33 protein-coding genes are annotated in these 46,101 nt (G+C 55.5%); 14 read left to right on the forward strand and 19 right to left on the reverse strand.

Annotated elements, in window-relative coordinates; genetic code table 11:
• Positions 1-1,086: 1,086 nt before the first annotated feature.
• From CSQ89_RS05575 to CSQ89_RS05590, 4 genes are all read left to right on the forward strand, one after another.
• Entirely contained in the window at positions 1,087-2,049 is a 963-nt protein-coding gene (locus CSQ89_RS05575; protein ID WP_099405222.1) for a sterol desaturase family protein, read from the forward strand.
• Between the two features lie 116 nt (positions 2,050-2,165).
• Complete coding sequence (locus tag CSQ89_RS05580; protein ID WP_099405199.1) at positions 2,166-11,516, forward strand: non-ribosomal peptide synthetase/type I polyketide synthase; 9,351 nt, start codon at positions 2,166-2,168, stop codon at positions 11,514-11,516.
• Positions 11,506-13,179: a phytoene desaturase family protein gene (locus tag CSQ89_RS05585; RefSeq protein WP_099405200.1), complete on the forward strand. Its 1,674-nt coding sequence runs from the start codon at positions 11,506-11,508 to the stop codon at positions 13,177-13,179. The genes CSQ89_RS05580 and CSQ89_RS05585 overlap by 11 nt, the downstream gene beginning before the upstream one ends.
• A gap of 14 nt (positions 13,180-13,193) precedes the next feature.
• Positions 13,194-14,933 carry a phytoene desaturase family protein gene (locus tag CSQ89_RS05590; RefSeq protein ID WP_199065244.1) on the forward strand — a complete coding sequence of 580 codons (1,740 nt, stop codon included), beginning with the start codon at positions 13,194-13,196 and terminating at the stop codon, positions 14,931-14,933.
• A gap of 102 nt (positions 14,934-15,035) precedes the next feature.
• Here the strand turns inward: CSQ89_RS05590 and CSQ89_RS05595 are convergent, their stop codons facing one another.
• The 7 genes from CSQ89_RS05595 to CSQ89_RS05625 form a co-directional block, all read right to left on the reverse strand.
• Entirely contained in the window at positions 15,036-15,389 is a 354-nt protein-coding gene (locus tag CSQ89_RS05595; RefSeq protein ID WP_099405201.1) for a DUF6968 family protein, read from the reverse strand.
• Between the two features lie 393 nt (positions 15,390-15,782).
• On the reverse strand, positions 15,783-16,199 hold the full coding sequence (locus tag CSQ89_RS05600; protein WP_099405202.1) for a GFA family protein: 417 nt from the start codon (positions 16,197-16,199) through the stop codon (positions 15,783-15,785).
• Positions 16,200-16,537: 338 nt separating this feature from the next.
• Positions 16,538-17,329 carry a transporter substrate-binding domain-containing protein gene (locus tag CSQ89_RS05605; protein ID WP_099405203.1) on the reverse strand — a complete coding sequence of 264 codons (792 nt, stop codon included), beginning with the start codon at positions 17,327-17,329 and terminating at the stop codon, positions 16,538-16,540.
• A 110-nt stretch (positions 17,330-17,439) separates the two neighbouring features.
• Complete coding sequence (locus CSQ89_RS05610) at positions 17,440-18,066, reverse strand: transporter substrate-binding domain-containing protein (RefSeq protein ID WP_233202969.1); 627 nt, start codon at positions 18,064-18,066, stop codon at positions 17,440-17,442.
• On the reverse strand, positions 18,027-18,233 hold the full coding sequence (locus CSQ89_RS05615) for a hypothetical protein (RefSeq protein ID WP_099405205.1): 207 nt from the start codon (positions 18,231-18,233) through the stop codon (positions 18,027-18,029). Before CSQ89_RS05615 ends, CSQ89_RS05610 begins: the two co-directional genes overlap by 40 nt.
• A gap of 38 nt (positions 18,234-18,271) precedes the next feature.
• Positions 18,272-18,871, reverse strand: coding sequence for a response regulator transcription factor (locus CSQ89_RS05620; protein ID WP_099405206.1), 600 nt, complete (start codon positions 18,869-18,871; stop codon positions 18,272-18,274).
• Positions 18,868-20,763, reverse strand: coding sequence for a sensor histidine kinase (locus tag CSQ89_RS05625; RefSeq protein WP_099405207.1), 1,896 nt, complete (start codon positions 20,761-20,763; stop codon positions 18,868-18,870). Before CSQ89_RS05625 ends, CSQ89_RS05620 begins: the two co-directional genes overlap by 4 nt.
• Before the next feature lie 132 nt (positions 20,764-20,895).
• On the opposite strand from CSQ89_RS05625, the gene CSQ89_RS05630 reads away from it, so the two are divergent.
• The 3 genes from CSQ89_RS05630 (at position 20,896) to CSQ89_RS05640 (ending at position 23,969) form a co-directional block, all read left to right on the forward strand.
• Entirely contained in the window at positions 20,896-21,897 is a 1,002-nt protein-coding gene (locus tag CSQ89_RS05630; protein WP_099405208.1) for a TRAP transporter substrate-binding protein, read from the forward strand.
• A 141-nt stretch (positions 21,898-22,038) separates the two neighbouring features.
• Positions 22,039-22,593, forward strand: a complete 555-nt coding sequence (locus tag CSQ89_RS05635; RefSeq protein WP_099405224.1) for a TRAP transporter small permease — start codon at positions 22,039-22,041, stop codon at positions 22,591-22,593.
• Entirely contained in the window at positions 22,590-23,969 is a 1,380-nt protein-coding gene (locus tag CSQ89_RS05640; RefSeq protein ID WP_186293363.1) for a TRAP transporter large permease, read from the forward strand. The genes CSQ89_RS05635 and CSQ89_RS05640 overlap by 4 nt, the downstream gene beginning before the upstream one ends.
• A gap of 66 nt (positions 23,970-24,035) precedes the next feature.
• Here the strand turns inward: CSQ89_RS05640 and CSQ89_RS05645 are convergent, their stop codons facing one another.
• Positions 24,036-24,584, reverse strand: coding sequence for a DUF1003 domain-containing protein (locus CSQ89_RS05645; protein ID WP_099405209.1), 549 nt, complete (start codon positions 24,582-24,584; stop codon positions 24,036-24,038).
• A gap of 164 nt (positions 24,585-24,748) precedes the next feature.
• Here CSQ89_RS05645 and CSQ89_RS05650 point away from each other — a divergent pair, with 164 nt between their 5' ends.
• Complete coding sequence (locus tag CSQ89_RS05650) at positions 24,749-25,588, forward strand: DMT family transporter (protein ID WP_099405226.1); 840 nt, start codon at positions 24,749-24,751, stop codon at positions 25,586-25,588.
• Between the two features lie 42 nt (positions 25,589-25,630).
• On the opposite strand, the gene CSQ89_RS05655 is transcribed toward CSQ89_RS05650, so the two are convergent.
• Entirely contained in the window at positions 25,631-26,371 is a 741-nt protein-coding gene (locus CSQ89_RS05655; RefSeq protein WP_099405210.1) for a substrate-binding periplasmic protein, read from the reverse strand.
• A gap of 249 nt (positions 26,372-26,620) precedes the next feature.
• Positions 26,621-28,540, reverse strand: coding sequence for a B12-binding domain-containing radical SAM protein (locus CSQ89_RS05660; protein WP_099405227.1), 1,920 nt, complete (start codon positions 28,538-28,540; stop codon positions 26,621-26,623).
• A gap of 345 nt (positions 28,541-28,885) precedes the next feature.
• On the opposite strand from CSQ89_RS05660, the gene CSQ89_RS05665 reads away from it, so the two are divergent.
• Positions 28,886-29,875, forward strand: a complete 990-nt coding sequence (locus CSQ89_RS05665) for an integron integrase (protein ID WP_233202968.1) — start codon at positions 28,886-28,888, stop codon at positions 29,873-29,875.
• A gap of 80 nt (positions 29,876-29,955) precedes the next feature.
• Here CSQ89_RS05665 and lspA read toward each other — a convergent pair whose 3' ends face one another.
• The 4 genes from lspA to flgA form a co-directional block, all read right to left on the reverse strand.
• Positions 29,956-30,438, reverse strand: a complete 483-nt coding sequence (lspA, locus tag CSQ89_RS05670) for a signal peptidase II (protein ID WP_099405211.1) — start codon at positions 30,436-30,438, stop codon at positions 29,956-29,958.
• Complete coding sequence (ileS, locus tag CSQ89_RS05675) at positions 30,431-33,301, reverse strand: isoleucine--tRNA ligase (protein WP_099405229.1); 2,871 nt, start codon at positions 33,299-33,301, stop codon at positions 30,431-30,433. The genes lspA and ileS overlap by 8 nt, the downstream gene beginning before the upstream one ends.
• Positions 33,302-33,378: 77 nt before the next feature.
• The gene (locus CSQ89_RS05680; RefSeq protein WP_099405212.1) at positions 33,379-34,335 is read right to left on the reverse strand and encodes a bifunctional riboflavin kinase/FAD synthetase; all 957 of its coding nucleotides are present in this window, start codon (positions 34,333-34,335) and stop codon (positions 33,379-33,381) included.
• A 119-nt stretch (positions 34,336-34,454) separates the two neighbouring features.
• Positions 34,455-35,093: a flagellar basal body P-ring formation chaperone FlgA gene (gene flgA, locus CSQ89_RS05685; protein ID WP_158228909.1), complete on the reverse strand. Its 639-nt coding sequence runs from the start codon at positions 35,091-35,093 to the stop codon at positions 34,455-34,457.
• A 373-nt stretch (positions 35,094-35,466) separates the two neighbouring features.
• On the opposite strand from flgA, the gene CSQ89_RS05690 reads away from it, so the two are divergent.
• Together CSQ89_RS05690 and fliD are read left to right on the forward strand one after the other, a co-directional pair.
• Positions 35,467-37,005 (forward strand): DNA recombination protein RmuC, encoded by a 1,539-nt coding sequence (locus CSQ89_RS05690; protein ID WP_099405214.1) that lies wholly within the window; start codon positions 35,467-35,469, stop codon positions 37,003-37,005.
• 175 nt (positions 37,006-37,180) lie between these two features.
• Positions 37,181-38,101, forward strand: coding sequence for a flagellar filament capping protein FliD (fliD, locus tag CSQ89_RS05695; RefSeq protein ID WP_099405215.1), 921 nt, complete (start codon positions 37,181-37,183; stop codon positions 38,099-38,101).
• 48 nt (positions 38,102-38,149) lie between these two features.
• On the opposite strand, the gene CSQ89_RS05700 is transcribed toward fliD, so the two are convergent.
• Positions 38,150-38,449, reverse strand: a complete 300-nt coding sequence (locus tag CSQ89_RS05700) for an RnfH family protein (RefSeq protein WP_099405216.1) — start codon at positions 38,447-38,449, stop codon at positions 38,150-38,152.
• A 392-nt stretch (positions 38,450-38,841) separates the two neighbouring features.
• On the opposite strand from CSQ89_RS05700, the gene CSQ89_RS21985 reads away from it, so the two are divergent.
• On the forward strand, positions 38,842-39,741 hold the full coding sequence (locus tag CSQ89_RS21985; protein WP_143747051.1) for a hypothetical protein: 900 nt from the start codon (positions 38,842-38,844) through the stop codon (positions 39,739-39,741).
• Between the two features lie 127 nt (positions 39,742-39,868).
• Here CSQ89_RS21985 and CSQ89_RS05710 read toward each other — a convergent pair whose 3' ends face one another.
• Positions 39,869-40,297, reverse strand: a complete 429-nt coding sequence (locus CSQ89_RS05710) for a type II toxin-antitoxin system RatA family toxin (protein WP_099405218.1) — start codon at positions 40,295-40,297, stop codon at positions 39,869-39,871.
• 88 nt (positions 40,298-40,385) lie between these two features.
• Here CSQ89_RS05710 and dnaB point away from each other — a divergent pair, with 88 nt between their 5' ends.
• Positions 40,386-41,810, forward strand: coding sequence for a replicative DNA helicase (dnaB, locus tag CSQ89_RS05715; RefSeq protein WP_099405219.1), 1,425 nt, complete (start codon positions 40,386-40,388; stop codon positions 41,808-41,810).
• Between the two features lie 155 nt (positions 41,811-41,965).
• Here the strand turns inward: dnaB and CSQ89_RS05720 are convergent, their stop codons facing one another.
• The 3 genes from CSQ89_RS05720 to CSQ89_RS05730 form a co-directional block, all read right to left on the reverse strand.
• Positions 41,966-42,517, reverse strand: a complete 552-nt coding sequence (locus CSQ89_RS05720) for a transposase (protein ID WP_199065248.1) — start codon at positions 42,515-42,517, stop codon at positions 41,966-41,968.
• An 89-nt stretch (positions 42,518-42,606) separates the two neighbouring features.
• The gene (gene eptB, locus CSQ89_RS05725) at positions 42,607-44,232 is read right to left on the reverse strand and encodes a kdo(2)-lipid A phosphoethanolamine 7''-transferase (RefSeq protein WP_099405220.1); all 1,626 of its coding nucleotides are present in this window, start codon (positions 44,230-44,232) and stop codon (positions 42,607-42,609) included.
• A 411-nt stretch (positions 44,233-44,643) separates the two neighbouring features.
• Complete coding sequence (locus CSQ89_RS05730) at positions 44,644-45,147, reverse strand: DUF2726 domain-containing protein (RefSeq protein WP_099405221.1); 504 nt, start codon at positions 45,145-45,147, stop codon at positions 44,644-44,646.
• A gap of 391 nt (positions 45,148-45,538) precedes the next feature.
• Between CSQ89_RS05730 and CSQ89_RS22850 the strand changes: the two genes are divergently transcribed.
• Entirely contained in the window at positions 45,539-45,859 is a 321-nt protein-coding gene (locus CSQ89_RS22850; protein WP_186293364.1) for a hypothetical protein, read from the forward strand.
• Positions 45,860-46,101 lie beyond the last annotated feature (242 nt).

Here is a 46,101-nt window from a genome sequence, read left to right on the forward strand (position 1 = left end):
AATGCCTGAGCATCAAGACGCAGAAGAACCCATTCGCACTTTGCCGCAAGTTACTGATCAACGCCTCCCGCGCGGCTTATGATCAGTTACAGCTGCTTCTCGCAGCTACTGCGTAACATCAGTTAGTAAACTCCGCTTCCTCCTGCATTTTCGCCTTGGCTCGTCCTAGCTCGCAAGACGTTGAACCGGTTATTACGGAGGGGCCCTTATTGGGCCTCCTATGCTGCGTTCCATTCACTCGTTACAGACTTTGGACAGGTCAGCCATCACACTTTGAGACGGCTTATTACTCGTGTTGCCGATAGAGCAGTGAGGACGAGAATGGTGCAAAAATATTCCTGCATTATTCTATTCGTATTGGTCGATGTAATTGTATTTATCCTGACTTAATCGGCCGCTTGGTTTATATCAGCCGACCATAATTCACATTTATTCGTACATGGCTGCACTGTGCAACAAAACCACACACTGATCGCGGTTAACTTGCAACTAATTTTATGCGTCCTGTACAGTGCCCTTGCTTTTTGAAATTGTGAAATAAGCAAGGAATGTGGATTGTTTTTTTATAACGTTATTGTTGTTCGGCTACGCATAAAGCGAAAAAATAATGTACTAATACATATATTGTCAGGCGCTTACGCTTAATGCCAATTGATGAGATTTGAAATACAAAGCGACTTCCCCGTACGGCTATGAGAGTAAAGAAAATGTAACGTTGCTTTATTACAGTGTCTGGGTTTTCACGAAGTGCGCCATTTATAAGGTTGGCCTGGGTAAGCCCTGAAACATCCTTGAATCTGAACGTTTGTTTTAATGTCGCCAGTCTGGCGGGGGCTAAGTGCGCGCTAAAGAAATGTGCATGTTATTTGAAACGGAAAATCCCGATGATTTTTGAATGCGATTAAAGTACCGAGGCGATAAAAAAGAAGATAGGTCGGGTTTGTAAGGTGTTCGTCATTTCTCCTGTGGATAATTTCTGGTTGCAGCTGCTTGTTGCCACTGAATTTGACAAACACACGCAGGATATTCAACCGCCAGTACGATGGGATTATTTGCATGCGAATCAGCTCTCAACAAAAGCATGATATGCAACAAGCTACTAAAGACACAGAGAATAAGAGACCAGGGCAATTACACTTCGCGGTGATAGGCACCAGGATTACGAATTTATTAAGTGGTTTGGCTTACCCGCTGTTGTTGGTGGCAGCCGCGGTGACCCTATGGGCGACATTTCGCTTTGACCTTAACTATGGGTTATGCAATGTCGTGTTTCTGGCTTGGACGATTCTTTATCTCGCGATATTGGAATGGTTGATTCCCTACGATATGACATGGCGTCCTACAGGACGGGAATGGGCCAGGGATGGGCTCTATCTGTTAATCACCATGGTAGGGGGCGGTATGGCTGTGGCCGCTGTACTCGCGGTGGCTGCCTTTGTGTCGCCGCGGCACTCCTCATGGCCGCTGTGGCTTGAAATACCACTGGCGCTAGGGGGCAGTTCGTTCGGTTCCTATGTGTTTCACCGTGCGGGCCACACTTTTCCTTGGCTTTGGCGCATCCATGGCATTCACCATGTGGAAGCCAAGGTCAATGTCGGCAACAACGGGCTCAACCATGTGCTCGATGTTTTCGGCCGCCGTTTTCTGGCGCAACTACCCTTGATTCTGCTGGGCTTGTCGCAGCCGGCCATTTTCGTTGTCAGTATCTTTAATACGCTGCAAGGCTACTTTGTCCACGCCAATATCCGCGTGCGCCTTGGCAAGCTCAACTACCTCGTGGTAAGCCCCGAACAACACCGTCTGCATCATAGCCTGGACTTGCAGGAGGCCGGCCACTTCAGCGTCGATATTCCGCTATGGGATTGGCTCTTCGGCAGTTTCACCTGGCAGCCTGGCCGGGTGCCGAAGGCGATCGGCATTGAACACCCGGATTCCTTCCCCCCGCCCAATGCAATTGTCGCCAGTTTTCTCTACCCCTGGCGCAAGCGGGTGTATCCACCAGCGCCGGCACCTCGGCCTATCGAAGAGACGCAATCCGAATCCTGCTAAACGGCGATGCGCCCGCGCTATGCACGCCGTGTAGTTGTTGCACCTATTTTTTGCGCTGCTCAATTCAATAACGTTCTCCATTCAAGTCGCGATACACGATTACAAGGAAAGAGAAGATGACGCACACAAGTAAGCTGGAGTCTGCGGACAAGATCGCAATCATCGGTATTGGCTGCCGTTTTCCGGGTGGCGCTAATGATTATTCGATGTTCTGGCAGAACCTGGTGATGGGCAAGGATTGCATCGTGCCCACGCCGGCCAGCCGTTATAACGTGGGCACATTGGGGAGCAAGGACAAGTCCAAGCCCGGCCGGCTGACGGGTGGGCGTGGCGGTTATATCGATGGTTTTGATGAGTTTGATCCAGCCTTTTTTGGCATCGGTCCGCGCGAAGCGGAATACATGGACCCGCAGCAGCGCAAGTTGCTGGAAGTGGCGTGGGAAGCGCTGGAAGACGGCGGGCAGAAGCCGTTTGATCTGGCCGGCAAGAACATCGGTGTGTTTATTGGCGCATTCACGCTGGACTACAAGATTGTCCAGTTCGCCGATCTGAGCTTCAACAGCCTCGCGGCGCATACCGCCACAGGCACCATGATGACCATGGTATCGAACCGGTTGTCGTACTGTTTCGACTTCATCGGCCCCAGCATGTCGGTGGATACGGCGTGCAGCTCGTCTTTGGTATCTATTCACCTCGCGTGTCAGAGCCTGCGGCGCGGCGAGAGCAGCGTGGCGTTGGCTGGCGGCACGCTGCTGCACATGACGCCGCAGTACACGATTGCCGAATCCAAGGGTGGTTTCCTCTCGCCGGAAGGGCGTTCTCGTACCTTTGATGCGTCGGCCAATGGCTACGTCCGGGCTGAAGGCGTGGGTGTGGTGGCTTTGAAGCGACTGGAAGATGCGCTGCGCGATGGCGACCCTATCCATGCGGTGATTGTTGGCACCGGCGTGAATCAGGATGGCCGTACCAATGGCATTACCGTGCCCAGTGGCGATGCGCAGGTGCGTTTGATCCGCCAGGTGTGTGCCGAAGCGGGCATTGTACCAGGCGATCTGCAATACATTGAGGCGCATGGTACCTCCACACCCGTGGGTGACCCCATCGAAGCCAATGCGCTAGGACGGGTATTGGCTGAAGGCCGTCAGCCCGGTGCGCAATGTTATGTCGGCTCGGTAAAGACCAATATCGGTCATACCGAAGCCGCCGCGGGTGTTGCGGGGTTGATCAAGACAGTACTCAGCCTCAAGCACAAGGTGATTCCACCACATATCAACCTGGAAACCGTCAATCCTGATATCAACCTGGACGCCCAGCCGTTCGATGTACCGCGCGAGCCCACACCGTGGCCCGCCCATGAGGGCCCGGCCCGCGCCGGGGTCAACTCGTTTGGTTTTGGCGGCACCAATGCCCATGTGCTGCTGGAAGAGCCGCCGGCCCGTACTGCCCCGGCCAAGCAGGCTGATCCGCATTACGCCATCCTGCCGCTGACTGCGCGCGACCCGGCTGACTTCCCCGAGATGGTCCGGCGTATGTGTGCGACGGTGGCCGAAAAGGCGGACAGCCCCAGCGCATTGCGTGATATCGGCTACACCCTTGCATATCGTCGTCAGGCGTTGGAATCGCGCTTGTCATTTGTCTACTCATCGCAAGACAGCCTGCTGGAACAGATGGAGGCTTACCTTGCCGCCGAGGCACATCCGCATATCGTGGCAGACGCAAAGCTGGAACCGGCCCAGCGCAGGCTGGTATGGGTATTTACTGGCATGGGCCCTCAGTGGTGGGCGATGGGCCGTCAGTTGTTCGACAGCGAGCCGGTATATCGCGCTGTCATCGAAGCGTGTGACCGCGAAATGCGCAAGGAAGCAGGTTGGTCGCTGATCGACGAGATGAATGCTGCCGAGGCTGATTCGAATATGGCCGAGACCTGGCTGGCTCAACCGGCCAACTTTGCGTTGCAGATCGCCTTGTCCGCGTTGTGGCGTTCATACGGTATCCAGCCGGATGCCATCGTTGGCCACAGTGCCGGCGAGGCGGCGGCATTCTATGAAGCAGGGGTGTACAGCCTGGAGGATGCGGTCAAGGTCATCATCCACCGCAGCCGTTTACAGCAGCTACTGGTTGGTGCCGGCACCATGCTGGCTGTCAGCCTCACCGAAGAGGAAGCGCTCGCCCGCATTGCCCCTTATGGTGACCAGATATCGATTGCCGCCATCAATAGCCCTACTGCGATGACGTTGGCGGGTGACAAGGCGCCTTTGGCCGAATTGGCCGAGCAACTGAAATCTGAACATATCTTTGCCAAGTTCCTGACGGTGAGCGTGCCTTACCACAGCGCCAAGATGGATTTGATCAAGGACGAGTTGCTGAGCTCGCTGGCCGAGATTGAACCCCGTCCCTCGACATTGCCGCTCTACCTCACTGGGCGTGATGCCATGGGTGAAGGCCCAGAGTTGGATGCCCATTACTGGTGGGACAACGTGCGTTACAGCGTGCGCTTCAAGGCGGCCATCGACCGGTTGATTGATGACCAGTACAGCCTGTTCCTGGAAATCGGGCCACATCCGGTGTTGGGTCACTCCATTCAGGAATGCCTGACCAACCAAGGAGCCAGCGGGCGCATTCTGCCTTCGATTCGTCGGCAGGATGACGAACCTGCACGCATCAAGCTGTCGCTGGCTGCGTTGCACAACTTGGGGTTGGCCATTGATTGGGCGCCGATGTTCGAAGGCGGCTCGCCGGTGACCTTGCCGTGTTACCCCTGGAAGCAGGATCGTTATTGGATTGAATCAAAGGCGGTGGCGCAAATCCGCCTGGGCGAGATCGCCCACCCGTTGCTGGGGCGGCGTATGGCGACGGCCGAGCCGACTTGGGAAGCGCAGCTGGACGTGGAAAAGCAGCCGTATCTGGGCGACCACCGCATTCAGGGCAACGTGCTGTTTCCCGCTGCGGGTTACATCGAGATGGCAGCGCAAGCCATGCAGGCCATGACGGGTGATACTGCCGCCGTGATTGCGGATGTGGAACTACGCAAGGCGTTATTCCTGCCTGATGCCGAAGTCAAACCGGTGCAGTTTGTGTTTGATAGTGATAGCGCCAGCTTTACGGTGGCAACTATCCCGAATGGTGAGCAGGAGCCGGTCATCCATGCCACTGGCCACTTGCGTGCCAGCCAGAAACGGCAACAGATTCCGGCGCTGTCGATCGAGGCGGTGCAGGCGCGTAGCCGGCTATGCCTGGATGGGACCGAGTGCTACAGCACGCTGGCCGACATGGGTTACCACTATGGGCCAGCCTTCCAGCCTATCGGTGAAATCTGGATTGGCGAGGGCGAAGCGTTGGCCCGCATCACGCCTACATCGCTATTGGGCGATGACGCCGGCAACCATCATTTCCACCCGAGCTTGATGGACGCTTGCTTCCAGGCGCTGTTGACCACTGAGATACCCCATCACCAAAGCGGTAGCGAACAGACAGGCATCCGCCTGCCGCTGACCATAGCCGAAATACGTACCGACGCTATCGGCTGCCGGCCGCTATGGGCACATGCACGCATCACCCGGCGCAGCCTGGACGAAGTGGTTGGCGACATCGCCATCTTTGATGATGACGGCCAGGCTATGGGTTTGATCAGTGGCTTCCGGGCGGCCAATGTGGAAAAGGCGGCCAGCAAAGTCAGCCTGTCGACCATCGATAATTGGTTGACCGAACTGACCTGGGTTGAAAAGCCGCTGGTGGTGGAGATGTATGCCGCACCGACGCCGACGGTACCCGGCAGCTGGTTGATCCTGGCGGATTCCGAAACCCTGGGCGACCATGTGGCCCTGCGATTGAATGAACGCCAGGAACCTTGCTATCTGGTTTCACCGGGCACGGCCTTCGCCTTCGACCCCAATACCCGGCAGGCAACGGTGGTGCCCGGCTCGTTGGAACAGATGCAGCAATTGTTTGCCGCCATGCATGCCGCCGGTACACCGCCTTGCAAGACCGTACTCTACCTGTGGCACCTGGATGCACCGAGCTTTGACGACAGCGGGGTGGAAGACCTGCTGGCCGGCACCAGTCACGGCACCTATCCCCTGATTGCATTGACGCAGGCCATGTTGGCGGAACAGAGCCAGGCCCGGTTGATTGTGGCCACACGGGGCGCACAGGCTGTCTTGCCCGGCGATTGCCCGGAGCCGATGGCGGCGACCGCCTGGGGTGTTGGCCGAGTACTGTGGTATCAGGAAATGGTGGGCAACCGTGGCAAGCTGGTGGATCTGGACCCCGCCACGCCGCATGACCTCAGCGCCTATGGGTTGGAAGCGGAGCGGTTGCTGCATGAGGCAGCCGATGAAAGCGAAGGTGAAGTGGCATGGCGTGGTGCACGCCGCTTGACCAGCCGCCTGCAGCCGGCCAGTGGTTTGTCGCGGCCTTTGCCGCTGCGTTTGCGCGCCGATGGTTGCTATCTGGTCACCGGGGCGATGGGGGCGTTGGGGCGGTTGGTGTGCCGTACGCTGGTAAAGCGTGGGGCGCGGCGTTTGATTCTGATGGGCCGTACCAGCCTGCCGGCACGCAGCGAATGGCATAGTGTTGAGGCAGACTCGACCCTGGGCCGCCATATCCGCTTTATTCGTGAATTGGAAGCCAGTGGTGCCGAAGCTATCCTGGCGTCGCTCGATGTGACCGATGAGCGCGGTTTGATCGACTGGCTGCAAGCATTCCGCCAGCGTGGTTTGCCGCCGATTCGTGGCGTATTCCACTTGGCTGGTCAGGTTCGCGATACGTTGGTAGGCGAAATGCAGCCGGAAGCCTTCGATGCAGCCTATCGGCCCAAGGTATTGGGTGGTTATCTGTTGCATCGTCATTTGGCTGATGAACCACTCGACCATTTTGTGTTGTTTGCTTCCATTGCCTCGCTATTGACCACGGCCGGGCAAACCAACTACGCCGCCGGCAATGCCTTCCTCGATGCCCTGGCGCACCATCGCCGTGCACAGGGCTTGCCAGGGTTGGCGATCGATTGGGGCCCGTGGGCGACCGGGATGATCGAAGAGCTGGGCCTGATCGATCACTACCGTAACAGCCGGGGGATGAACTCTTTGTCGCCCGATGCCGGGATGGATGTATTGGAGCGCGTCATCGGCCAGGACCGTGCACAACTGCTAGTAGCTACGGTGGTTGATTGGCCGCTGTTTCTGGCGTGGTATCCGGTAATGCCTCCCCTGGTGGCAGAGATTGCCGCCGCGCAGAAGAGTACGGAGTCCGATAACGACAGCGCCAGCTTTATCGACCGTTTCCGTCAGGCCGACGATGACCAGCGCCGCCCCTTGCTGGCCGAGCATTTCACCCAGGTAGTGGCCGAAGTGCTGCGGGTGAAGCTGGCTGCGGTGGAGGTGGAGCGCAGCTTGAATGAGCTGGGCCTGGATTCCCTGCTGGCGATTGAGCTGCGGGCGCGTATCCAGCGCGAGATCAAGGTCGCGTTGCCGGTAGTGACGCTATTGAGTGGGGTATCGATTCAGGAGTTGATTGTCCAACTTCATGGTGATCTGCTTGAAAACGTTGTGGGCGAACAGGCTGCGGTGGCGGAAGGGCGATTGGTTGAACTCATCACCAACGAGCACGAATATCCGCTCACGCAGAACCAGACTGCACTGTGGTTCCTCAAGCATCTGGACCCGGATGGCTTTGCCTACAACATCGGCGGTGCAGTGGAAATACGTACAGCGCTTGAGCCTGAATTGATGTTCGAGGCCGTGCGTATATTGATCCACCGCCACCCTGGCTTGCGCGCCAACTTCATGCAGAAGGATGGCCATGCCATCCAGCGTATTTCGTTGGACGCCAAGGAAGATATCGCCCTGGTGGATGTGGAAGGCCGCGATTGGAATGACGTCTACCAGATGATCATCCGCGAGTACCGCAAGCCGTACGACCTCGCGCATGACCCGCTGATGCGTTTCCGCCTCTTCCGCTTGGGTGCCGACCGTTGGGTGATGATGAAAGCCGTACACCACATCATTTCCGACGCGATTTCTACCTTTACCTTCATAGAAGAGCTGTTGGCGCTGTATGAAGGCATGCGGCGTGGCGAGCAGACAACGTTGCCACCGCTAAAGGCGCGTTATCTGGACTTCCTGAACTGGCAGAACCAGTTCCTGGCTAGCCCGGCGGCAGACCGCATGCAGCAGTACTGGCAACAACACCTGCCGGCTGAAGTGCCTATCCTCAATCTGCCCACCGACAAACCACGCCCTGCCGTGCAGACCCACAACGGCGCATCGCAGTTCTTTGTCCTGGACGAAGCGTTGAGCCAGCAAGTGCATGCACTGGCGAAGCAACAGGGCATGACGGTGTTCATGGTCTTGCTGTCGGCCTACTACGCCTTGCTGCACCGCTATACGGGCCAGGACAACATTATTGTCGGCAGCCCGGTGATGGGCCGTACGGAGCAGGAGTTCTCGTCCATCTATGGTTACTTCGTCAACCCGCTGCCGTTGCATGTCGACCTCAGTGCCGAGCCAACGACATTGGCCTTGCTGGAGCAGGTACAACGGACTGTGCTTAATGGCTTGGACAACCAGGAATACCCCTTTGTGCTGCTGGTGGACAAGCTTGGCTTGAAGCATGATCCAAGCCGTTCCGCAGTCTTCCAGGCGATGTTTATCCTGTTGGCACACCGGGTGGCGACCGAGCAATACGGCTATCGGCTGGAATACATCGAACTGCCGGAAGAAGAAGGCCAGTTCGACCTCACATTGTCTGCCTATGAAGACGAAGCAGAGGGCCGTTTCCATTGCGTATTCAAGTACAACAGCGATTTGTTTGTGCCGGAAACCATGCAGCGCATGGCCTCGCATTACGTCAATCTGCTCAAGGCGATGACACGGTCTCCTGAAAAGCCGGTGGCGCAGCTCGACATGCTGGGCAGTGAAGAACGCCAGTTGCTGTTACAGGATTGGAGCGGCGCAAAGCAACAGATCGCGCCAACGTTGCCGATAACCGCGTTGATTGATGCCCACGCTGCCAGCACGCCCGATGCTTTGGCGCTGTCGATGCCAATGGAAATCGGTCCGACACTCCGGTTGAGCTACGGCGAGCTTGCCGGGCGATCAGACCAGTTCGCCTGTAACCTGAAACGGCGTGGCATAGGCCGTGGTAGCGTGGTGGCATTGTGCCTGCCCAAGTCGCCGGAATTGATCGTGGCCCTGCTCGGTGTACTCAAAGCCGGGGCGACCTATTTGCCGCTCGACCCTGACTACCCGGCGGACCGCCTCGTCTATATGGTCAGCCATGCCAATACGAAACTGGCCCTGGTCGATGCACAAAGTCGGGCCCGTCTGAGCGACTGGGACGGCGATTGCATGACATTGAACGACCCACGGTTGACGGTGGAGAACGGCAGTATCGACATACGTCCTGCGGGCCCGGCGTCGCTCGATGACCTTGCCTACATCATCTATACGTCGGGTTCGACCGGGCGGCCCAAGGCGGTGCAGGTCAGTCATCGCAATCTGGCGGCGGTCTACCTGGGTTGGGAGGCACACTACCGACTGAAGCAGGATGTCAGCGTCCATGCGCAGATGGCCAGCTTCTCGTTCGACGTGTTTGCGGGTGACGTGCTGCGGGCCTTGTGTTCGGGCGGTACGCTGGTGTTGGTGGAACGTGACCTGCTGTTCAATACGGCACGGCTGTATGACACATTGATCCGTGAACAGGTGGATTGCGCAGAGTTCGTCCCTGCCGTGATCCGTGGCTTGATGCGCTATTGTGAGGCTGAAAACAAGCGGCTCGATTTCCTGAAGCTGCTTATCGTCGGCTCGGATGTCTGGATGGTCGAGGAAATCCAGCAACTGCGCGCGCTGTGCCATCCGCAGCATCGCTTGATCAACTCGTATGGTCTGAGCGAAGCCACCATCGACAGCACCTGCTTCGAGGGTGCATTGGACAAGTTGGAACTGGGCCGTATGGTGCCGATCGGGCGACCCTTTGCCAACAGCGCCGTGTATGTACTTGATGTACATCGACAGCCGGTGCCGGCGGGTGTGCCGGGCGAGTTATGGATCGGTGGGATGGGGGTTGCGCAAGGCTATCTGGGCGCGCCGGACCTGACCGCGCAACGCTTTGTGAATCTGGTGCTGGATGGTCAGCTCGTCTACCTCTATCGCACAGGCGACCTTGCCCATTGGGATGCACACGGTACGTTGCAATTGCTGGGCCGGGCAGACAACCAGGTCAAGGTGCGCGGCCATCGCATTGAAGTGGGTGAAATCGAAGCGCAGCTCAAGACCTTGCCCGAGATTGCCCAGGCCGTCGTCATGTTGCGTACCGACAATGGCGGCGAGCCGCAACTGTGTGCCTATTGCGTACCGGCAGACGAAGCCACCGTGGACATAAAGCAATTGCGCCAGCACCTGGGCGGCCATTTACCGACCTATATGATCCCGACGTGGTTTGTCGCCGTGCCGGCGATGCCGCTGTCGCCCAATGGCAAGGTCGACCTCAATGCGCTGCCTGCGCCGACGTTGCATACGGACCAGGAAACCATCGAGCTGCCGCAGACCTTGTATGAAGTACGCATGGCCGACCATTGGCAGCGGTTGTTGGGGTTGGAACAGGTGGGACTGCAACATGACTTCTTCGAGGTCGGCGGCAGTTCCATCAAGCTGATCGAGCTGATCTATCACCTGCAAGCCGAGTTCAATATCGCCATCTCAGTCAGCCAGCTGTTCAAGATCACCACGCTGTATGGCATGGCCAAGACCATTGAGCACATCATCATCGGCCGCGAAGCGGGCTCGCAGCCTTATCTGAAGTTCAACGCTGGCCGGCCGGACAATATGTTCTGCTTCCCGCCGGCAGGGGGGCATGGGCTGGTCTATCGCCGTATGGCAGAACATATGCCAGACCATACCCTGGTGTCGTTCAACTACTTGATGGGGGACGACAAGGTTACCCAGTACGCTGATTTGATCGAGTCTTTGCAGCCGACGGGCCCTTATGCGCTGTTTGGTTATTCATTGGGTGGCAATCTGGCATTTGAAGTGGCCAAGGTGCTGGAACAGCGTGGGCGTGAGGTCAGCCAGTTGGTGATCATGGATTCCTACCGTATTTCGGAACACTTCGAATTCGGTGACGAGCATCTGGCTGAATTCGAGAAGGAGTTGGGCGAGCACCTGCACAAGCACACCGGCTCGGACATTGTGGCCAAGGAGACCATGGAGCAAGCGCGCGACTACATCCGCTTCTGTAGCCGCACGCTGAACTCGGGTCAGGTGGCCGCCGCCATCAGCGTGATTGCTGACGCACACAAGCTGGCCTTCTACGCCGATGGAGAAAAGGGCGCGTGGCATGATTGCTCAAGTACCTCAAGCAATGTGTTCAAGGGTTTCGGCCAGCATGCGGACATGTTGGATGTGGGTTACGTGGCTGATAACGCCCAGCTCACGCTGAATATTCTGGAAGGGAGTGAAGAACATGTCGCTTAGGGATCCCATTAGCCTGTCTCGCCAGCCGGGTGATCGTCCCACCGCCATCGTTATTGGCGCTGGGGTCGCCGGCATGGCGGCCGGCAGCTATCTGCAAATGAATGGTTTCGATACCCGTATTTTTGAACGCCATGTGTTGCCGGGTGGTAGTTGCACCGCGTGGTCTCGAAAAGGCTATGTATTTGACTACTGCATCGATTGGCTCGATGGCTGTGCACCCGATAACGACTTTAATCAGGTCTGGCGTGAATTGGGCGCCTTGGACGGCAAGACCATAAAACGCTTTAACCAGTTCAATCGGGTGGTTGACGAGCAAGGCCAGGCGCTTTCCTTCTATACGGAACCGGATCGGCTGGAGCAGCATCTGTTGGCGCTGTCGCCTGAGGATGCACCTCACATCAAGACGTTCTGCAATGATCTGCGCCGTTTCATCAAGCTCGATCTTTCGTCGGGACTGAAACCCGCGCCGCTGATGAGCATGAGTGAAAAGATCAGCAAGGTACTGAAGATTTTGCCGTCGTTCCGTTTGTTCTGGCGTACGGGCAGTACTGGCATGAAGGCGTTTTCTGAACGCATGCAACATCCGTTGCTGAGCCGGGCGATGAATTTGATCTTCTCCCAGGCGGTGCCGAACTACCCCGTGCTGACCTACCTGTATTGCATGGCGTCATCGTCCAAGGGTAATTCGGCATTCCCACAGGGTGGTTCGCTCGGGCTGGCGAAGTCCATCGAAAGTCGCTTTCTCAAGCTGGGCGGCGCCATCCAGTACAGCGCCCGTATCACACGCATCCTGGTCGAAAATGATCGCGCCGTTGGCATTGAACTGAAAAACGGCACCCGCCATTATGCGGATTACATCGTCTCGGCTGGTGATGGGCGTACCACGCATTACGATCTGTTGGAAGGCAAGTACCTTAATCCGACGCTTACCAAGCTGTACGACGACGTGTTGAACCGGCCAGATGTGCTTTACCCGGGCCTGGTGTCCGTCTTCATCGGTATCAAGGGTGATGTCGCGTCTGACGAGCCGCACTGCACTACCTACCTGTTGACGCCGACTGAAGCTGAAGGTTTACCCAGCTGCGGGCAGGGCAGCCTTGTGGTGCAGTTGCGTTCCCGCTATGCCGATGGTTTTGCGCCACCGGGCTGCTCCTTGCTGTACTGCAAGTATTTCACTGACTTCGATTACTGGGACGAACTCAAACGTACCGACAAGCCAGCCTATCGCAAGCGCAAGCAGGAGGTTGCGGAATTCATCTGTAATTTCCTGGCGCAACGTTACCCGGGCTTTCGCGAGCAGATCGAGATTGTCGAAGTCGCCACCCCGATCACGCACAAGCGTTACACAGGCAACTTCAAGGGCGCCATCCTAGGTTGGCTGTCGTTCAGCGAAGCGGAAGACCTGGCCAATGTGCAGATCAAGAAGCACCACATGCAGGTGCCCGGTTTGAAGAATCTCTACCTGGCCGGGCAATGGATAGGTGGCGGCAGCCTGGTGCTTTCGGCGATGTCAGGCCGCTATGCAGCCCAGTTCATCTGTAAGGCGGCGAACCGTGCTTTCCAGGTGAGCGAAAGCAACAGGAAGGAAGCATGGGACAGCACGCAAATTGGCCAGTTGCCACAACTGGATGAAGAGCTGGTGCTGCAAGGCAGCTCGGCTTGAGGCATGGGGAGGAGATGATGTTGCAAGTAAACAAGCAACGCGAAAGCATGCTGATCATTGGCGGGGGGCTGGGTGGATTATCAACCGGCTGTTATGCACAGATGAACGGATATCAAGCACATATCCTGGAAATGCATGAGCTGCCCGGGGGGTGTTGTACTGCGTGGGAGAAGGGCAAGTTTACCTTCGACTGGTGCATCAGCTGGTTACTCGGTAGCGGCCCTGGTAATGAGATGCACCAGATATGGCGTGAGATTGGTGGACTGGATGGCAAGGAAATACGTCACCCCGAAGTCTTCAACATTGTCACGGCCAGCGATGGCCGCTCGGTCCGGTTTTATTCCGACCCAGACCGCCTGGAAGCGCACCTGTTAGAGCTGGCACCGGGCGATGCCAAGCTGATCCGCTCTTTTTGCCAGGGATTACGTCAGTTCATCAAGTGCCTGAAGGTCTACCCATTCCTTCGCCCGGTCGGCCTGATGAAACGGCTGGAACGCTGGCGCATGATGGCGTCCTTTATTCCGTACTTCAATCTGATCCGAAAAACCATCACGGTGCTGATGACGGATTATTCCGCCAAGTTTAAAGACCCGCTGCTGCAGGAAGCATTTAACTTTATCTTGTACGAGAAGCACCCTAAATTCCCAGTGTTGCCGTTCTATTTCCAGCTTGCCGCGCACGCCACCCATTCTGCCGGCGTACCACAAGATGGCTCGTTGGGGCTGGCCAGGTCGATTGAGCAACGTTTTATGAAGCTGGGTGGCAGGGTGACTTACAACGCCAAAGTCAGCGAGATTCTGGTGGAGAACGACTGCGCCATCGGAGTGCGGCTAAGTAATGGACAGGAATTATTCGCTGATATCGTCGTTGGCGCTTGTGATGGCCATTCAGCAGTGATGAAAATGCTGGGTGGCCGTTACCTGAATGACACTTATCGGAAGCTTTATACCGAAACCATCAAGCAGCCCGGCATGGTGTTTCCCGGATACTTTACGTTGTTCCTGGGTTTGAAGCGCGAATTTCCCGAGGCTGAGTACTGTACGACTTATTTATTGCCAGAAGCGCTCGCAGCTAGCCTGCCGGGGATTCGTCACCCCAGCATTAATGTGCAATTTCGTAGCAGTCTGTACCCCGAATTGGCGCCGCCGGGGACCGCCATTGTCTACATCAGTTATTTTTGCGATATCGACCCCTGGCGAGAGTGGGTCGATGGAGAAGAACAAAGCAGCCGGATTGTCGATGGCGTCGAAGTGCATACGTTGCCCGTGCATCGCGGCAACAAGTATCAGTCGGCCAAACGCAAAACAGCCAATGCAATCATCGATTTTCTCGACAGCAAAATCCCCGGGCTGCGCGAAGCCGTTACCACCAAGGATACGGCGACCCCGCTGACCCAGGTGCGCTATACCGCGAACTACGAAGGCTCGGTGCTCGGTTGGCAGCCATTTGTGGAAAGCGGCGAGACGTTGGAGGAAGAGGTCAAGCGTAATGGCCCGGGGTTGCCAGGGCTGAAGAATTTCTACTTCTCGGGTGTGTGGGCAACCACTGGGGGGTTGATCCGTGCTGCGGCGGCCGGGCGACACGTGCTGCAATTCATTTGCAAGGACGACGCTAAGGTGTTCCAAGCGCATATCGACCCGCAGGCGAGCCCACCGACGCATGTCGTATACAGGGAGCGTTCGCCGTATCGCCACCCAGCCCATAGCCCGGAAGGCAGACCACAAAGCATGGTGCCCAGCACGAACCCAACCTGAACGTGCTGTGATCGGTGGTGGTGCGTTACATCACCTTACTATCGGCCTTGCATGACCAAGATCCAGGCAGGGCTGATTGTTTTCAAATTGCACTGCGCTTGCTTAAATGTTGGCTGCCGGGTCGTGCGCCAGCTCCGACGCACGGGCGGCTTCTCCATCCAGCTCCCAGAAAAACTGCCAACCTTCCTTGGCGAAATCAGCGACGCGGCGAGCGGTATACAACATGCTCAACTCGATTGCCTGCCAGGCATCGACACCGTAAATCAGAGTGGGCGTGGACTCCAACACGCCCAGCGAGACTTCGCAGCCCCATTCTCCTGCCGGGTACGGCTTGGGTAGGCCAACACGCAAAATAAGCGGGCTACTGTCACCATTGGGTGAAATGGTGTGCCAGATTCTTTCTGCTGCAATATTTGCCACGATATAGGCCTTGGTTAGGTAGGGGCGGGTATCCATACGGCGAGTATGTTTTCACTCACTCGCCGAGGGCTACCTCGCCAACCTTAGCGTTGAACTAGACGCTATTGGGCCGGACACACGGTGAGCAGTTCCCATCGTGGGGCTAAGAACCTGTTTACGATCTGTCGCGAGCAGCTGTCAGCAGGGTGAAGCGCAGCACAGAAACCGGAATGTACTTTTGTACATGAGGCTTTCGAGCAGCACATGAGCCCTGATCACGTCTGCGCAGTAAGATCGTAAACAGGTTCTAAGAACCTGTCTAAAGTCTGCTGTGCGTCGGCAATATGGCGTTGAAAACGACCTCGGAATGCTCATTTACTCTGTGTAAACTCCGCTTCCTCGGCTGTTTCCGCCTTATCTTGCCTTAGCTCGCGAGACTTTAGACAAGTTCTAAGACGTTTCAAAAGGGGGGTATTCTGGGTACCGCGGTAGTTGGTCGGCGAGATGCAGCCAGGAAAGGCGTCTTGACTCAAACGCATGAACGTCGGGTGCGATGTCGTTCGGGGTGTCCAGGCTACAGATGGTGAGGTCGATCAGCCCTGGCATCAGCCCAGAGACAAAGCTGATCTGCGTACCACAACGTGGGCAGAAGCCCCGCCGACCTTCCAGAGAGGATGAATATTCAGTAGGGCGCTCGTGCAGGAAGCGGACTTGATCTTCCTTGTACATCACCCAGGCTACGGCGGGTGCGGCGTTGGCTTTTCGGCAAATCAAACAGTGGCAGAGTGCCGCGGTTAGGTGGCGGCCGGTCACCTGATAGCGAATGGCGCCGCATTGGCAGCCACCTTCGTGAATGGTGTGAGGCATGGGGGGATTTCCTTGGAAGCGACGATAAGTGTCGTGACTAATAAACAAGCATGTGATTCAAAGTCTGTTGTGCGTCAGCATATTGTGTTAAGAACACCCTGTGAATGCGCATTTACCCTTCTTTGCCTCATTCTGGTGCGCGAGACATTGAATAGGGGGGGGCAGCCAGACGCGTTCAGCGTAGTAAACCACTATACGGCAACCGCCAACCAAGACGGGTCGGCATAAGCGAGGCAATAGCGCGGTAGAGGCAGCGTTAGATGACAGCCAGGTGGCACGGCGTGACCGGCCCCGGAGCGGTGGTTTACTTTATCGCTATAGCAAACACACGCCCATGTTTAGCGGCTGATCTTGAACGAGCGTGGGAGTTGCACGGCGGCGCCGGTGCCAAACCAACGGTCATAGATCTTGACGGCTTCACCGGTGCTTTCTGCATCGGCCAAGGCATCATTCACCTGTTGTTGCAGGCGTTTTTCGCCCTTGCGTATGCCTACGCCAAGCGCTTCTGAGGCGATAGGGATGTCGGGTATTTCATAGGCTTGCTTATCTGGCATCTTGGCCAGGTTGCCCATGAGTGTGGCTTCTGGGCCAGACACGCCATCACACTTACCATCCCGCATCGCTGCAAAGGCTTCGGTATAGTCAGCCGGCTCGACTAGCTTGATGGTGTGCGACAGGTCTTTCAGATAACGGGCATTGGTAGTGCCCGTGGGTGCACAGACCGTCATCTGGTTAAGTTGCAGCAATCCTTTGAAAGCGCCTTTTTTGGCGACCAGTTTCTGGGTCGAGACATAGTAACCCACGCTGAAATCCACTTCCTTTTCACGCTCGGCACTCTTGGCCAGTGAAGCAATGATGAGATTAACCCGGCCTTCTTTCAGCGCCTTGATGCGGTCGGCAGGATCGACGGTTTTGAACACCGGTTTCACTCCCAACTTGCGGGCAATATAGTTGGCGAAATCGATGTCATAGCCCGACACGGTGCCTTTGGCTTTGTCGAAGAAACCAAACGGCGGTGAGCTGTCACGTACGCCGATTATGACTTCGCCTTTTTCACGGATTTTGTCCAGATCATCGGCGTGGGCTACCAGTGCGGCACCGGCGGTGAGTAGTAGCAGTAGTTTTTTCATCGGATCCTCGTCTTTTTTTGGTTGAAATGCCTATGCAGTTTAGACCGGAGGTCGGGCGCGTTGGGGTAATGCTTGGTGGGCAGCCACGCCATGCATCGGCCTCCTCAGGCTTACCGGCTTATTTTGAATGACCGGGGTAGTTGCACCGCAGCACCCGCACCGAACCAATGGTCATAGATTTTTTCCGCCTCGCCCGAGCTTTCTGAGGCAGTGAGCGCATCGTTTACCTGTTGTTGCAGGCGCTTCTCTCCTTTGCGCATCGCTACCCCAAATGCTTCAGACGCGATGGGCACATCGGGCACTTCATAAGCTTGCTTACCTGGCATTTTGGCCAGGTTGCCCAGCAGCGTTGCTTCTGCACCCGAAGCGGCATCGCATTTACCCTCTTGCAGCGCTTTGAATACCTCGGCGTTGTCGGGCAATTCGACGAGCTGGATGCCATGTGCCATTGACTTGAGCTTTGGGCCATTGGTCGTGCCAGAGGCGACACATACGGTCATTTTGTCCAGTTGCAGCAGGTCTTTGAACTGGCCTTTTTTGGCAACCAGTTTTTGCGTCGAAACAAAATAACCCAGACTGAAGTCCACTTCCTTTTCCCGCTCCGCAGTCTTGCCTAGCGAAGCGACCACCAGGTCTGCCCGGCCTTCCTTGAGTACCTTGATCCTGTCGGCGGGGTCTACCGTCTTGAATACCGGCTTCACGCCGATCTGGCGCGCGATGTAGATGGCGAATTCAATGTCGTAACCCGATACGGTGCCCTTCGCCTTATCGAAGAAACCAAAGGGGGGGGGGCGCTGTCCCGCACGCCAATCACGATTTCGCCCTTGCTTTTGATCTTGTCCAGGTCATCTGCCTGCGCCACGAAGGCAACCCCGGCAGCCAATGCCATCATCAAGACATTCATCTCTTGCTTCCCTTGCTTGGTTTATGGGTACATTCTATTTAGCGCCCAGCCAGGAGTTGCGCCAGGTCCAATGCCGAGCGCACGCCCATCTTGGCGAAAACGTTGGCCCGATGAACCTCGACGGTGCGGATGGCGATATTCAACTCGTCGGCTATCTGCTTATTCAATTTGCCGCCTAATACACGGTCCATGACCTCGCGCTCGCGGGGCGACAAGGTGGCGAGGCGCTTGCCCGCTTCGGTCAGGCTGCCGCGTGAAGTGTGGCGGCCAACGACAACCTCCAGCGCGTCGTCAATCTTTTCCAGCAGAGCCTGTTCGCTACAGGGCTTCTCCAGGAAGTCGAACGCGCCCTGCTTGACTGCCTGCACCGCCATGGGGATGTCACCATGGCCGGACAGGAAGAGTACGATCAATTCGCTGTCGTCCTGGCGCAACCGGTCGAACACATCAAGGCCGGACAAGCCGGGCATGCGTACATCCAATACGGCTACACCTTCGCAATCGGGCGGCAGCGCGGCCAGGAAGGCCTCGCCACTCTCAAAGGCGCGCACGGTATAGCCATGCGAGAGTAGGAGCAGCGCCAGTGAATCGCGTACCGCGGCATCGTCGTCAACGAGATAGACAGGTTTGGTATTCATCGTGGCAGGCTCAGGTGGAAGGCGGTACCGCCTTCAGGCAGGTTTTCATACCCCAGTTGGCCATGGTGTTGTTCGATAATCGAGCGGCAGATATTCAAACCTATGCCCATGCCCAACGGCTTGGTGGTGTAGAAGGCTTCAAACAGGCGATCGCCCGATGCGGGTGTAATGCCATGCCCGCGGTCGTAAACGGTCAACTGCACGGTATCGGCCTGATAACGGGTTTGTAATAGAACATCACGTCGCTCGGGTGGTTGCTCGCTGCAGGCATCAACGGCATTACGCAGGAGGTTGACCATCACCTGGCCCAATAAGACGCGGTCTGCCTGTATCTGTGGCATATCCTCGGCCAGGTCGCGGCGAATCCGTACGTCGCGGGCGTGCGCATCGGAATCGAGCAGTTCCAGTGCATCGAGCGCGATGGTGTTCAAATCGCAAGGCTCCCGATGGGGTGCATGCTTGCGGACAAATTCCCGGATGCGCCGCACCACACCGGCCGCACGCAGGGCTTGTTCCGCGATCTTGTTCAAGGTGGAGTCGAGCATACCGGCTTCACCTTGGCTGGCGAATTGCCGCGCCGCGCCGGCATAGGTGCTCATCGCCATCAAGGGTTGATTCAGCTCATGCGCCAGGGTCGAGGCCATTTCCCCCATGGCGATCAGACGGCCCGTCTGGCGCAGCTTTTCTTCCTGCTCGTGCTCGCGCGCCTCGGCGGCTTTCTGGGCAGTGATATCGAGCACCGAACTCATCCAACCGCTCTGTTTGCCTGTGGCGTCGATCAGCGGTGAAGTATAGACGCGGGTAATGACGAGATGACCATCACGGTGGCGCAGGGTGAATTCATAGCCATCCTGTGGTGCTAGGCCCGCCAACACCGTTTCATTGAGCGCCCGATGGTGGGCGATGTCGTCGGGGTTCCAGTAAGGGTAAGGCGGCATGCTACCGATCAACTCCTCCGCGCTATAGCCCACCATGCGGCAGAAGGCCGGGTTGACGTAGATCATCTTCCCTTGCAGGTCGCGTGCGCGCATGCCGACGGAAAGGGAGTTTTCCATGGCGGTGCGGAAGGCATATTCCTCGCGCAAGGCCAGCTCCGCGCTTAGCCGGCCCTGCACCTGGGCTTGTAAGCGCCACCAGCTGAACAGCACGATCAGCGCCAGCACGATGACACCGGCCACCAGCCCTTTCTGTACGATGCCGGTAGGGCTGCTGTAGGCGGTTACCTGCAGTCTTAACCCATGGCCGGGCGGGTCGAAGTCCAGCTCGTAACTGAGGCCTTCCTCATCTGCCGCTACGTGGGACTTGCTGGCGACCTCCTGACTGCGCGCATCAATAACGGCCAACCGGTATTTGTTGGCGAACCACCATGGCACCTGTGTGGAAAGTAGCCGGGGCAGCGAAATCAGGGCGGCAATTTCGTGGCCTTGCCCCTGCATCACGATGCCGATGCGGCCGTCGTGCCCCAGGACATCGGAGTAGTTGGCCTTGCCGTTGGCGTGCGCCAGCTTGCGCGCGTCGTCTAGGCCCGTCGCCGGCATGGCTTCGCCGCGGTGATATACGCGGCTGCCGCTCAGCAGATGTACGCCGACAATGGCCGAATTGGCTTCACTAATCAGATGCGCGCGCGTCTGAAAGGTAACGTCATCCAGATTGCCTTCCCGCGCGGCGTTGAGCAGCGATGCCAACCGCTCTTCGGTCTGCTCGAACTGGAAATGCAGGTTCTGCTCTATCCACAGCACATCGTTGATAAGCACCAGACGCGCTTCTTCACGCCCACTATTGCGTAGGTAGGCCAAGAGGCCGATGACGGCGACGACAAACAATAAGAGAGTGAATCGGGGCAGCAGCCAGAGCTGCCAGTTGGCGGTGGAAGAGGGCGGCAGGGCTTGCATGGCTTAATCGTAGAGCAGCTGGGGTGCTAATGCATTGTGGACAACCACAGGGAGGCTAGCCACAATTGGCTCTGGTGCTGGGCTGGCGAAGAATGAACAGGCTCAATCAAATCTATAAACAGGGGACAAACAATGCAACGTCGTACCATGCTCGGGGCAATTGCGCTCGCTTTTTCCGTCAATGTTGCTTTTGCAGCGGGTCCTATCGTGATCAAGTTCAGCCATGTGGTGGCCAACGATACGCCAAAAGGTAAAGCCGCGCTGTATTTCAAAAAGCTGGCGGACGAGCGTACCAAGGGGGCAGTAAAGATTGAGGTCTACCCCAATAGCCAGCTTTACAAGGACAAGGAGGAGCTGGAGGCACTGCAGCTCGGCGCAATCCAGATGTTGGCGCCGTCGCTGGCCAAGTTCGGCCCCTTGGGCGTAAAGGAATTCGAAGCGTTTGATCTGCCCTTTATTTTCGATAACTACGAAGCGCTCCATAAAGTCACCCAGGGCCCGGTAGGCGCTAGCCTCCTGCAGAAGCTGGAAAGCAAAGGTATTCTTGGCTTGGCGTATTGGGACAACGGATTCAAGCAATTCAGCGCCAAGAAGCCGCTGCGGACACCTGCGGACTTCAAGGGCCTGAAGATGCGTATCCAGTCGTCCAAGGTGCTCGATGCCCAGATGCGGGCACTGGGCTCAATTCCCCAGCAGATGGCGTTCTCGGAGGTTTACCAGGGTTTGCAGACCGGTGTCGTGGACGGTACCGAAAATCCGGCATCGAATTTCTATACCCAGAAGATGCACGAGGTGCAGCCTTACCTAATGTTGTCCAACCACGGTTACCTGGGCTATGCGGTGATAGTAAACAAACCGTTCTGGGACGGGTTGCCCGCAGCGGTGCGTACCCAGTTGGAGAGCGCAATGAAGGATGCGACCAAGTACGCCAACGATATCGCCAAGGCGGAAAATGAAAACGACATCGAGAACGTGAAAAAGTCAGGCAAGACCCAGGTATTGCCATTGACACCTGCCGAGCGTGCGGGCTTGAAGAAGGCATTGATGCCCGTCCATACCCAGATGTCGAGCCGCATCGGCGATGGGCTGATCAAGACGATCTACAAGGAAACTGGCTTTAATCCGGCCAATTAATCCGCAGGGCAGGGCGTATGCCGTTTCGGTATGCGGCCCATCCTTTTGTCTTGTGCTGCGGTCCACGCGTGGTGAGCGGTATCCCATCGTTTGATCACGCCGCGCGGTAATGCCCGTTGGCGCGCTTTTCTGGAAGCAATCATGAAATATTTCGACTACCTGGAAGAGGCGTTTATCGCCCTTCTGATGGCGACGGCAACCTTCATTGTCTTTGCCGCCGTGTTGCATCGCTATTTATCTGGCTTCGCCATACCGGGTTTGCAGGACTGGCTGCTGGGCATCAATCTTTCCTGGGCCCAGGAGCTATGCATTTACCTGTTTGTCTGGATGGCTAAGTTTGGGGCAGCCTACGGCGTACGTACTGGCATCCATGTTGGCGTCGATGTGCTGGTCAACCGGCTCGATGAGAAAAATCGGCGCATTTTTGTGTTGATTGCACTAGGGGCCGGCATGTTGTTTACCGGCATCGTTGGTACCTTGGGGGCCAGCTTTGTTTGGCATATTGCCCATACCGACCAGACCTCGGCGGATCTTGAGGTACCGATCTGGATCGTCTACCTGGCTGTGCCGCTGGGCTCCTACTTGATGTGTTTTCGCTTTGCACAGGTGGCGTGGCGGTTCATATGCGGAGGCGAGCTACCGCATCATGATCACGGCCATGTTGAAGGCCTGGAAGAAGAAGGGGTACCCGCATGAGTAACGCTATCGCTGTTGTACCGGTCAAACCGTTGTCGATGAAATGGCCGTTGGGCATCATCGCCGCCCTTGTCGTGGTGACGCTGTTGGGTGGTCAGAAGGTCATGATTTTCTGCCTCCTGCTGGGATTAATGCTGACGGGTATGCCGATTTCGATTGCGCTGGGACTCTCGGTGCTCACCTTCCTCTTCACGATGACGCAGGTGCCCATCGAATCGGTAGCGCTCAAGCTGTTCACCGGCATTGAGAAATTCGAGATCATGGCGATTCCCTTCTTTATCCTGGCGGCGTATTTCCTTACCCACGGTGGCGTGGCACGTCGGATGATCGACTTTGCGACCAGCATGGTCGGCCACTGGCATGGCGGGCTTGGGCTTGCTGGGGTGTTGGCCTGTGCTTTGTTTGCCGCGGTCTCGGGTTCTAGTCCTGCTACTGTGGTGGCGATTGGAGCCATTATTCTGCCCGCCATGGTCAAACAGGGGTTTCCCAAGCAATTTGGTGCTGGGGTGATTACCACCTCAGGTGCGTTGGGTATCCTGATTCCGCCTTCGATTGTCATGGTGATGTATTCGGTAGCCACCAATACATCGGTGGGCGCATTGTTCATGGCAGGGGTGATTCCTGGCTTGATGCTGGCCTTTCTGCTGGGTTTTGTGGCGTGGTTCCGCGCCCGCAAATACAACTATCCGCGTATGGCCAAAGCCAGCTGGGCGCAGCGATGGACTGCATTTCGCCGCGCCATGTGGGGGTTGTTGTTGATTGTGGTCGTGATGGGGGGCATTTATTCAGGCATGTTCACCCCAACCGAAGCGGCTGCCATGAGCGCCGTGTATGCATTTCTCGTAGCTGTGTTTGTCTACAAAGACCTGCGCCTGAAGGATGTGCCACGCATCCTGACCAGTTCGGCAGCCATGAGCGCCATGCTGCTCTACATCATCACCAATGCAGTTTTGTTCTCTTTCCTGATGACACACGAGAACATCCCGCAAGCCATGGGTGCGTGGCTGCTCGACATGGGTCTGGGCCAGATCGCCTTCCTGTTGGCGGTGAATATCCTGTTGTTGCTTGCCGGCAATGTGATGGAACCGTCCTCGATCGTGCTGATCTTCGCTCCAGTCCTGTTCCCGGTGGCGATGCAACTGGGCATCAACCCGGTGCATTTTGGCATTCTCATCGTGGTGAATATGGAAGTAGGCATGTGCCACCCGCCGGTGGGGCTGAACCTCTATGTTGCTTCCGGCATCACCAAGATGGGTATTACCGAGCTGACCGTTGCAGTATGGCCATGGCTATTGGCGATGCTGGGGTTCCTGGGGTTGGTGACCTACGTACCCGCTATTTCAACCTGGCTGCCGACGTACCTCGGCATGATGTGATTACACTGATTTAAGCCAAGCTAAGGTCGTCTTTGGGCGGCCTTTTCCATTTTGTATTTGAGTACATCAGGAATGGGTATCTTTTTCCAAAAAGCGTTGGTGGATTTCAACCGTCAATATTTCAATTCGCTCTGTCAGTTGCTTTGTCAGTGCGGTGAGTTCGGTATTTTGTTGCAATAATGCCAAAATCTGTGCCGAATGGTGTGCGGCAATGGCCAGACGTTCTTCATTGGCGGCAGCCAATGTCTCTCGGTGTTGTGCATCGGCATCGGCATGAGCTTTGTCCCGTTCTGCTTGCCGGGTCTGCGCCAGTAGGATCAGTGGCGCGGCATAGGCTGCCTGCAGGCTGAAGGCCAGATTCAGCAGAATAAAGGGATACACATCAAATTGAGTGAGTCCGGATTCGTTGAGCGCTATCCAACCGACGACAATGGCTGTTTGAGAAATCAAGAAGATAGGCGTACCGAAGAAGCGTGCAAAGGCTTCAGCTTTGAGCGCGAACCAGTCGTTGCCAAAAGGCGCGGCCAAATGGGCGTGGGGCCGGTGGAATCGAAAATGGTCGATATCACCGGTCTTGGCTGGCGTGAGGGCCGTCTCGTTTGGCGGTGTTGACATGCTGTTCCTCTACCCGTCGAATGAAGTGCGAATATGCCATACCGGTCAGTTATATGAACATCTGGCTGCGCAGGGAATATATCTTGTCAGTCTTGCGGTTTACCGCAGTTCCGTCGGGGAGTACCCCTGCCTACACTGACGCCTCGATTTTTACGGATACGCCCATGTCTGCTGCAACACTCTATGCCCTGGCCGCCATCCTGATCTCGAGTTCGTTGGCGCTGTTGTCGGTTCAACTGGGGCAGGTGCCCCCTTTTCTATTGGTGGGTTTGGCGTTATGCATAGGCGGCTTGTGCGGGTTGCCGCGCTGGCGCGATTGGCGTGTACCGAAAAAAACCCTGCTGTTGGGCTGTTATGGGCTATTCGGTTATCACTTTTGCTTGTTCATCGCCCTGCGTTATGCACCACCACTTGAAGCAAACCTGATCAATTATCTGTGGCCCCTATTGTTGGTGCTGCTTTCGCCAATTCTGCTGCCTCCCACCAAGCTTGAAGCCCGTCATTGGATTGGTGGCTTCCTGGGTTTGGCAGGTTGTGTGTTGGTGGTGCTGGGCAAAAGCAGCCTGTCGCTACAAGGCCAGCATGGGTTAGGTTATCTACTGGCGGCGCTGGCTGCCGTCATGTGGGCCAGCTATTCATTGCTTACCCGCCGCGTGCCGCCTTTTCCAACCGGTGCCATAGGCGGATTCTGTTTGGCATCGGGGCTGCTGTCGCTGCTGGCGCATGCGTTACTGGAGCCGGCCTACACGCTGAGCGCCGGTGAATGGGGCAGACTGGCATTACTCGGTTTGGGTCCGATGAGGGCGTCGTTCTTCCTGTGGGATGCCGCACTCAAGCGTGGCGATGCGCGTGCGATTGGCACGCTGGCCTATCTCACCCCATTGTTGTCAACGGCACTGCTTGCGTTGTTCGGTGCAGGCCAGTTCGCATGGCAGGCTGCCGTGGCGCTGGTATTGATTCTGAGTGGCGCTTGGATGGGGCGTAGCCGCCAGCAAGCTGCTTAGTATCTGCAGTGGGGCGTACCCTGTCCTTGACGTAGATTGGATTCAATAGCGTCGGATCAAGGCTTGCAGCCTGCCATCGCGGCGCATGGCATCTAGGGCTGATTGCATGTTGGCGATGATGGCGGGGTCGGTTCTCAGGTTCAAGGCAAAGTAATAGCCGCCATCATCGTTGAACTTGAACAGCTTTTTGACAGCCCTTGGTTCCATGCCGGTCAACTTCAAGTTCCAGGCCATGCCGGCCTCGGTATTGATCATCACATCTACCAACCCTGCGTTGAGCAGTTTCATCACACCGGCGTCGGAATTTTCGAAGACGAGGGCACTTAGCGGAACTTTGGCAGCCTGCAGGTCGGCCGTCGAGGCTTCACCGCGTACGACGCCAATGCGGAAATGTTGCAAAGCCGAGACAGTGTCCGGTACGGCATCTACGCCGCTGCGGGCATACACCCAGGTTGTCCGGGGTAGAATTGGGCCCACCCAGGCAAATGCTTTTTCACGTTCTGCTTTGCGCGCAGTCGTGTAAACAAGGGTATTGGGTGTGCTGAGGGTAAGCGCATAACCTCGGGCCCAGGGCACCATGTTGATGGCGCAATTGATTTTGATTTCGGCGCAGACGGCATGCAGGATGTCGGTGGCGATTCCCTTGATTACCCCCCCTTCGGTGTAGTTGTAAGGCGGCCACTCTTCGGTGTAGGCAGTTAGCGTATCTGCGGATGCCGAAGCACTCAGGACGGAAGTCAAGACGAGTAATGCAAACAGGCAACGCTGTCGTAGCGGAATCATGGCGTAATGCGCTTTCGAGGGCAGCTGGGGAATGGATGCCAGCCAGCGTGGCCGCTGTTGGCGTGACGCATGAATTATTGCCAAATTTTGGCAAACTGTAGGTAAAGCCGGGCGTTCTGTTACTAATCCCCGCTTATTTGCACTTCAAAGCCACACCTTCGTCGTGAATCTGTCCCTAAGCTGAAAAATATCTGCTTGGTGACTTGGCCTGTGCTAGGCCTGCATGTCTCTGCGTGGTTTTTTGCCTTGTCAGCGTGGTGCAAGCGCCCGAGCGATAAAGTTGCGGGGTACTTGCGTACGCGGTACGCGACCGCTGAACCAGCGGCGTACGTCGTCGTCCACGGCAATGCCGTGCATGAAGTTATATAACGCCTTGTTCAGTGCCTCGCCCAGCGGGCTGTGGTCGACGCCGCTGGGGTCGCTGAAGCCGACGTCATTTTTGGCAAAGGTGATATCGGGCAAGGTTTGCAGGGTGACACCGTATTCCTCGGGATGCTGGCCAACCGGCGAGTGAACGGTGCACACGAATCGATGGAAGAATCCCGATTGAATACAACCTGCTTCGAACAACTGCCGTACATATTCGAGTGCATCGACCGTATCCTGCACCGTTTGCGTCGGAAAGCCGTACATCAAGTAGGCATGTACCAGAATGCCTGCCTCGGTAAACCCGTGGGTGACCCGCGCTACCTGATCAACCGATACGCCTTTCTTCATCAGCTTCAACAGGCGGTCTGATGCGACTTCAAGTCCCCCTGAGATGGCAATGCACCCGCTATCGGCCAGCAGTTGGCATAGCTCGGGCGTAAATGATTTTTCGAAGCGGATATTGCCCCACCACGAAATCGACACATTGCGGCGCAGCAGTTCTTCCGCCAGCGCCCGCAGCATCTTGGGTGGTGCGGCTTCATCGACGAAATGGAAGCCCGTCTGACCGGTCTCGGCGATGATGGCTTCGATACGGTCCACCAAGGTGGCGGCCGATGCCGTCTCGTAGCGGGAGATATAGTCCAGCGTCACATCGCAAAAGCTGCATTTCTTCCAATAGCAGCCATGGGCAACGGTCAGTTTGTTCCAACGTCCGTCACTCCACAGCCTATGCATGGGGTTGAGCATGTCGAGCAGCGACAGATACCTGTCCAGCGGCAGGCCGTCCCAGGTGGGTGTACCCCAATCCTCAAAGGGGATGTCGGCTTCCATGAAATTGATGTAGCGCACGGCTTGCGTTTGGGCATCACGCACAAAAGTGCGCACCAGCCGTTGCTTTGAGCGTCTGCCATCCAGATGTTCCAGCAGCGCCAAAAGTGGTTTTTCGCCCGAGTCCAGCGTTACATAGTCCACATAGTCGAACAGGCGGGGTTCCTTCAGCTCGCGCAGCTCCGTATTCACAAAGCCGCCACCAAGGCCAATAGCGATACCTGGGGCATGCGCCTTGATGGATTGGGCGATACGCAAGGCGGCATAGACGGCCCCAGGAAAAGGTACCGACAAGAGCACCAGATTAGGCTGATGTTTTTCCAGCGCAGCCAAGGTCAATGCATGCAGGGTCTCATCGACCAGATTACGCGGTGCTGCCAGCGCCTGGGCCAGGGGCTCGAAAGTTGGTTGAGCCTGCGCCAGCGATTCGGCATAGCGGACGAATTCAAAACGTGGGTCAATAGCATCGCGCACGACATCGGCGATGTCGTTTAAATACAACGTGGCAAGATGGCGAGCGCGGTCCTGTAGGCCGAGTGCACCGAATGCCCAGGCCAACGGGTCACCACCATCCGGGTCGTTTGGATCGACGTAGACATCCAACGAATCAAAGCGTGGACCTTCGGGTAGAAAGCGCCGCCCGCAAATGCGGTGCGCTACCGTCGAATCGCGCCCTTGCAGAAATGCGATGGTGGGGGCGATGGTGGCGGCATACAGGTCGAAGTGCTCAAAAAAGCCATGGACCAACGCAGTTCGGTCGTGCACGGCGATCGTCGCAATCACATCGCGTATCTGCGCCAGACCCTCGCTTGAAATAAGTTTCAGGACCAAGGCCAGGGCCAGGTCTTCCTGTACCGCATCGATTCCGCGTGAACGCAGGAACCCTGTTAGGTAGGCAGTGGAGGGATAAGGCGTGTTGAGTTGTGTCATGGGTGGGATAAATGACAACACACGATTTGGGGTTTTCAGCATGCGCGACCCGCCCATGGTGTTGCACCCACCCAGGGCTGCAGCCCCACACTATTTGCTTTGCGGCCATGCGGCTCGGTAACCATCAACATCACGCTGCTACTCATCTAAACCAGGCCCGACGGGCCGAAGGGCCGTATTGTGCCAGTTGAGGCGAGTAAGGTCTTGAGAGAGCCGGAAGCTGCGGACAGAGGGTATGGGGGAAGATAAATGCTTTTTCAGAAAAACAGCGTCTGATTTTATTAGTTTTTGACGGATAACCCAAATACAGAGTTCTGGTATTGGCTTGTGTATTTGATCTATTGCGTGGTCTAGACTGGATTTTCTATCAGCGCTGCGAGTGTTGCCGTGACCCTGTCAGTCTCTTTGCCTGTTTCACCAACCGAGTTGTTGAGTCAAGTTCGTGAGTGCATACAAAACAAACAATATAGTTCGCGAACTGAGCAGGCATATTTGCAATGGGTTCGACGTTTTGTCCATTTTCATGGCGGACGTCTTCCACAGGAATTGGCAAAGCCAGAGATGCAGGCTTTTCTCACGCATCTCGCCGTGGAAGGCAAAGCCTCTCCCGCCACCCAAAATGTCGCCCTGTCCGCTTTGTTGTTTCTTTACCGCGAAGTACTGGGCTTGGATTTACCCTGGCTTGATGAAATATCGCGCGCCGAAAAACCTTTGCAACTACCCGTTGTGCTGACGGTAGCTGAAACCGTACGGCTATTGGCGTTGGTGGATGGCACGCCGGGGCTGATTTTGCGCCTGCTGTACGGCACCGGTATGCGGTTGATGGAAGGATGCCGGCTACGTGTCGCGGACTTGGATTTTGATCGGGGTGAGGTGCTGGTAAGGGACCGCTTGGGGGGCAAAGATAGGATAACCCTGTTGCCCAATGCCTTGGTGCAGCCCTTGCGTGATCAGCTGGCGATCGCAAATGGCATCTATAATCAGGACCTGGCGGAAGGCTTTGGCCAAGTATCGCTTCCGACCGCCGTGGCGCGTAAACACCCGACAGCGGCAAAGGAATGGGAGTGGCAGTATGTATTTCCGGCTGGGGCACGCACGGTTGACGCGCGTACCGGCGCGGTGCGACGGCATCATATTGACGAGCAACAGGTGCAGCGAGCCATGCGGCGTGCCGTACCACTGAGCGACGTGGGTAAACAGGCTACGCCGCATACGCTACGGCACTCGTTTGCCATACATTTGTTAGAGTCGGGCTATGAAATCCGAACGGTGCAATCGTTGTTGGGCCACAAGGACCTGACCACCACGCAGATATACACGCTGCTGTTAAATCAGGACGGGAAGGGCGTGGTCAGCCCGCTCGACCGGCTGATGTGACGTGACGCAGGCAAAAATATTTGAACGGCAGATCCCTGGCACGCATTGCGTTCGCCAGGGATCTGTCCGCCGTGAGGCGCCTACCGCGTGTACTTGGGCTTGCTGTAAAAGCTGTCCAATACCATCAGCGCTGCGCCAACACAGATGGCAGAGTCGGCAACATTGAAAGCCGGCCAGTAGAAACGGCCGTAATACAGCTGGATAAAGTCGATTACATGCCCGTAGATCATGCGGTCGATGACATTGCCGATTGCCCCGCCCAGAATCAACGATAGCGCCCAGGCAAAGCGGGTTTCGGCATGGTGTTTGCGCAACATATTGATGATGACTACCGACACCACAAGCGCCAGGCCGGTGAAGAAGTGTTTTTGCCAACCGCCGGCATCTGCCAGAAAACTGAATGCCGCACCCGGGTTGTAGGTCAGCACAAGGTTGAAAAATGGGGTGATCGGGAAACTGTCGCCATAATGCATCATATGCTCGATCAACTGCTTGCTGAGTTGATCGAGCAGCACAATCGCGGCTGCCAACCACAGCCAGCGGGCCATACCGCGTCTAAGCATGTTTACGTACCTCGCCCGAGCCAAACAGATTGCTGACGCAACGGCCGCACAAGGTGGCGTGCTCGGCGTGGCTGCCTACATCGCTGCGGTAGTGCCAGCAGCGTTCGCACTTGGCTGCGGCTGATGGTTGTACGCTGATGCTGGTTTCATCACCTGTGGTTAACTGCAGATTGGAGACAATCAGCACAAATTTCAGGTCATCACCCAGCGCTGCCAGTAGTGGGTACAACTTGGCATCGGCAGTGATGGCAAGTTCGGCTTGCAGGCTGGAACCAATACTGCCGGCTTCGCGCAGGACTTCCATTTCCTTTTTGGACAGCGCTACCACATCACGCACACCAGCCCAATCGCTTGCCAGGGTTGCCGCGTCGGCTGGTTGCGGAATGTCGTACCACGTATTCAGCAGCGTGTTGTCGTCGGCATGTCCGTTCAAGGTGTTCCATACCTCGTCGGCGGTAAAACTGAGCACAGGGGCCAGCAATAGCGCCAAGCTGCGGGTGATGTGATACAGCGCGGTCTGGGCCGAGCGGCGGGCCGGGCTGCTGGCAGCGGTGGTATAGAGCCGGTCTTTCAGAATATCGAGGTAAAAGCCGCCGAGGTCATCAGCGCAGTAGTGGTGTACGGCCTGCATTGCGGTGTGGAAGCTATAGCGTGCGTAGTCTGCCGTTACTGCATCGTGGAACTGCTGGGCCATGACCAGGGCGTAACGGTCGATGGTCAGCATCTGGTCGACGGCGACGAGGTCCTTGGTGGCGTCGAAGTCGCTCAGGTTGGCCAGCAGAAAGCGCAGCGTATTGCGCATGCGGCGATAGCTGTCGGCGACGCGCTTGAGGATCTCGTCCGAGATGCTCATCTCGCCGGAGTAGTCGGTACTGGCGGCCCAAAGGCGCAGCATATCGGCGCCGTATTGGTCGATTACCTTCTGTGGCGCGACCACATTCCCTTTGGACTTCGACATCTTCTCGCCCTTGCCATCGACGGTGAAGCCATGGGTCAGGAGCTGCTTAAAGGGCGCACGGCCTGTGGTGGCGCAACCAGTGAGCAACGAAGACTGGAACCAGCCACGGTGCTGATCGGAACCCTCCAGGTAAAGGTCGGCTGGCCAAGCCAGCGCTGGGCGTTGTTTGAGCACCGCAAAATGGGTTGACCCGGAATCTAACCAGACATCCAGGGTATCGTTGAGTTTGTCGTAGTCTCTGGCTTCGTCGCCTAGCAATTCCGCTGCATCAAGTAGGAACCACGCATTGATGCCGGTCTCTTCCACCTTCTTGGCAACGATTTCCAGTAGTTCCAACGAGCGTGGGTGCAATTCGCCAGTGACTTTGTGGACGAAGAAGGTCATCGGTGTGCCCCAGTTACGCTGGCGCGATACGCACCAGTCTGGGCGATTATTGATCATGGCTTCCAGGCGTGGTCGACCCCAGTCGGGGAAGAACTCGGTGTCGTCCACCGCTTTTTGGGCAACCGAACGCAGCGAGACGCCGGCGTGGCCGGGTTTTTCCATGCTGATGAACCACTGAGCCGTTGCACGGAAGATGATGGGCGTCTTATGCCGCCAGCAATGGGGATAGCTGTGGTTGAGGCGCACGCTGGCGAGCAGCAGATCGTTTGCGGCCAGTTTCTCGATGATCAGCGGGTTACCTTCCCATACTGTCTTGCCTTCGAACAGTTCTACGCCGGGCTTATAGCGCCCGTCGTTACCCACGGGGTTGTCATCGGGCAGTCCATAGTGTTGGGCAACCAGCCAGTCGTCCAAGCCATGCGCCGGGGCGGTATGCACCAAGCCGGTACCTGCATCGGTTGTGACGTGGTTACCCAGAATGACAACTGACTCGCGGTCGTAAAATGGGTGTGCCAGCTTCAGATGTTCGAGTTTGCTGCCATGGGCTTGTGCCACGACTTCCACGGATTCGAAGCCAAAGCGCTTGATGGCGGTTTCGGCCAGTTCGCGCACCAAAATCAACAATCCCTTGGGCGTCTGGATCAGGTCATAGGTCAGTTCCGGGTGGACGCACACGGCATAGTTGGCGGGCAGCGTCCACGGCGTGGTGGTCCAGATCACGGCATAGGCGGGTACGTCGGCAATTTTCTGCAGCGGCAGGCCAAACGCTTGGGCTAGGGCGGCTTGGTCTTTGACTGGGAAGGCGACGTCGATAGCGGGGCTGTTCTTGTCTTCGTACTCGACTTCGGCTTCTGCCAGAGACGAACCACAGTCAACACACCAGTGCACCGGCTTCTGGCCTTTGACCAGATAACCGTTGCGATACACCTCGCCTATCGTGCGGATGATGTTGGCTTCGGTATTGAAAGCCATGGTCTTGTATGGGTTGTCCCAATCACCGGTGATGCCTAAGCGGATGAAATCCTTCTTCTGCCGTTCGATCTGAGTGTCGGCGTATTCACGGCACAGCGTGCGGACGAAATCGGCAGGCAGGCGAATCGCTTTTTCGTCGAGGCCGTTTTCCTTGCGGAAGGCGACGATCTTGGCATGGATGGCCGGATTGGCGGCTACCGCTGTCTTATCGCTCTTTACGATCTTCTCGATTTGATGCTCGATTGGCAGACCATGGCAATCCCAGCCCGGCACATAGGGCGCATCAAAGCCCGACAGGATCTTGGTCTTGACGATGATGTCCTTGAGCACCTTGTTGACAGCATGGCCGATGTGGATGTCGCCGTTGGCGTAGGGTGGGCCATCATGCAGGATGAACTTGGGCCGGCCTGCGCTGGCTTGGCGTACCCGTTCATAAAGCTTCTGGTCTTGCCAGCGCTGCAGGAAGCTGGGTTCGCGCTTTGCCAGGTCGCCGCGCATGGGGAAAGGCGTGTCAAGCAGGTTGACAGGGTACTTGTTTTGTTCAGACATGGTATTCAACTCGGTAATTTCAGGATCACGGCTCGCGCATATCGCCAGCCGGCGTAGTTCGTGCTGCCCCCGCTCGCTCACGAACGGGGGAGGCTAATTCGTTCGCTGTGACGACGTTCGCGGTAATAGGCGCGGGCGTTTTCCACGTCGATGGTTATCTGGGCTATCAGCGGTGCCAACCCATCGTATTTTTCCTCGTCGCGCAGCTTCTTGAGGAAATCGACCCGTAGGTGCTTGCCGTAGATATCGCCCTCGAAGTCAAGCAGGTGTACCTCCAGCGACATCCGACCGGATTGATCCACCGTGGGTTGCAACCCCAGGCTGGCCGCGCCGGCTATCGGTTGACCTAGGCCATGGACTTCCACCACGAAGATACCCATCAGCGGCGGGCGATTGTGCTTCACCTGGATATTGGCGGTGGGAAAGCCGATTTCGCGCCCTAACTTACGGCCATGTTTGACGCGGCCGCTGATGCTGTAGGGGCGACCCAGCAGCTGATTGGCAGCATCCATGTCACCCCGCGCCAGCGCCTCGCGTACGGCGGTGCTGGAAGCACGTTGGCCATCCACAGCGATTTCGGGCATGGCTTCTGCCAGAAAACCGAGTTGGTGCCCCAGCAACGCCAGTTTGGCGTGGTCTCCGCTGCGGCTCTTGCCGAAGCGGAAGTCATCGCCGACCAGCACATAGCGGGCATCAATCTGTTTCGCCACGATATCACTGGCAAAATCTTCTGCGCTGAGCGCGGCAAAGGCATGGCGAAAATGCGCGATATAGACACGGTCTATGCCGGCCTCCCGCAGCAACTCCAGCTTTTCGCGCAAGCTCGACAGCCTTGCGGGTGCAGCGTCGGGTGTGAATAGCTCGCGGGGGTGCGGCTCGAAGGTCAGGACCGCGGCAGGTAGGCCCATGCGCTTAGCCTCTGCAACAAGGCGATCGAGCATGGCACGATGCCCCCGGTGCAGGCCATCGAAATTACCGATGGTAAGTGCACAGGGGCCGACAGAACGAAAAGGAGCGCCGCGAAATACCAGCATGAAATTAAATAGGGTGATCAGCGAGGTAAGACAGGCGATTCTACTTGTGGGGGGGCTGGGGGTCCAGGCGACTTGCGGCAATGCGTTAAAACAAGCCGGTCCGGCGAGGAGAAATACGGCTAGTAACGTACATCCACGGTGCTGTTGGCGCGGGCGGTGCCTTGCACGGTTGCGCCAGAGACCATTTTTACGCTGACTTGTTGGCCTTCCCCGGCATTGCTCATGGCACGGCCTTCGCTGACCACTTCAAAGCCGTTGCCTTTGGCGACGACCCTGACCATTTCGTTTGCTTTGATGGTGAAGGCCGCGCGCAGTTGATCATTCCGAATCGGCGCGCCAGCTGGGGCGCCGCCAATCAGTGTGCGGCCGATGGCAGTCGCATAGTCGGTAACGATGCTTGGAGGGAGCTGGGACAAATCACCGGTGCGTTTTTCGATGTCTTCCGGGCCCAGTTCCTGGCCAGCGGGCAGTGCGCGAGCACTTACCCAGTATTCGGTTTGAATCGAAATGGCGACGGGTAGATTGACCGACCACTTGGCGCCTTTGTTACAAACAACGCGCAGGCTGCTGTTGCCAATCAGGCGGTTGCCTTGCGCCAGCTTCACGTCGAGCTGCTGGCAGACGGCCAGCTTGAGACGGGAATCCAGCCGGCCCAGCTCGAACGTGGCGCGTTCGCCATGTATGGCCAACTGGGCTGTCAGAAACTGGCTGGCGGCATCACTGATCTCTGCATGGCTTTGGACGGCTTCGTCCGCCATAAGCAGGGTTGGAGTGAGAAGGAGTAGAAGGGCTACGCAACGCGACATCGGGAGGTAAAGTAACTTATGACCCTGAGTTTTCCAGTGTGGAACCCTCGGCAAGGAAAGGCAAGGTGCTTTGAAGCGGGCGCTACCCTGGCGTGGTGGTCTGTCGATAGGAATTAGACCGTGCGGGCTTGACGGCAAAAGGGAATCGAATCGCTGGACATTGTCAGTGGCGCAGCAAAAAAATTTAGTATCGGGATGGCGATGCAATGGGGATGATTACACTGGTTTGGAGATACTTGTGGGTTGATGCTCGATACCGGGGCGGAAGTCAGGCAGTGTTCAGCGTATCATCGCTGCCAAACTCAATGCCCTTGGAATTAGTCTTATGCTTGAAATCCTGTTTAGCATCGTTGCGCTGGTGATATTGCTGGCCGGCGGCTTGGTGGTAGTGCGTCTTGGCCAGTTGGCGCAGGCGCAGTACTCAACGCTTGACCTGATCACGGCGCAATTGGAGGAGAAGCATCGCGGCATGCTGCAGGACTTGCATGCGGGGCTGAGCCGACAGTCTGAGGCGCTGACGCAGGGTTTCGCCGAGCAAAGCGATAGGCTGCGGGGCAGTGTCATCGAATCTGGCGAGCGTTTACGTGATAGCGTTGGGCAGTCGTTTGATCGTTTGCGCGAGGCGGTGGCGGGCGAGCTCAAGGACACGCGCATTGGTCTCGATAACCTGCGGGCCAGCCAGACGGAAGCGCTCCAAGTCGCCCAGATTGCGCAGACCGGTGCGCTGCAAGCAATGCAAATGGCTCAGGCCCAGGCGCTGGCTGATAGCCGCGAGGCGGTAGCCAAACAGTTGGCGGATATCTCGCAGACTGTGCAGCAGAAACAGGATAGGTTACGTACCGAGGTGCTGGAGACGGTGAGCAAACTAGTTGGTGAACAGGGCAGGGCCCAGCAGGAACTTCTGCTCAACACCTTGCGGCGTACAACCGAGCAGCTGACCCAAACCATTGGCCAGCTGACGCAAACTGTTGATACAAGACTTGAGCAGATTTCCGGGAAAGTGACCGAGCGCCTTGATGAGGGCTTCAAGAAGACCAACGAAACCTTCGCCAGCGTCATGGCGCGTCTTGCCACCATTGACGAGGCGCAGAAAAAAATCGATGGCCTGACGACCAATGTGGTCAGTTTGCAAGAGTTGCTGGGTGACAAGCGCTCGCGCGGCGCCTTTGGCGAAGTACAGTTGGAACATCTGGTGAGCAATGTACTGCCCACCAGCAGCTATCAACTACAGGCTACGCTGTCGAATGGCACCCGTGCCGATTGCCTGCTGAAGTTGCCTGAGCCCACAGGCATGGTAGCGGTGGACTCCAAGTTCCCGCTGGAAAACTATCACCGCATGTTTGGCACGACGGTAACCGAACCCGAGCGGGCAGCTGCCCAGCGTCAGTTCCGAGTCGATGTCAAAAAGCATATCGACGCCATTGCCGATAAATACATCATTGCTGGTGAAACGGCCGATGGTGCGGTGATGTTTATTCCTGCGGAGGCTGTGTTCGCCGAGATCCACGCCTACAACCCGGAACTGGTGCAATACGCCATGGGCAAGCGGGTCTGGATTGTGTCGCCGACTACCATGATGGCAGTGTTGAATACGGCGCGTGCGGTGATCAAGGATGTGGAAACCCGCCAGCAGGTCCACATTATCAAGGCGGCATTATCGCGGTTGTCAGAAGACTTCCGTCGTTTTGACACTCGCATGAAGAACTTGGCTACGCATATCCGCCAAGCGCATGAGGATGCGCAACAAGTGCAGATTTCCAGCGAAAAAATCAGTAAGCGGTTTGTGGAAATCGAACATGTCCGCTTCGACGAGCCGGCGCAAGCACCTATGTTGCCCGAAGATTCGGTGCTTGCGAGCGAGTGACTGCAAGCGGTGTCCGTTCGAGCTTGTTCAACGTCATGCGGCCTGAAAAGGGAAGCGTAGTAAGGCGTTGAACAGGTTCTACCTCTGGTCGGATCATGCACGCCTGGCGGTGCGCTTCTTGCTTTTATTGCTAAAGCGGTAGTCGTCATTCAGTTCGACCAGTAGGAGGTGCGCCATGTCTGTTCAGTCCAATCCAGTAAATGGTTTTATCACCAGTCTGACCAATACCAAGCGTAACCAAGCTGACACGGCCGATGCCGGTAGTTTTGCAGTGCAGCTTGCTCAATTCCAGTCCCAGAATCTCAGTACTTTGCTCAGTGCAGCCTTTGACAGTAAAGAGGCGGCGGATCCGCTAACAGCCCAATCCACGTCAGGCACCACCGCCAGCGGGGCCAATGGCCTGTCGGCGGATGGACGGAATCTGTCGCTATTCGACCCGGAATCCGGTTACAAGATGATGAGCGTAATCCGGCAGCGGGAGGTATCGTACCAGACAGAATTTGCCGCCCTCACAGAAATGAAGACCGAATTAGGAGATATCAAACTGGAAAGCGAGGAGCTGGCTGGCCTGACGACATCGACGGACAACAGCAACATCAAGGCCGAGTTGACGGAATTTGTCGATGAATACAACGCCTGGATTAAACAGTTCGATGCTGAGATGCAGGCGGGTGCCGCACTGGCAGATTCGAATGCCGCCAAAGTATCGCGTTACGAACTGGACCAACGCATCGAGAGCCCTTTTACTGGGGCGCAATATGGCGTGCGTGGCATGGCAGCCTTAGGCTTGACGATAGACCCGACTACCAAGTTGGCGACGCTGGATACCGCAAAGCTGGATTCGGTGCTGGCAAGCAACAAGGTGGGGGCCGTTGAGACTATTCAGGCGTTTAGCGGCGACTTTGCCAAGTCTGCCGCCATGCTTAATGCCGACAACAATTTCATCAGCAACCGATTGGCCAATCTTGATCGGGTAATCGACTACATCGGCGCAAACAAGGCCAGTTTACAAGCAGAATTTGGGTTGGGTGATGCGCCTAAAGTAGCCGGTATATCCCAGGCTTTGGCAAGCTATAAGGCAGTTTCACGTACCTGATTTTTTAGGCCGACCCTGTATTCACAGCACAGGGCCAGTCGCCTGGCTTCAATCGGGCTGACTGGCCTTTTTCATGGTTTTTCCTGCCGCAACCCGTTCGCGTCGCACTACCTTTGGGTCGGCAAATAGGGGGCGGTAGATTTCAACCCGGTCTTGTTCCCGTAATACCGTGTTAAGTGGGCAGGCGCGGCCAAAGATGCCTACCTTGTTCACAGACAGATCAATGCCTGGAAAACGCGTGAGCAGGCCGGAAGCGCGAATGGCATCCTCCACGGTGCACCCCTCGGCTAAATCCAATGATACGAGGCTTTGTTGGGCGGGCTCAGCGTAGGCAACTTCGATGTACATATTGCTTGAAACTCCATCGGCAATGGATTGATTTTGAACAAATATATTGAAAGCCACTGATCGCCGATGAAGGGTTGAGACCCCCGTCACCACTGATTTTTAAGCGGTATGCGAATGAAATTCAGTGCCGTTACGGCGGTAAAAAAACGAAAACTTGGTAGAAAAATGAAAGGTATAGATGGAGGCGATAGGTAGCCTGCGCTCCTTTTTGCCATCCGAATGCCGTGCAAGGGAACTGTATGGCGTAACAGAAAGACCTGATTTTGTCCTTAGAATCGAATAGTAGCAATCGTGTTGACTATCGTTTTAACCAAGCTCTTGAAAATACGTCCCTGGGTAGCAATAAACCCTGGTTGCGTAGTTTAGGGAAGGCTTCATTGGCATGTGGCCTGTTGTCGGTTGTTTTGCTGACGGGCTGTGGTGGCGATGACGCCCCTCCTCCTCCGGTAAACATGGCGGTGGGTGTCGATGGAGCGGTGAATACCGACCCAAGCACGACTTCACCACCGGTTACGGGTGTGCCTCCGGTTACAGCTACAACCCCGACTGCGGTTACGCCACCGGTTACGACTACAATCCCAACTACGGTTACACCACCGGTTACGGGTGTGCCCCCGGTTACGACTACAACCCCGACAGCGACTACACCCCCCGTTACAACTGCGCCGCCAAGTACGACCGCAACGCTGGCCAGTATTGCGAATAGACGAGAGCTCTATGACTTTTTAACCAAGGAGCGTGCGCGTGGGGAGGTCGTGGGGCTGCCGTACCACGCTGACAATAAGCGCAAGGACCGGTTGTATGCATATCAGGGATTGGTATTCCGGGGAGACTCAAGAATACCCACGGATATTGCGGCAATTGATGGTTTTGAAGGTGGGAAGGACTTGCGTCTACCCGATAATTTATTGGAAGCGCAGGGTCTGTTAGGACTTGCGGTGGGTGCTACCGGACAGTCTGGCGTTTCTACGGCCAAGAAACTTGAAGATGCCTTTTACTATTGCAGCGCTGGTAAACGGGACGGATATATCTACATCGTAGATACGGCAAAGTTACCGGCTCGTGAAGCTGCTTACGACATGGCGGCAATCATCATACAAAATGGCTACAGAAAAGATGATCTGACTGGTGGGGAGGTCAATGTGACCAAGATCCCATTCGCTGCCGTCGTTGGCTGGATTGCAATTCCAAATGCCACTGCATTTATGGATGCTGGCGGGAGTGGGGAAACTATGCTGAGTACCCTTAGTATGGATTGGGTGCACTTTAATCCCTATTATGCATTGAGTTAAGCCTGCTGCTTGAGGCTGGCGACTGTGGCCTCTGCTGTGCGATGTTTGGGGCATACCTGCTTTGGGTAATGCCCCGTATTTTTTTGCAGAAGCAGCTTGGTAGATTTGCGCGTTGATAATCACGGCGTCAGCCATGGCGCCGGTCGGCCTCCTTGACAAAGGCATCGACAAAGGTGGTGGCGATTTTGTTGAATACCGGTCCCACCAGCTTTTCCAGCACGCTATTGGAAAATTCATAGTCCAATTCAAACTCCACTTTACAGGCATCTTCCGTCAATGCGTGAAAGCGCCAAGAACCGTTGAGGCGCTTAAATGGGCCTTCCTTGAGCGCCATGTTGATGACATCGGCTTCTTTGTGGTTTTCGGTGGTGAAGGAAGAGCGCAGGCCCAGATAGTCGATGCCGATGGTGGCAACCGTCCATTCGGCATCACGCCGGTGCAGCTGGGTATTGCCGCACCAGGGCAGAAATGAAGGGTAGTCCTCCACTTGGTCGACCAGTGAGAACATCAGCGAGGCAGGGTGGGGGACGAGGATAGATTTACGAACTTGCGGCATGAACAGTATGGGTAAGGGGTACGGCTGGTAGAATACGGCTTCTTTGCGAAGCCATTCGGCCCCGCATGCTAAGCCTCAGTTGGAACCTATGCAATTCGATCAAGACGATAACTTCGATTTTGGCGCGGCGCTTGCCGTAGCAGACCCTCAGATTGCAGCTATTCGTACGCCGCCCCATTCGGTTGAGGCCGAGCAATCGGTACTGGGTGGCTTGCTGATCGACAACCGGTCATGGGACCGCATCGCCGATGTCGTGTATGAAAGCGATTTCTATCGCGATGACCACCGGGTGATCTTTCGCCATGTATCGCGTCTGATTGAAACGGGCCGGCCTGCTGATGCGGTTACGGTGGCTGAATCGCTGGAAAACAACAACCAGCTCGCGTATATCGGTGGGTTGACCTATCTGGGCAGCTTGGCACAGAACGTACCCAGTGCCGCCAATATCAAGCGCTATGGCGAGATTGTGCGCGAGCGCTCGATCATGCGTCAGCTTGCTGTCATTGGCACCGAGATTGCCGATGGGGCCTACAATCCTGCGGGCCGCGAAGCCGCGGACTTACTTGACGAGGCTGAGGGCAAGGTATTCGAAATTGCCGAGCAGTCTGCACGTGGTAAGCAGGGCTTCCTGGCGATGCAGGATTTGCTCAAGGAAGTGGTCACCCGTATTGATGAACTTTACAGCCGCGACAACCCCGATGCTGTAACAGGTACCCCAACAGGCTTCGTCGACCTTGACGCACGTACATCCGGCCTGCAGCCGGGTGATTTAATTATTGTGGCCGGTCGTCCTTCGATGGGGAAGACCGCGTTCTCGGTAAACATCGCCGAGAACGTCGCAATTGATGCGGAAAAGCCCGTCGCTATATTCTCTATGGAAATGGGCGGGGCGCAGCTGGCGATGCGGATGCTGGGCTCAGTGGGCCGGCTGGACCAGCACAAAATCAAGACAGGTCGTTTTGAGGACGACGATTGGCAGAAACTTACCTATGCAGCGGGCAAGCTTTCTGAAGCCAATATTTTCATTGATGAAACACCGGGCCTGACGGCACTGGAGTTGCGCGCACGAGCACGCCGGCTTGCACGCCAGTTTGATGGCAAGCTGGGTTTGATTGTCATCGACTATATCCAACTCATGTCCGGCTCTGGTCGCGATCAGAATCGCGCCACAGAAGTAGGCGAAATTTCACGCTCGCTCAAGGGCTTGGCCAAGGAATTGCGTGTGCCGGTGATTGCGTTGTCGCAGTTGTCCCGGTCGGTAGAGCAACGGCCAAACAAGCGACCCATGATGTCTGACTTACGTGAGTCCGGTGCCATCGAGCAGGATGCGGATTTGATCATGTTTCTGTATCGCGACGAATACTACAATCCCGATTCTCCTGATAAGGGCCTTGCAGAGATCATTATCAGCAAGCACCGTAACGGGCCGACTGGCACGGTACGGCTCACCTTCCTGGGCCATTATTCGCGTTTTGAAAATGCGGCCCATGGCGGCTGGTCGGACGGTGAGTAAATAAAAGGGCGGACTTGGGTTCGCCCTTTTGATATAAGTGAACAAACTGGGTAGATAGGAGAAAGTTGAGGCTATCGTCAGCGCCGGCTTTTGATGCGGTCAGCAAAAGGTGAATTGTCAGGGTCGGGCGCCTCGAATAACCCGACTTTTTGACATTACAGCGGCGTAAGCTTCCAGTGCAGGTTCAAGGTGGCGCGTGCCAACCCGATGCAACGTAGGGCTTTTCCACCCATCTGCGCCAGACTCGCGAAGGGGTGGACTTGCACGATGCTGGCATCCACCATCTGACCACCGCGTGCAATATAGCCATGTTTGGCTAACTGCCGATTGGCCGCTTCAAAGATGCAGTCACTCGCACCTGCGGCAATGAGCCGCTCCTTGAAGGTCCAAATGGTGGTACGGTCTGGAATCTGGCTGCTACAGCGTAGACCGACAAAGCGCTGGAAACTCAGGCGATTCAGCAACTGGAATGCCATCTGCTCATCGCTGAGATTGAATAATTGCTGAACCAGCAGCACCCGAACCATCAATTCCGTCGGAAACGGCGGCCGGCCGCCGCGGGCGCGGCTGGGTCGAGGCGCTGCTCGGTCAATGTCTGCCGCCAGTGCGGCAAAATCGACATGGGTCCCCAGGACCTTCAGAGCATCGCCCAGCTGATCAAGCTTGGCTTCACGTTCTTCACTGGCAAACAGACTGGATTTGATCATGATGGGAAGGCTGACTTTTGGATGTCGGAATCATGCCATGGGCGGAGGGTTTTTCGAGGTGCCCTACTTATTCGAGGTGCTTGTAAGCCTCACTCAGAACACCAACTGTATTTTTTATCGATGCCGCCATTATTAGAAGTTATACCAAGGCAATCCAACATTGAGGAAAAAAGGGTTTCATGCTTGATAGTCGTATCCTGTTTCTGGCGAATACGTTCAAAGGCATCGCGATTTTTAGCTTCAGCTAACCAAAGGTCGGAAGCCCAGATAATAAATGGCACATTCCGCTGCTCAATAGGCGCAGTTGACTTTGGGGCGCCATGCCTGAATATCCCATTTTCTCCTAAAGATTCCCCATGGTCGGACGTATAAATGAGCACGGCTTTTTTGTTGCGTAATTTTTCAAAGATATGTGATAAAAACGAATCTGTGGATAAGATACTATTGTCATAAGTGTTAATTAGCTCGTTGTTTGAATTGCTATCCTTGACCTGGCTGTCCCGACCAAACACATCAAACGACTTAGTATATCGAACACTGTATTTATAGTGAGACCCCATAGTATGAAGTATGACTACGTGTTTCCCGTTAGGATGATTTTCGAGCGAATGAGCAAAGTCCGGGAGCATGACTGTATCGTATATGGGCAGTCTAAGATTGTTGGCTTCAGCTGCATAGGACTCACTAAATTTAAAACTGTCGGTACCCGTTCTTAAATAGAATTTGATTTCACCTTGGGTGGAAAAAAGATCCATAGAAAAACCAAGCGATTTAAAAACCTTAAAAACATTTTCTTCTTTAAGTATGGGTCTGGATTGAATCGAACTATCTATGGTTCCACCTGGCCGAACAAACATACAACTCAGCGATGAGCGTGTGATGGTGTCACATGAATGTCCACGTAGCGGCACCATGTTTTTTTCTTGAGCTAGTAATGGCGTTGTATTTCGCGCATAACCAAAGATCCCCATATGGTCGTAGCGAGTTGTTTCGCCAATGACTACAACTACAAATGTATCATCATTATATTTTGGTAACACATAATTAAAATGCTTTGAAGGATCAAAATGTATCTCTTTTTCCTGGCGCCGCCGCCAAAAATCATAGGCATATACGCTTGTTGCTAGCATCCAATTGGTTGGAATATGCGTTTGTGCAATGACGACAGCAGGCTGCGCCATTTTAAAATTACTTTCTTCTTCGTACTTTTCAAACAAGTCAAAACTTGACGATAAGAAATAAAAAATAAAAAGCATGCAAGCAGGCCCGGACAGAATGGATACCCATACCCCGGGAGATTTAAACCATGGGCGCTTAGGCGAAACCTCAATTTTGTACCACCATAGAAAGCCTATAGGTAGCACCCCGAATATTGCATTCCACAAAATAAATTTTAAATCTACGACTTCTTCTAATGTAATACTTTTTTCTGTGGTAAAAACAGCTTGAATTACTCCATAGTCAATAACAGCATTGTAAAAATACATGAAATAACTGGCGACAGATGATGCTATAAGTATAGCGGATGCGGTTATTTTAAGAGAATTGACGCCAAAAAAACTAGCGCAATACAATGGCAAATAGGAAAAAGAGAAAAGAAATAAACAACTAGAGAAAAGTAAAATTAAATCCGTCCGTTTCCAGAAAACTGGAATATTGAGGAATATTGATATGTAAATACAACATAATGTAATTAGTAAGATTTTTTTACCCATACGAACCTCTGGAAACACCGACTAATGCGGGTTGCAGCTGAATAGTTGAGAAAGGGCCGGGACAACCAAGCCAAGGGTCAGAATAGTTTTTGTGAAGCCAGGGTTAGGCATGTGTAGACCTTTCTAGCGGGAAGCGGGGTGTTCTGGATTTTCTGAGATTAAGAGTATCAGGTATTGCTAATTATTACTATGAGTGGTCAACCTAGTATTTAGGGGCTGCTGTTGCGCTTGGTTTTCGATTTAGCCGCGGTCTTGGTAACGCATTTGAAATGCTGCAAGCTGTTTGGCTTGATCTAAATTTTCCCATAATCATTATTATGTCAAGTTATTAGCATAGGCCTGTGGAGGCCGGTAAGCGAATTCGCTACCAGCCATGGCGGTTGTTTCTCTTTTGAACAGGTTCTGAGGCGATTAGTTAACTGAGGCAAGTGGCATTTCAGGCGCCAACTGAAGTCTTGCTTCAATTGCGGATACTTTGGGTAACGACTGTACGTGCCAGCGGATGATATGAATGCCCGCTGTAGTCAAAACCCGCTTCTTCGTTTCGTCGGCCTTAATGCGATTTGGGCGTTTATGACTAGCGTCATCCAGTTCAATCACAGCCACGATTTGCATTGCTGGACTGCAAACCAAGTAGTCAACGCTCATTCGATTCACTCTATTGAGCCAGCTCATTGGGTTCTTCACTCCTTTCTTGACATCAAGAAAGCGAGATAAGCTGACCTGAGGAAGAATGACAAACCCTGGTAAAGCTTCAATCAGACGGTAATACAATACTTGCTCGGGTTGCGATAAAGGCCGCTTAACTACAAGTGGCCAGTTTTCACCCTTACCACCATCGCTTTCCTTTGAGGTTTTAATGGCAAAGGCAGCAAGTAGCAGAACGGCAAGCAGAATCAATAAGAAGTAGATCATTAGTACACCTTAGACTTTGGGACATTTGCAGAAGTGATGACCAAGCAAGCAGTGTGTCGGGGCGACACGCCTAGGTTCAGGCAATGACTGCGAATTTTCAAAATACCCATATTGCATAACTTGCTTACGCAAAGCTTTCGGAAATGAACCAACACATTAACCGTTTTTATGCTACGGCTCGGACCCAAAGCATCAGCAGCGGAGCCATTGGGGAGGCCAATGAACAGCTGGACCCACACCGTGTTCGTGATCTGACCTTTATCGGAGTGCAACATGGACGGCGGGTGTCCGAGGTCAGGGGTATATCAATCACCAAAATGAAATCATTGCTTAATGGGGTGAGCATGTTCCGGCATATGATCCCAGCTATGCTGATCGGGGCGAGTTTGCTGTGGGTAATTGGCAGCAACTAACTCGTAGCCAGAAGGCCAGGAAGACGCTGACAGCAGACTACTACGTTTACGCCCTGGGCCAGGACATCCATAAACCTGGCAGTGCAGGCGCAATGTTGGGTGGTCTGCTGAAACAGTTAGAACCTGTCTACGACTACGACCAAGTCTATAGCGATCAACCTTTCAAGACCGTTCTGGGTTTGCAAAGCCGCGGCGCTGCCAGTAAAAATGGTTTAGTCAAACTAGCCGGTAATGTTCAGCACAGTTACCTGGACCATGCGGCGGATCGTATCCTGAAACAACTGGTGAAGCTGCCATAAGGCGGCACCCCATTGGCACAGGCTGTGACTAGCATGACCGGCAATTTCCAGTTCATAGACGACCTTTCAAGTCACGATGGCTTTGGTACGGGTGGGTGGGGTTCACCCATCTCAATAACTGATGTTACGCAGTAGCTGCGAGAAGCAGCTGTAACTGATCATAAGCCGCGCGAGAGGCGTTGATCAGTAACTTGCGGCAAAGTGCGAATGGGTTCTTCTGCGTCTTGATGCTCAGGCATTCA

Source organism: Chitinimonas sp. BJB300, assembly GCF_002735695.1.
In the GTDB taxonomy this organism is placed as follows: domain Bacteria; phylum Pseudomonadota; class Gammaproteobacteria; order Burkholderiales; family Chitinimonadaceae; genus Chitinimonas.

Bases quoted from the DNA above. Each gene is read 5' to 3' on its own strand.
- flgA (WP_158228909.1), bottom strand. From the start codon at position 35,093: ATGGCGGACGAAGCCGTCCAAAGCCATGCAGAGATCAGTGATGCCGCC.
- fliD (WP_099405215.1), top strand. From the start codon at position 37,181: ATGTCTGTTCAGTCCAATCCAGTAAATGGTTTTATCACCAGTCTGACC.
- ileS (WP_099405229.1), bottom strand. From the start codon at position 33,301: ATGTCTGAACAAAACAAGTACCCTGTCAACCTGCTTGACACGCCTTTC.
- CSQ89_RS05680 (WP_099405212.1), bottom strand. From the start codon at position 34,335: ATGCTGGTATTTCGCGGCGCTCCTTTTCGTTCTGTCGGCCCCTGTGCA.
- CSQ89_RS05660 (WP_099405227.1), bottom strand. From the start codon at position 28,540: ATGCTGAAAACCCCAAATCGTGTGTTGTCATTTATCCCACCCATGACA.
- CSQ89_RS05630 (WP_099405208.1), top strand. From the start codon at position 20,896: ATGCAACGTCGTACCATGCTCGGGGCAATTGCGCTCGCTTTTTCCGTC.
- CSQ89_RS05605 (WP_099405203.1), bottom strand. From the start codon at position 17,329: ATGAAAAAACTACTGCTACTACTCACCGCCGGTGCCGCACTGGTAGCC.
- CSQ89_RS05615 (WP_099405205.1), bottom strand. From the start codon at position 18,233: ATGAATGTCTTGATGATGGCATTGGCTGCCGGGGTTGCCTTCGTGGCG.
- CSQ89_RS05620 (WP_099405206.1), bottom strand. From the start codon at position 18,871: ATGAATACCAAACCTGTCTATCTCGTTGACGACGATGCCGCGGTACGC.
- CSQ89_RS05690 (WP_099405214.1), top strand. From the start codon at position 35,467: ATGCTTGAAATCCTGTTTAGCATCGTTGCGCTGGTGATATTGCTGGCC.
- CSQ89_RS05575 (WP_099405222.1), top strand. From the start codon at position 1,087: ATGCAACAAGCTACTAAAGACACAGAGAATAAGAGACCAGGGCAATTA.
- CSQ89_RS05730 (WP_099405221.1), bottom strand. From the start codon at position 45,147: ATGATCTACTTCTTATTGATTCTGCTTGCCGTTCTGCTACTTGCTGCC.
- CSQ89_RS05640 (WP_186293363.1), top strand. From the start codon at position 22,590: ATGAGTAACGCTATCGCTGTTGTACCGGTCAAACCGTTGTCGATGAAA.
- CSQ89_RS05580 (WP_099405199.1), top strand. From the start codon at position 2,166: ATGACGCACACAAGTAAGCTGGAGTCTGCGGACAAGATCGCAATCATC.
- CSQ89_RS05635 (WP_099405224.1), top strand. From the start codon at position 22,039: ATGAAATATTTCGACTACCTGGAAGAGGCGTTTATCGCCCTTCTGATG.
- CSQ89_RS05700 (WP_099405216.1), bottom strand. From the start codon at position 38,449: ATGTACATCGAAGTTGCCTACGCTGAGCCCGCCCAACAAAGCCTCGTA.
- CSQ89_RS05625 (WP_099405207.1), bottom strand. From the start codon at position 20,763: ATGCAAGCCCTGCCGCCCTCTTCCACCGCCAACTGGCAGCTCTGGCTG.
- CSQ89_RS05595 (WP_099405201.1), bottom strand. From the start codon at position 15,389: ATGGATACCCGCCCCTACCTAACCAAGGCCTATATCGTGGCAAATATT.
- dnaB (WP_099405219.1), top strand. From the start codon at position 40,386: ATGCAATTCGATCAAGACGATAACTTCGATTTTGGCGCGGCGCTTGCC.
- CSQ89_RS05600 (WP_099405202.1), bottom strand. From the start codon at position 16,199: ATGCCTCACACCATTCACGAAGGTGGCTGCCAATGCGGCGCCATTCGC.
- lspA (WP_099405211.1), bottom strand. From the start codon at position 30,438: ATGCTTAGACGCGGTATGGCCCGCTGGCTGTGGTTGGCAGCCGCGATT.
- CSQ89_RS05720 (WP_199065248.1), bottom strand. From the start codon at position 42,517: ATGATCAAATCCAGTCTGTTTGCCAGTGAAGAACGTGAAGCCAAGCTT.
- eptB (WP_099405220.1), bottom strand. From the start codon at position 44,232: ATGGGTAAAAAAATCTTACTAATTACATTATGTTGTATTTACATATCA.
- CSQ89_RS05645 (WP_099405209.1), bottom strand. From the start codon at position 24,584: ATGTCAACACCGCCAAACGAGACGGCCCTCACGCCAGCCAAGACCGGT.
- CSQ89_RS05590 (WP_199065244.1), top strand. From the start codon at position 13,194: ATGATGTTGCAAGTAAACAAGCAACGCGAAAGCATGCTGATCATTGGC.
- CSQ89_RS05655 (WP_099405210.1), bottom strand. From the start codon at position 26,371: ATGATTCCGCTACGACAGCGTTGCCTGTTTGCATTACTCGTCTTGACT.
- CSQ89_RS05650 (WP_099405226.1), top strand. From the start codon at position 24,749: ATGTCTGCTGCAACACTCTATGCCCTGGCCGCCATCCTGATCTCGAGT.
- CSQ89_RS05710 (WP_099405218.1), bottom strand. From the start codon at position 40,297: ATGCCGCAAGTTCGTAAATCTATCCTCGTCCCCCACCCTGCCTCGCTG.
- CSQ89_RS05585 (WP_099405200.1), top strand. From the start codon at position 11,506: ATGTCGCTTAGGGATCCCATTAGCCTGTCTCGCCAGCCGGGTGATCGT.